62 protein-coding genes, 1 tRNA gene and 1 riboswitch (2 of these 64 running past the window's edge) are annotated in these 55177 nt (G+C 76.4%); of the genes, 35 read left to right on the top strand and 28 right to left on the bottom strand.

The genetic code is table 11. From position 1 onward, the window contains the following. A protein-coding gene (locus ACI8AK_RS04915) for a VOC family protein (RefSeq protein WP_456955256.1) crosses the window boundary here: on the top strand, nt 1-119 show its end. It extends 307 nt beyond the left edge of the window; only the last 119 of its 426 coding nucleotides appear in the window; its start codon lies beyond the left edge, outside the window; the stop codon is at nt 117-119. A 10-nt stretch (nt 120-129) separates the two neighbouring features. Here the strand turns inward: ACI8AK_RS04915 and ACI8AK_RS04910 are convergent, their stop codons facing one another. Next, entirely contained in the window at nt 130-264 is a 135-nt protein-coding gene (locus ACI8AK_RS04910) for a hypothetical protein (protein WP_387987357.1), read from the bottom strand. 219 nt (nt 265-483) lie between these two features. On the opposite strand from ACI8AK_RS04910, the gene ACI8AK_RS04905 reads away from it, so the two are divergent. Further along, on the top strand, nt 484-990 hold the full coding sequence (locus ACI8AK_RS04905) for a type II toxin-antitoxin system PemK/MazF family toxin (RefSeq protein ID WP_456901772.1): 507 nt from the start codon (nt 484-486) through the stop codon (nt 988-990). A 7-nt stretch (nt 991-997) separates the two neighbouring features. Here ACI8AK_RS04905 and ACI8AK_RS04900 read toward each other — a convergent pair whose 3' ends face one another. From ACI8AK_RS04900 to ACI8AK_RS04885, 4 genes are read right to left on the bottom strand one after another with little or no spacing between them, the layout of a single operon-like run. Further along, nucleotides 998-1285, bottom strand: a complete 288-nt coding sequence (locus ACI8AK_RS04900; RefSeq protein ID WP_456901773.1) for a hypothetical protein — start codon at nt 1283-1285, stop codon at nt 998-1000. A gap of 31 nt (nt 1286-1316) precedes the next feature. Continuing rightward, entirely contained in the window at nt 1317-2384 is a 1068-nt protein-coding gene (locus ACI8AK_RS04895) for an AbrB family transcriptional regulator (protein WP_387987363.1), read from the bottom strand. Continuing rightward, nucleotides 2381-2674, bottom strand: a complete 294-nt coding sequence (locus ACI8AK_RS04890; RefSeq protein WP_387987365.1) for a transcriptional regulator — start codon at nt 2672-2674, stop codon at nt 2381-2383. Before ACI8AK_RS04890 ends, ACI8AK_RS04895 begins: the two co-directional genes overlap by 4 nt. Beyond that, a complete protein-coding gene (locus tag ACI8AK_RS04885) occupies nt 2671-3117 on the bottom strand; it encodes a hypothetical protein (RefSeq protein ID WP_456901774.1) in 447 nt (148 codons plus the stop codon). Before ACI8AK_RS04885 ends, ACI8AK_RS04890 begins: the two co-directional genes overlap by 4 nt. Before the next feature lie 104 nt (nt 3118-3221). Beyond that, nucleotides 3222-3305: riboswitch (cobalamin riboswitch) on the top strand. Nucleotides 3306-3366: 61 nt separating this feature from the next. On the opposite strand from ACI8AK_RS04885, the gene ACI8AK_RS04880 reads away from it, so the two are divergent. Genes ACI8AK_RS04880 through ACI8AK_RS04815 form a run of 14 tightly spaced genes read left to right on the top strand, consistent with a single transcriptional unit; the run spans nt 3367 to nt 15584 of the window. Further along, nucleotides 3367-5379, top strand: coding sequence for a putative cobaltochelatase (locus tag ACI8AK_RS04880; RefSeq protein WP_456901775.1), 2013 nt, complete (start codon nt 3367-3369; stop codon nt 5377-5379). 2 nt (nt 5380-5381) lie between these two features. Then, on the top strand, nt 5382-5996 hold the full coding sequence (gene cobO, locus ACI8AK_RS04875; protein WP_387987371.1) for a cob(I)yrinic acid a,c-diamide adenosyltransferase: 615 nt from the start codon (nt 5382-5384) through the stop codon (nt 5994-5996). Further along, nucleotides 5993-7387, top strand: coding sequence for a cobyrinate a,c-diamide synthase (locus ACI8AK_RS04870; RefSeq protein ID WP_456955254.1), 1395 nt, complete (start codon nt 5993-5995; stop codon nt 7385-7387). The genes cobO and ACI8AK_RS04870 overlap by 4 nt, the downstream gene beginning before the upstream one ends. Then, nucleotides 7374-8060, top strand: a complete 687-nt coding sequence (locus tag ACI8AK_RS04865) for an energy-coupling factor ABC transporter permease (protein WP_456901777.1) — start codon at nt 7374-7376, stop codon at nt 8058-8060. Before ACI8AK_RS04870 ends, ACI8AK_RS04865 begins: the two co-directional genes overlap by 14 nt. Next, complete coding sequence (locus tag ACI8AK_RS04860; protein WP_387987377.1) at nt 8057-8368, top strand: energy-coupling factor ABC transporter substrate-binding protein; 312 nt, start codon at nt 8057-8059, stop codon at nt 8366-8368. Before ACI8AK_RS04865 ends, ACI8AK_RS04860 begins: the two co-directional genes overlap by 4 nt. Beyond that, nucleotides 8365-9099, top strand: coding sequence for a cobalt ECF transporter T component CbiQ (gene cbiQ / locus ACI8AK_RS04855; RefSeq protein WP_387987378.1), 735 nt, complete (start codon nt 8365-8367; stop codon nt 9097-9099). Before ACI8AK_RS04860 ends, cbiQ begins: the two co-directional genes overlap by 4 nt. Continuing rightward, the gene (locus ACI8AK_RS04850; RefSeq protein ID WP_387987379.1) at nt 9096-9947 is read left to right on the top strand and encodes an energy-coupling factor ABC transporter ATP-binding protein; all 852 of its coding nucleotides are present in this window, start codon (nt 9096-9098) and stop codon (nt 9945-9947) included. Before cbiQ ends, ACI8AK_RS04850 begins: the two co-directional genes overlap by 4 nt. Further along, nucleotides 9938-10357, top strand: a complete 420-nt coding sequence (locus tag ACI8AK_RS04845; protein ID WP_456901779.1) for a cobalamin biosynthesis protein — start codon at nt 9938-9940, stop codon at nt 10355-10357. The genes ACI8AK_RS04850 and ACI8AK_RS04845 overlap by 10 nt, the downstream gene beginning before the upstream one ends. Beyond that, nucleotides 10358-11503 carry an Rv2231c family pyridoxal phosphate-dependent protein CobC gene (gene cobC, locus ACI8AK_RS04840; protein WP_456955253.1) on the top strand — a complete coding sequence of 382 codons (1146 nt, stop codon included), beginning with the start codon at nt 10358-10360 and terminating at the stop codon, nt 11501-11503. Further along, entirely contained in the window at nt 11500-12747 is a 1248-nt protein-coding gene (gene cobA / locus ACI8AK_RS04835; RefSeq protein ID WP_387987384.1) for a uroporphyrinogen-III C-methyltransferase, read from the top strand. Before cobC ends, cobA begins: the two co-directional genes overlap by 4 nt. Before the next feature lie 3 nt (nt 12748-12750). Continuing rightward, on the top strand, nt 12751-13458 hold the full coding sequence (locus ACI8AK_RS04830; protein WP_456955251.1) for an SGNH/GDSL hydrolase family protein: 708 nt from the start codon (nt 12751-12753) through the stop codon (nt 13456-13458). Between the two features lie 49 nt (nt 13459-13507). Continuing rightward, complete coding sequence (locus ACI8AK_RS04825; protein ID WP_456955249.1) at nt 13508-14440, top strand: ABC transporter ATP-binding protein; 933 nt, start codon at nt 13508-13510, stop codon at nt 14438-14440. After that, nucleotides 14437-15291 (top strand): ABC transporter permease, encoded by an 855-nt coding sequence (locus ACI8AK_RS04820; RefSeq protein ID WP_456955247.1) that lies wholly within the window; start codon nt 14437-14439, stop codon nt 15289-15291. The genes ACI8AK_RS04825 and ACI8AK_RS04820 overlap by 4 nt, the downstream gene beginning before the upstream one ends. Continuing rightward, on the top strand, nt 15288-15584 hold the full coding sequence (locus ACI8AK_RS04815) for a helix-turn-helix transcriptional regulator (protein ID WP_387987389.1): 297 nt from the start codon (nt 15288-15290) through the stop codon (nt 15582-15584). The genes ACI8AK_RS04820 and ACI8AK_RS04815 overlap by 4 nt, the downstream gene beginning before the upstream one ends. Here ACI8AK_RS04815 and ACI8AK_RS04810 read toward each other — a convergent pair. From ACI8AK_RS04810 to soxR, 4 genes are all read right to left on the bottom strand, one after another. Next, entirely contained in the window at nt 15581-16261 is a 681-nt protein-coding gene (locus ACI8AK_RS04810; protein WP_387987391.1) for a class F sortase, read from the bottom strand. The two genes, ACI8AK_RS04815 and ACI8AK_RS04810, sit on opposite strands and share 4 nt — an antisense overlap. Next, nucleotides 16245-17096, bottom strand: a complete 852-nt coding sequence (locus ACI8AK_RS04805) for a hypothetical protein (protein WP_456955245.1) — start codon at nt 17094-17096, stop codon at nt 16245-16247. Before ACI8AK_RS04805 ends, ACI8AK_RS04810 begins: the two co-directional genes overlap by 17 nt. A gap of 141 nt (nt 17097-17237) precedes the next feature. Further along, nucleotides 17238-18089, bottom strand: coding sequence for a 4,5-DOPA-extradiol-dioxygenase (gene ygiD / locus ACI8AK_RS04800; protein ID WP_387987394.1), 852 nt, complete (start codon nt 18087-18089; stop codon nt 17238-17240). An 81-nt stretch (nt 18090-18170) separates the two neighbouring features. Beyond that, entirely contained in the window at nt 18171-18638 is a 468-nt protein-coding gene (gene soxR, locus ACI8AK_RS04795) for a redox-sensitive transcriptional activator SoxR (protein ID WP_456955243.1), read from the bottom strand. A gap of 46 nt (nt 18639-18684) precedes the next feature. Between soxR and ACI8AK_RS04790 the strand changes: the two genes are divergently transcribed. The 3 genes from ACI8AK_RS04790 to hflX all read left to right on the top strand — a co-directional run bounded on the left by ACI8AK_RS04790 (nt 18685) and on the right by hflX (nt 21646). Beyond that, nucleotides 18685-19383, top strand: a complete 699-nt coding sequence (locus tag ACI8AK_RS04790) for an SDR family NAD(P)-dependent oxidoreductase (RefSeq protein ID WP_456955242.1) — start codon at nt 18685-18687, stop codon at nt 19381-19383. Next, complete coding sequence (locus ACI8AK_RS04785) at nt 19380-20435, top strand: S-adenosylmethionine:tRNA ribosyltransferase-isomerase (protein WP_456955240.1); 1056 nt, start codon at nt 19380-19382, stop codon at nt 20433-20435. The genes ACI8AK_RS04790 and ACI8AK_RS04785 overlap by 4 nt, the downstream gene beginning before the upstream one ends. A gap of 65 nt (nt 20436-20500) precedes the next feature. Continuing rightward, nucleotides 20501-21646: a GTPase HflX gene (hflX, locus tag ACI8AK_RS04780; RefSeq protein WP_387987402.1), complete on the top strand. Its 1146-nt coding sequence runs from the start codon at nt 20501-20503 to the stop codon at nt 21644-21646. A 1-nt stretch (nt 21647) separates the two neighbouring features. Here the strand turns inward: hflX and ACI8AK_RS04775 are convergent, their stop codons facing one another. Further along, nucleotides 21648-22355, bottom strand: coding sequence for a (2Fe-2S)-binding protein (locus tag ACI8AK_RS04775; RefSeq protein ID WP_456901791.1), 708 nt, complete (start codon nt 22353-22355; stop codon nt 21648-21650). Nucleotides 22356-22477: 122 nt separating this feature from the next. On the opposite strand from ACI8AK_RS04775, the gene acs reads away from it, so the two are divergent. The 3 genes from acs to ACI8AK_RS04760 all read left to right on the top strand — a co-directional run bounded on the left by acs (nt 22478) and on the right by ACI8AK_RS04760 (nt 26044). Then, a complete protein-coding gene (gene acs, locus ACI8AK_RS04770; RefSeq protein ID WP_387987406.1) occupies nt 22478-24430 on the top strand; it encodes an acetate--CoA ligase in 1953 nt (650 codons plus the stop codon). 166 nt (nt 24431-24596) lie between these two features. Next, nucleotides 24597-25100 (top strand): phage holin family protein, encoded by a 504-nt coding sequence (locus ACI8AK_RS04765; protein WP_456951331.1) that lies wholly within the window; start codon nt 24597-24599, stop codon nt 25098-25100. 140 nt (nt 25101-25240) lie between these two features. Further along, nucleotides 25241-26044: an alpha/beta fold hydrolase gene (locus ACI8AK_RS04760; protein ID WP_456955238.1), complete on the top strand. Its 804-nt coding sequence runs from the start codon at nt 25241-25243 to the stop codon at nt 26042-26044. A 79-nt stretch (nt 26045-26123) separates the two neighbouring features. Here ACI8AK_RS04760 and ACI8AK_RS04755 read toward each other — a convergent pair whose 3' ends face one another. Genes ACI8AK_RS04755 through nth form a run of 5 tightly spaced genes read right to left on the bottom strand, consistent with a single transcriptional unit; the run spans nt 26124 to nt 29888 of the window. Then, the gene (locus ACI8AK_RS04755) at nt 26124-27305 is read right to left on the bottom strand and encodes a MarP family serine protease (protein ID WP_456903450.1); all 1182 of its coding nucleotides are present in this window, start codon (nt 27303-27305) and stop codon (nt 26124-26126) included. Between the two features lie 3 nt (nt 27306-27308). Then, on the bottom strand, nt 27309-27764 hold the full coding sequence (locus tag ACI8AK_RS04750) for a cupredoxin domain-containing protein (RefSeq protein WP_387987413.1): 456 nt from the start codon (nt 27762-27764) through the stop codon (nt 27309-27311). Then, nucleotides 27761-28531 (bottom strand): NUDIX hydrolase, encoded by a 771-nt coding sequence (locus tag ACI8AK_RS04745; RefSeq protein WP_387987415.1) that lies wholly within the window; start codon nt 28529-28531, stop codon nt 27761-27763. Before ACI8AK_RS04745 ends, ACI8AK_RS04750 begins: the two co-directional genes overlap by 4 nt. Continuing rightward, the gene (locus ACI8AK_RS04740) at nt 28528-29109 is read right to left on the bottom strand and encodes a TlpA family protein disulfide reductase (protein WP_387987417.1); all 582 of its coding nucleotides are present in this window, start codon (nt 29107-29109) and stop codon (nt 28528-28530) included. Before ACI8AK_RS04740 ends, ACI8AK_RS04745 begins: the two co-directional genes overlap by 4 nt. Continuing rightward, nucleotides 29106-29888, bottom strand: coding sequence for an endonuclease III (gene nth, locus ACI8AK_RS04735; protein WP_387987419.1), 783 nt, complete (start codon nt 29886-29888; stop codon nt 29106-29108). Before nth ends, ACI8AK_RS04740 begins: the two co-directional genes overlap by 4 nt. Before the next feature lie 94 nt (nt 29889-29982). Between nth and ACI8AK_RS04730 the strand changes: the two genes are divergently transcribed. Beyond that, nucleotides 29983-30222 carry a hypothetical protein gene (locus tag ACI8AK_RS04730; RefSeq protein ID WP_387987421.1) on the top strand — a complete coding sequence of 80 codons (240 nt, stop codon included), beginning with the start codon at nt 29983-29985 and terminating at the stop codon, nt 30220-30222. A gap of 159 nt (nt 30223-30381) precedes the next feature. Continuing rightward, complete coding sequence (locus ACI8AK_RS04725; RefSeq protein ID WP_456955237.1) at nt 30382-31059, top strand: Crp/Fnr family transcriptional regulator; 678 nt, start codon at nt 30382-30384, stop codon at nt 31057-31059. A gap of 180 nt (nt 31060-31239) precedes the next feature. On the opposite strand, the gene ACI8AK_RS04720 is transcribed toward ACI8AK_RS04725, so the two are convergent. The 3 genes from ACI8AK_RS04720 to ACI8AK_RS04710 are packed head-to-tail and all read right to left on the bottom strand — an operon-like array spanning nt 31240 to nt 32691. Beyond that, nucleotides 31240-32031: an NUDIX hydrolase gene (locus ACI8AK_RS04720; RefSeq protein WP_456955235.1), complete on the bottom strand. Its 792-nt coding sequence runs from the start codon at nt 32029-32031 to the stop codon at nt 31240-31242. Beyond that, complete coding sequence (locus ACI8AK_RS04715) at nt 32028-32507, bottom strand: RidA family protein (RefSeq protein ID WP_456903446.1); 480 nt, start codon at nt 32505-32507, stop codon at nt 32028-32030. Before ACI8AK_RS04715 ends, ACI8AK_RS04720 begins: the two co-directional genes overlap by 4 nt. A 10-nt stretch (nt 32508-32517) precedes the next feature. Then, on the bottom strand, nt 32518-32691 hold the full coding sequence (locus ACI8AK_RS04710; protein WP_387987427.1) for a hypothetical protein: 174 nt from the start codon (nt 32689-32691) through the stop codon (nt 32518-32520). Between the two features lie 95 nt (nt 32692-32786). Here ACI8AK_RS04710 and ACI8AK_RS04705 point away from each other — a divergent pair, with 95 nt between their 5' ends. Genes ACI8AK_RS04705 through ACI8AK_RS04695 form a run of 3 tightly spaced genes read left to right on the top strand, consistent with a single transcriptional unit; the run spans nt 32787 to nt 37265 of the window. Then, entirely contained in the window at nt 32787-33776 is a 990-nt protein-coding gene (locus ACI8AK_RS04705; RefSeq protein ID WP_387987429.1) for an ArsA-related P-loop ATPase, read from the top strand. Beyond that, complete coding sequence (locus ACI8AK_RS04700; RefSeq protein ID WP_387987431.1) at nt 33773-35005, top strand: ArsA family ATPase; 1233 nt, start codon at nt 33773-33775, stop codon at nt 35003-35005. The genes ACI8AK_RS04705 and ACI8AK_RS04700 overlap by 4 nt, the downstream gene beginning before the upstream one ends. Nucleotides 35006-35045: 40 nt before the next feature. Beyond that, on the top strand, nt 35046-37265 hold the full coding sequence (locus tag ACI8AK_RS04695) for a transglycosylase domain-containing protein (RefSeq protein ID WP_387987433.1): 2220 nt from the start codon (nt 35046-35048) through the stop codon (nt 37263-37265). 42 nt (nt 37266-37307) lie between these two features. Here ACI8AK_RS04695 and ACI8AK_RS04690 read toward each other — a convergent pair whose 3' ends face one another. Then, a complete protein-coding gene (locus ACI8AK_RS04690) occupies nt 37308-37760 on the bottom strand; it encodes a GatB/YqeY domain-containing protein (RefSeq protein WP_387987435.1) in 453 nt (150 codons plus the stop codon). A gap of 69 nt (nt 37761-37829) precedes the next feature. On the opposite strand from ACI8AK_RS04690, the gene ACI8AK_RS04685 reads away from it, so the two are divergent. The 5 genes from ACI8AK_RS04685 (at nt 37830) to ACI8AK_RS04665 (ending at nt 43263) form a co-directional block, all read left to right on the top strand. Continuing rightward, on the top strand, nt 37830-38741 hold the full coding sequence (locus ACI8AK_RS04685) for a metallophosphoesterase (RefSeq protein WP_387987437.1): 912 nt from the start codon (nt 37830-37832) through the stop codon (nt 38739-38741). A 92-nt stretch (nt 38742-38833) separates the two neighbouring features. After that, nucleotides 38834-38907: transfer RNA gene (locus ACI8AK_RS04680), tRNA-Pro, on the top strand. Nucleotides 38908-39000: 93 nt separating this feature from the next. Then, on the top strand, nt 39001-40344 hold the full coding sequence (locus ACI8AK_RS04675) for a hemolysin family protein (protein WP_387987439.1): 1344 nt from the start codon (nt 39001-39003) through the stop codon (nt 40342-40344). After that, on the top strand, nt 40341-41477 hold the full coding sequence (locus tag ACI8AK_RS04670; RefSeq protein WP_456955233.1) for a hemolysin family protein: 1137 nt from the start codon (nt 40341-40343) through the stop codon (nt 41475-41477). The genes ACI8AK_RS04675 and ACI8AK_RS04670 overlap by 4 nt, the downstream gene beginning before the upstream one ends. A 4-nt stretch (nt 41478-41481) precedes the next feature. Further along, a complete protein-coding gene (locus tag ACI8AK_RS04665) occupies nt 41482-43263 on the top strand; it encodes a S9 family peptidase (RefSeq protein WP_387987443.1) in 1782 nt (593 codons plus the stop codon). A gap of 48 nt (nt 43264-43311) precedes the next feature. Here the strand turns inward: ACI8AK_RS04665 and ACI8AK_RS04660 are convergent, their stop codons facing one another. Genes ACI8AK_RS04660 through ACI8AK_RS04650 form a run of 3 tightly spaced genes read right to left on the bottom strand, consistent with a single transcriptional unit; the run spans nt 43312 to nt 46903 of the window. After that, nucleotides 43312-44571, bottom strand: coding sequence for a glycosyltransferase 87 family protein (locus ACI8AK_RS04660; protein WP_456903444.1), 1260 nt, complete (start codon nt 44569-44571; stop codon nt 43312-43314). Nucleotides 44572-44576: 5 nt separating this feature from the next. Continuing rightward, nucleotides 44577-45638 carry an aspartate-semialdehyde dehydrogenase gene (locus ACI8AK_RS04655; protein ID WP_456955231.1) on the bottom strand — a complete coding sequence of 354 codons (1062 nt, stop codon included), beginning with the start codon at nt 45636-45638 and terminating at the stop codon, nt 44577-44579. Then, nucleotides 45635-46903 carry an aspartate kinase gene (locus ACI8AK_RS04650; RefSeq protein ID WP_387987449.1) on the bottom strand — a complete coding sequence of 423 codons (1269 nt, stop codon included), beginning with the start codon at nt 46901-46903 and terminating at the stop codon, nt 45635-45637. The genes ACI8AK_RS04655 and ACI8AK_RS04650 overlap by 4 nt, the downstream gene beginning before the upstream one ends. Before the next feature lie 94 nt (nt 46904-46997). Between ACI8AK_RS04650 and ACI8AK_RS04645 the strand changes: the two genes are divergently transcribed. From ACI8AK_RS04645 to leuA, 3 genes are all read left to right on the top strand, one after another. Further along, the gene (locus ACI8AK_RS04645) at nt 46998-48590 is read left to right on the top strand and encodes a phospholipase D family protein (protein WP_387987451.1); all 1593 of its coding nucleotides are present in this window, start codon (nt 46998-47000) and stop codon (nt 48588-48590) included. Nucleotides 48591-48875: 285 nt separating this feature from the next. Then, a complete protein-coding gene (locus ACI8AK_RS04640) occupies nt 48876-49535 on the top strand; it encodes a helix-turn-helix domain-containing protein (protein ID WP_456955229.1) in 660 nt (219 codons plus the stop codon). 177 nt (nt 49536-49712) lie between these two features. Beyond that, a complete protein-coding gene (leuA, locus tag ACI8AK_RS04635) occupies nt 49713-51449 on the top strand; it encodes a 2-isopropylmalate synthase (RefSeq protein WP_456955227.1) in 1737 nt (578 codons plus the stop codon). Nucleotides 51450-51473: 24 nt separating this feature from the next. Here leuA and mnhG read toward each other — a convergent pair whose 3' ends face one another. The 6 genes in view from mnhG to ACI8AK_RS04605 are tightly spaced (each overlapping or abutting the next) and all read right to left on the bottom strand, a layout consistent with a single transcriptional unit that may run on beyond the window. Further along, nucleotides 51474-51839, bottom strand: a complete 366-nt coding sequence (mnhG, locus tag ACI8AK_RS04630) for a monovalent cation/H(+) antiporter subunit G (protein WP_387987457.1) — start codon at nt 51837-51839, stop codon at nt 51474-51476. Further along, the gene (locus tag ACI8AK_RS04625) at nt 51836-52138 is read right to left on the bottom strand and encodes a monovalent cation/H+ antiporter complex subunit F (RefSeq protein ID WP_456955226.1); all 303 of its coding nucleotides are present in this window, start codon (nt 52136-52138) and stop codon (nt 51836-51838) included. Before ACI8AK_RS04625 ends, mnhG begins: the two co-directional genes overlap by 4 nt. Further along, a complete protein-coding gene (locus tag ACI8AK_RS04620; RefSeq protein ID WP_387987461.1) occupies nt 52135-52689 on the bottom strand; it encodes a Na+/H+ antiporter subunit E in 555 nt (184 codons plus the stop codon). The genes ACI8AK_RS04625 and ACI8AK_RS04620 overlap by 4 nt, the downstream gene beginning before the upstream one ends. Beyond that, nucleotides 52686-54344, bottom strand: coding sequence for a Na+/H+ antiporter subunit D (locus tag ACI8AK_RS04615; RefSeq protein WP_456955224.1), 1659 nt, complete (start codon nt 54342-54344; stop codon nt 52686-52688). The genes ACI8AK_RS04620 and ACI8AK_RS04615 overlap by 4 nt, the downstream gene beginning before the upstream one ends. After that, nucleotides 54341-54859 carry a Na(+)/H(+) antiporter subunit C gene (locus ACI8AK_RS04610; RefSeq protein WP_387987464.1) on the bottom strand — a complete coding sequence of 173 codons (519 nt, stop codon included), beginning with the start codon at nt 54857-54859 and terminating at the stop codon, nt 54341-54343. The genes ACI8AK_RS04615 and ACI8AK_RS04610 overlap by 4 nt, the downstream gene beginning before the upstream one ends. After that, nucleotides 54856-55177: the 3' end of a Na+/H+ antiporter subunit A gene (locus ACI8AK_RS04605; RefSeq protein ID WP_456955223.1), read on the bottom strand. Its footprint extends 2546 nt past the window's final position; only the last 322 of its 2868 coding nucleotides appear in the window; its start codon lies off the right edge, out of view — the gene reads right to left on this strand; the stop codon is at nt 54856-54858. Before ACI8AK_RS04605 ends, ACI8AK_RS04610 begins: the two co-directional genes overlap by 4 nt.

The following is a 55177-nucleotide window of genomic DNA, read 5'->3' as shown; positions in this document are numbered from 1 at the left end:
AGGCCGAGGTGGCACGGCTGCTCGGGATGGGCGCCACCGAGCTCTGGCGGGCGTCGCAGGGCCCGTTCTCCTGGGTGACGATGGCCGACCCGGAGGGCAACGAGTTCTGCGTCGCCTAGCCGGGACGGCTCAGACGGGCAGGTCCCTCGCCAGGCGCCGGGTGGTCACGGTGCGCCGCGCCACGCGGCGGACCCGGTTGCGCCGCGGTCTGCGCTCGGTGCCGAGGTACCGGGCGTCCTCGACGAGCTGGAACGCGGCGAGCACGCTGGCACGCGGTTCCCGCGTCAGTGGGACGACGGGGATCACGGGCTGGGCCGAGGTCATTGGGAGCCCCCCTCTCCCGGGACGCGGTGTCGGCGTCCCGTGACGCAATGGTGCCCGCGATCGACGCCCCGTAACCGGAACCGGGGCGGATTGGTACCGGTGTGACGAACGAGGCAGACGGGACGGCGTGTCCGCTGGTGCCTCCGTACGGTTCCTGCCATGGACCGCCCGCGCCGTCTCGTCGCCGCCGTCCGCTCCCTCGTGCGCGCCGTCGCCGCGCCCTCCGCCCGTCGCACCGGGCGCCGCACGACCCCCGCGCCGTCCGCCGCCGGCCGGCCGGCGCCGGTCGACGTCGGCTACCGGCCGCGGGCCGACGGCCGGCCCGACCCGGGCGAGGTCGTGTGGGCCTGGGTGCCCTTCGACGAGGGCGACGGGCGGGGCAAGGACCGCCCGGTGCTGGTCATCGGCCGCCGCGGTGAGGACCTGCTCGGCCTGATGCTGACCAGCAAGGACCACGACCGCGACGCCGCCGACGAGGCCCGGTACGGGCGCAGCTGGATGGACGTCGGCACCGGCGCCTGGGACGGCCGGGGCCGGCCGAGCGAGGTGCGGCTGGACCGGCTGCTGACGCTGGACCCGGCGCGGGTGCGGCGGGAGGGCGCGGCGCTGGACCGGGCGCTGTTCGACCGGGTGGTCGACGCCGCCCGGCGCACGCAGGGCTGGTGAGCGCGGGTCAGTCGCCGCGGCGCGGCCGGGGCTCCCGCTGCCGCAGGTGGTAGACGCCGGCCTGGCCGGGCAGGGCCTGCAGGTCGTAGCGCGAGACGACCTTCGGGCCGCCGTGCAGGTGCACGTGCGTGACCGTGGGCAGCGGCGCGCCGTGGCGGGCGGCGCGGACCTCCACCCGCCCGTCGAGGGGGCCGCCGACAAACAGCAGGACGGCGTCCTGCTCGTCGGCGGTGGCGTCCACGACGGCAGTCTCCACCTCGGACAGCTCGGTCTCCTCCTCCGGCGCACGGCTCACCCGGTCGAGGGTAGGCGCGCGGTGCCACCGGTCAGGCCGGCCGGCGGCGGAGCCTGCGGGCGATGAGCGGCGCCGCGAGCAGCATCACGAACAGCCGCAGCACCTGGACGGCGAGCACGAAGGTCGCATCCGCGCCGGTGCCGGTGGCCGTGGCGAGGACGGCGTAGAGGCCACCGGGCGTCGTCGCGAGGTAGGCGTCGAGCTCGCTGACGCCGGTGGCCGCCGAGAGGACGACGCCCAGCCCGGCGCACGCGACCACGAGGCCGACGATGACCGCCAGCGCCGGCAGCAGCGCCCGTCCCACGGTGCGCAGGCTCGCGACGGTGAACCGCAGCCCCACCTGCAGGCCGATGAGCACGAACGCCGCCGCCTCCACCGGGCCGGGCACGGTGGCGCCGCCGGAGAGCCCGCCGAGGTCGGCCGCGGCGGCCACCAGCAGCGGCCCGAGCAGCGCCGGCACCGGCAGGTGCACCAGCCGGGCCAGCAGCACGCCCACCGCGGCACAGGCGGCGGTGGACAGCAGGCCGGCGGGCCAGCCGGGGCCGGCCTCGTCCGCGGCGCCGACCCCGGCGCCGGGGTCGGCGCCGTAGACCGTCGTCGCCACCACCGGCATCGCGACGACGATGAGCAGCACCCGCAGGTACTGCAGGACGGCCACCATGCGGTCGTCGGCGCCGAGGTCGCGGGCCATGGCGGTGATGCCCGACGCGCCGCCGGCGATCATCGCGAAGGCCCCGGTCACGGGGCTGATCCCGGGCTGGCGGCGCAGCAGCAGCCCGGCGCCGACGGTGAGCAGCAGCGTGGCCACGGTGACCAGGAGGACCGGCGCCCAGTCCTCGCCGATCGCGGCCAGGGTGTCGGGGTCGACCAGCGCGCCGATCGAGATGCCGACGACCGCCTGCGCCGCGGCCGCCGCGGGCCGCGGCACGTCGAGCGGCGCACGCCCGGCCAGGCCGCGCACCAGGCCGGCGAGCAGCCCGCCGAACAGCGCGGCCGACGGGACGCCGACGCGGCCGAGCAGCCACCCGGCCGCCGCGGCGCCGGTGAGGACGAGGGCGGCGTCGGCGAGCCCGCGCGGGCCGGGGCGGCGCGCCCTCACAGCCCGGCGATGCGGCGCAGCTCGGCGACGTGCGCCTCGAACGCCCGGCGCCCGGTCCGGGTCAGCGACAGGCTGGTGCGCTGGCGGGACGCGACGGTCGCCTTGCTGACCTGCACGTACCCGGCCTCCTCCAGCTGCTTGACGTGCTTGGACAGCACCGAGTCGCTCACGCCGACCCGGTCGCGCACGGTGGCGAACTCCATCGTGTCGACGGCGGCCAGCAGCCCGCAGATCTGCAGCCGCGGCGGCGGGTGGATGACGGCGTCGAAGTGCGGCGCGACCGCGGTCACAGCCCGCTCCGCAGCCCGGCCACCCAGCGGCGGCCCCACACCCGGCTGAGCACCCCGGCCGCGACGCCGAGCACCGCGCCGGCCAGCACCATCACCCAGTGCCGGTCGTACCCCTCCGCCAGCACGAACGCCGGAACGAGGACGACCAGCACGAACGCGCCCCAGGCCGCCGCCACCCGCGGCGGCGTGTTCACCCACACCCCGGTGATCCGCCGGTAGGCCGCCACCAGCGCGCCCAGACCGGCGGCGAACAGGACGAGCGCCGGGAAGGTCACCCAGAGGGAGTCGAGGGCGTAGGACGCCAGGAAGGCGAACAGCAGCAGGCCGAGCGCGACGTCGTACCACCACGGCTGCAGCACGCGGTCGGCCAGCGCCTCCCGGTCGGCCCGCAGCGCGGCGAGCTGCGCGGCGGCGGTGTCGCGGTCGATCGCGCCGTTTTCCATGCCGGAAAGTGTGGACCGTCTCTTTCCGTTCCGTCAAGTCGCCGCCCGGCCTCCCGGCCCGTCCTGTCGCGTGGTTCCATGACCGGGCCACAGCGACGGCAGTGGAGGAAGCCCGGTGCGACTCCGGCGCGGTCCCGCCACTGTGACCCGGAGACCTCGCCCGCGAGGTGCCGGGGAGTCAGGAACTCCCGCCGCCGCCTCCTGCCACCTCCGGGCGTGGACACCCGGGGAGAGGACCCGTGCACCCGCATGACGTATCCCTTCGGCGCCGTCGTCGGCATGGACGACATGCGGCTGGCCCTGCTGCTCAACGCCGTCTCGCCCGCCATCGGCGGCGTGCTCGTGCGCGGGGAGAAGGGCACGGCCAAGTCCACGACGGTGCGCGCACTGGCCGCCGTCCTGCCGCCGGTCGCCGTCGTGCCCGGCTGCCGGTTCGCCTGCGACCCCGCCGCCCCGGACCCGGCCTGCCCCGACGGTCCGCACGACCTCGGCGTGCCCGGCTCCACGCGCCCGGCCCGGCTGGTGGAGCTGCCGGTGGGCGCGTCGGAGGACCGCGTCGTCGGGTCGCTGGACCTCGAGCGGGCGCTCACCGAGGGCGTGAAGGCCTTCGAGCCCGGCCTGCTGGCCGCCGCGCACCGGGGCGTGCTCTACGTCGACGAGGTCAACCTGCTGCACGACCACCTCGTCGACCTGCTGCTCGACGCCGCCGCCATGGGCACCGCCTACGTCGAGCGCGAGGGCGTCTCGGTGCGGCACGCGGCGCGCTTCCTGCTGGTCGGGACGATGAACCCCGAGGAGGGCGAGCTGCGCCCGCAGCTGCTCGACCGGTTCGGCCTCACCGTGGAGGTGGCCGCCCCGCGCGACCCCGCCGAGCGCGCCGAGGTGGTCCGCCGCCGGTTCGCCCACGACGCCGACCCCGCCGGGTTCGCCGCCGCGTGGGAGGCCGAGGAGGCGGAGCTGGCCGCCCGGATCGCCGGCGCCCGCGCCCGCCTGCCGCACGTCGTCCTCTCCGACGGCGCGCTGCGCCAGGTCACCGCCGTGTGCGCCGCCTTCGACGTCGACGGGCTGCGCGCCGACCTCGTCACCGCGCGCACCGCGATCGCGCACGCCGCCTGGTCCGGCCGCGACGCGGTCACCGAGGACGACGTCCGGGTCGCCGCCCGGCTGGCACTCCCCCACCGCCGGCGCCGCGACCCGTTCGACGCGCCCGGCCTCGACGACGACACCCTCGAGCAGGCGCTCGAGGACAGCCGCCCGGACGAGGACCCGCCTCCCCCGGACGGCCCCGGCGACGGCGGCGCCCCCCCGCCCCCTCCCGGCGACGGCCAGGGTCAGGACGGCGGCGCCTCCTCCGGTTCGGAGGAGAGCCGTTCGCGCGACGAGGGCTCCTCTGGGGGCGGCGAGGAGCGCGGTGGGGCGCCGGCGTCCGAGCGGGCCGCGGTCGCGCCGTCGGACCCGTTCCGCACCCGCCGGCTCGAGGTGCCCGGCGTCGGGACGGGCGCGGCCGGGCGGCGGTCCAAGGCGCGCGCCGAGCGCGGGCGGGTCGTGGGCTCCACCCGCCCGTCCGGGCCGGTGACCCGGCTGCACCTGGTCGACACCGTGCTCGCCGCCGCGCCGCACCAGGTCGCCCGCGGGCGCACCGGCCCCGGCCTGCGGGTCGCCCGTGGGGACCTGCGCCAGGCCACGCTCGAGGGCCGCGAGGGCAACCTCGTGCTCTTCGTCGTCGACGCCAGCGGCTCGATGGGCTCGCGGGCGCGGATGGGCGCGGTCAAGGGCGCGGTGCTGTCGCTGCTGCTCGACGCCTACCAGCGCCGCGACAAGGTCGGCCTGGTCACCTTCCGCGGCGCCGACGCCGTCCTCGCGCTGCCGCCCACCTGGTCGGTCGAGGCCGCCGCGGCGCGGCTGCGCGAGCTGCCCACCGGCGGGCGCACGCCGCTGGCCGCCGGGCTGCTGCGCGCGGAGGAGACGCTGCGGGTGGAGCGGGTGCGCGACCCCCAGCGGCGCCCCCTGCTGGTCGTCGTCACCGACGGCCGGGCCACCGGGGCGCGCGGCTCGGACGCGCTCGGCGCCGCGCACGCGACCGCCCGGCGGCTGGCCGAGGCGGGCACGGCGGCGGTCGTCGTCGACTGCGAGTCCGGCCCGGTGCGCCTGGGCCTCGCCGGTGTCCTCGGCACCCACCTCGGCGCGCGGACCCTCCGGCTGGAGGAGCTCGCCGCCGAGTCGCTCGCGGCCACCGTCCGCTCCGTGCGACAGGCGGCCTGACGGTGCCGAAGGGGCAGGTCGCCGTCGTCCCCCAGGACGGGCTGACGACCCGGCAGCGCCGCAACCGGCCGCTGCTGGTCGTGCACACCGGCGAGATGAAGGGCAAGTCCACCGCCGCGTTCGGCATGGCGATGCGGGCGTGGAACCAGGGCTGGTCCGTCGCGGTCTACCAGTTCGTCAAGAGCGCGAAGTGGCGGGTCGGCGAGGAGAACGCGCTGACCGCGCTGGGCCGGCTGCACGAGCAGACCGGCGAGGGCGGGCCGGTGGTGTGGCACAAGATGGGCTCGGGCTGGAGCTGGTCGCGCCGGCAGGGCACCGAGGTCGACCACGCCGCCGACGCCGCCGAGGGCTGGGCGCAGATCAAGCGCGACCTGGCCGCCGAGGCGCACCGCTTCTACGTCCTCGACGAGTTCACCTACCCGCTGAAGTGGGGCTGGGTGGACGTCGACGACGTCGTCGAGACCCTCACGCACCGGCCCGGCACCCAGCACGTCGTGATCACCGGGCGGGACGCGCCGCAGGCGCTGGTCGACGCCGCGGACCTGGTGGTCGAGATGACCAAGGTCAAGCACCCGATGGACGCCGGCCAGAAGGGCCAGCGGGGGATCGAGTGGTGAGCGGGGTGGGCCGGGTCCCGAGGATCGTGGTCGCCGCCCCGAGCAGCAACGCGGGCAAGACGTCGATCGCCACCGGGCTGGTCGCCGCGCTGACCGCCCGCGGGCTGGCCGTCTCCCCGCACAAGGTCGGCCCCGACTACATCGACCCCGGCTACACCGGCCTGGCCGCCGGCCGTCCGGGCCGCAACCTGGACCCGGTGCTGCAGGGCGAGGAGCGCGTCGTCCCGCTGTTCCTGCACGGCGCCCGCGGGGCCGACGTCGCCGTCGTCGAGGGCGTGATGGGGCTGTTCGACGGCGCCACCTCCCCCGACGTCGAGCCCGGCTTCGCCTCGACCGCGCACGTCGCGCGGCTGCTGCGGGCGCCGGTGGTGCTGGTCGTCGACGCGGGCGCGCAGGCGCAGAGCGTCGCCGCGCTGGTGCACGGGTTCGCCACCTTCGACCCGCGGGTGCGCCTGGGCGGCGTGGTGCTCAACCGCGTCGGCAGCGACCGGCACGAGGCGATCCTGCGCGAGGCGCTGGACGCGGCCGGGGTGCCGGTGCTCGGCGCGGTCCGGCGGCTGGACGCCCTCGGCACGCCGTCGCGGCACCTCGGTCTGGTGCCGGCCGCCGAGCGCTCCACCGAGGCGCTGGCCACGGTGCGCCGCCTCGGCGAGGTGGTCGGCGCCGCGGTGGACCTCGACGCCGTCCTGCGGCTGGCCCGGTCCGCACCCGGCCTCGACGGACCCCCGTGGGACCCGGCCGCCGAGGTCACCGCGGTCGCCGGGCGGCCGCGGGTCGCCGTCGCGGGCGGGCCGGCGTTCACCTTCGGCTACGCGGAGAACGCCGAGCTGCTCGCCGCGGCCGGCGCCGAGGTGGTCCCCGTCGACCCGCTGCGCGACGAGGCGCTGCCCGCGGGGACCGCGGGGCTGGTCGTCGGCGGCGGGTTCCCCGAGGTCTACGCCGACCAACTGTCGGCCAACACCCCGCTGCGGGACGCCGTCGCGGCCCTCGCCGCCGGCGGCGGCCCGGTGGCCGCCGAGTGCGCCGGGCTGCTCTACCTCTCCCGCGAGCTCGACGGCACGCCCATGTGCGGCGTCCTCGACGTCGCGACGGCGATGACGCCGCGGCTGACCCTCGGCTACCGCGCCGCGGTCGCCCTGTCCGACAGCGTGCTGGCCCGCGCCGGCACCCGGGTGCGCGGGCACGAGTTCCACCGCACGCACGCGCTCCCCGGCGCCGGCCCGACCCCGGCCTGGCGGTGGCCCGGCGGCGCACCCGAGGGGTTCGTCGCCGGCTCGGTGCACGCCTCCTACCTGCACCTGCACTGGGCCGGCTCCCCGGCCCTGGCCGAACGGTTCGTGGCCGCCTGCGCGGCGGCCGTCCCGGAGAGGGCACGCCATGCACATCGCTGAGGGCTTCCTGCCCGCGCCGCACGCGATCGGCTGGACGATCGCCGCCGCGCCGTTCGTCGTCCACGGCGCCCGGGCGGTGGTCACCGAGGTGCGCGAGCACCCGGAGTCCACGCTGCTGCTCGGCGCGGCCGGCGCGTTCACCTTCGTGCTCAGCGCGATCAAGCTGCCCTCGGTCACCGGCAGCTCGAGCCACCCGACCGGCACCGGCGCCGGGGCCGTGCTGTTCCGGCCACCGGTGATGGCGCTGCTCGGCACCGTCGTCCTGCTGTTCCAGGCGCTGCTGCTGGCGCACGGCGGGCTCACCACGCTCGGCGCCAACGCGTTCTCCTTCGCCGTCGTCGGGCCGTGGGTCGGCTACGGCGCCTACCGGCTGGCGCGGGCGCTGGGCGCCGGGCTGCTGCCCGGCGTGTTCGTCGCCCTCGCCCTGGCCGACCTCGCCACCTACGTCACGACGTCGCTGCAGCTCGCGCTCGCCTTCCCCGACGCCGACGGCGGCCTCCTCGCCGCGGCGGCCAAGTTCCTCGGCGTCTTCGCGGTCACCCAGGTGCCGCTGGCGGTCGGCGAGGGCCTGCTCGGCGTGCTGCTGTTCCGGGTGCTCACCGTCAACGCCCGGCCCGAGCTCGAGCGCCTGGGCCTGCTGCGCCCCGCCGCCACCCCGGAGGAGGTCCGGTGACCCGCCGCCACCTGGTCACCGCCCTGCTGGTCCTCGCGGTGGTGGCGCTGTTCGCCCTCCCGCTGGCCCTCGACGGCGGCGCCTCCGACTACGCCGGCACCGACAGCCGGGCCACCGAGGCGATCGAGGAGTCCGGCTACACCCCGTGGTTCGAGTCGGTGTCCAACCCCTCCGCGGAGGTCGAGTCGGGGCTGTTCGCCCTGCAGGCCGCGCTCGGCGGCGGCGTGCTCGGCTACGTGCTGGGCCGGCTGCGCGGCCGGCGGCAGGCGCGGGAGCAGCAGGCCGCCCCGCCTCCCGAGGCGCCGTGACGGGGCTGGCGGTCGACGACGCCGCCTGGGCCAGCGCCTGGCGCACCCGCTCCCCGGTGGACAAGCTGCTGCTCACCGGCGGACTGGTCGTCTGCGCGCTGGTGCTGCCGGTGTGGCCGGGCGGCGTGCTGGTCGCGGCCACCGCCGTCGTCCTCGCGCTCGGCCCGGCGCGGGTGCCGGCGCGCACCTTCGGCCGCGCCGCGCGCTGGCCGCTGGCCTTCGTCGCGGTCGGGGCGCTGACCGCCGTCGTCTCCGTGGGCGACGGCGGGCCCGGCTGGGCGCCGGACGCCGCGGAGCGCGCCGGCGCGCTGGTCGGGCACTCGGTCGCCGGGGGTGCGGCGGTGCTGCTGCTGGCCACCACCACGCCGATGACCGACCTGCTGGCCGCGCTGCGCCGGCTGCGCGTCCCGGCGGCCGTGGTCGAGGTGGCCGGGGTGACCTACCGGCTGCTGTTCGTGCTGCTGGAGAGCCTGCGCACCATCCGCGAGGCGCAGACCGCCCGCATGGGCCACTCGACCTGGCGCCGCTCCTACCGCTCCTCGGGGGCGCTGGCCGCCGCGGTGCTCACCCGGTCCTTCGACCGCGCCCGCCGGCTGCAGGAGGGCCTGGCCGGCCGCGGGATGGAGACCGGGCTGCGGGTGCTGCCGGAGTCCCGGCCCTCGTCCCGCCGCTTCCTCGCCGCCACCGCCGCGGGGCTCGCCGCGCTGGTCGCCGTGGGCGTCCTGGCATGAGCCACCGCACGCTGACCGCCGAGGGCCTCGTCGTCGGCTACGAGCGCGGCCGCCGGGTGCTGGAGGGCGCCTCGCTCACCGTCCCGGCCGGGCGCCGGCTGGCGGTGCTGGGCGCCAACGGCTCCGGCAAGACGACGCTGCTGCGCTGCCTGTCCGGCGCGCTGCGCCCGGACTCCGGCGGGGTGGCCGTCGACGGCGCGCTGCTGCACCACACCCGCCGCGGCCTGCGCGCGCACCGGCAGGAGGTCCAGCTGGTCCTGCAGGACCCCGACGACCAGCTGTTCAGCGCCTCGGTGGCCCAGGACGTCTCCTTCGGCCCGCTCAACCTCGGCCTGCCCGAGGACGAGGTGCGCACCCGGGTGGCCGAGGCGCTGGCGCTGCTCGCCGTCGACGGCCTGGCCGGGCGGCCCACCCACCAGCTGTCCTACGGCGAGCGCAAGCGGGTGGCGATCGCCGGCGCGGTGGCCATGCGCCCCTGCGTGCTGCTGCTCGACGAGCCCACCGCCGGCCTCGACCCCTCCGCCGTCGCCGAGGCCCTGGCGGCGCTGGACCGGCTGCAGGCGTCGGGCTCCACGGTGGTGATGAGCACGCACGACGTCGACCTGGCGCTGGCCTGGGCCGACGAGGTGGCCGTCGTCGTCGACCGGCGGGTGGTGCAGGGCCCGCCCGAGCAGCTCCTCGCCGACGACCACCTGCTCGCCCGCGCCCGCCTCGGCCGGCCCTGGGCGCTCACCGTCGGCGCCCGGCTGCGCGAGCTCGGCCTGCTGGCCGACGGCCCGCTCCCCCGCGACGCGGCCGCGCTGCTCGCCGCCCTCCCCGACCGGCCGGGCGTGACCCCGTGGACGTGACCGTCGGCGTCGGCGCGGTCGCCGGGGTGGCCGCGCACGAGGTGCTCACCGCCGTCGACGCCGTCCTGCCGCCGGGCGCCCGGGTGGCGCGGCTGGCCACCCTCGACGCGCGCGCCGCCGAGCCCGGCCTGGTCGCCGCCGCGGCCGCCCGCGGCTGGCCGCTGACCGGCCACCCCGCCGCGGACCTCGCCCGGGTCGCCGTCCCCTCGCCCTCGGCGCGGGTGGCCGCGGCGGTGGGCACGGCGTCGGTGGCCGAGGCCGCGGCCCTGCTCGGCGGCGCCCGGCTGGTGGTGGGCAAGACCGTGCGCGGGCGGGTGACCGCCGCGGTAGCGGTGTCTTCGCCGGGTGGGGGGCCGGAGGCCCTCCGGACGGCGGAGACGGACCGGCTCCACGCGACCGGGGGACGGTAAGTGGCCGCGGTTGGAGCCCGGAGGGCGACAGACGGCATCGACCTCGACCACCACGGCGACCTCGAGCTGGCCCCCGGTCTCACCGACCTCGCCGTGAACGTCCGCGCCGGCACCCCGCCGCCGTGGCTGCGGGCGGTGCTGCGGCGGGCCCTCGACGACGTCGCCGCCTACCCCGACGCCCGCCCGGCCCGCGCCGCGGTGGCCGCCGCGCACGGCCGCGACCCCGCCGAGGTGCTGCTCACCGCCGGCGCCGCCGAGGCCTTCGTGCTGCTCGCCCGCGCGGTCCGGCCGCGGCGGGCGGTGGTGGTGCACCCGTCGTTCACCGAGCCGGAGGCGGCACTGCGCGCGGCCGGGCACCCGGTGGAGCGGCTGCTGCTGGAGCCGCCGTCCTACCGCCTGCGGCCCGTGCCCGACGACGCCGACCTCGTGGTCCTGGGCAACCCGACCAACCCGACGTCGGTGCTGCACCCGGCCGACGACGTCGCCGCGCTGGCCCGCCCCGGCCGGGTGCTGCTGGTCGACGAGGCCTTCGCCGACACCGTGCCCGGCGAGCCCGGGTCGCTGGCCGGCCGCCCCGACCTGCCCGGCCTGCTCGTCGTGCGCAGCCTGACCAAGACGTGGGGGCTGGCCGGGCTGCGGGTCGGCTACGCGCTCGGCCCCGCCGACCTGGTCGCGGCCATGGCCGCCGCCCAGCCGCACTGGCCGCTGTCCACGCCGGCGCTGGCCGCGGCGGTCGCCTGCACCACCCCCGCCGCCCGCGCCGAGGCCGACGCGGCCGCCCGCGAGCTGGCGGACCACCGGGCCGCGCTGCTGGCCGCGCTCCCGGCCGGCGTGACCGTCCTCGGGGAGCCGCGGTCGTCGTTCGTGCTGCTGCGGGTGCCCGGCGGCGGGCGGGTGCGCGCGGCGCTGCGGGAGCGCGGCTGGGCGGTGCGCCGCGGCGACACGTTCCCCGGCCTGTCCCCCGACCACCTCCGCGTCGCCGTGCGCGACCCGGCGACCTCGCGTGCGTTCGCCGCGGACCTCGCTGCGATCCTTGGAGCCGAGGTCCCCGACGCCGACGACGTCGTCGGGACCGGCCGCCGTCCCGGAGGAGCCCCGCTGAGCACCCACCCGACCCCGTCCGCCGGCCGCGGACAGGTCCCGTGAACGCGACGCCCGTCGACCCCGGGTCCGGGGTCGTCTACCCCGTCGGCCTGCGCCTGCTCGACCGCCGCGTCGTCGTGGTCGGCGGCGGTCAGGTCGCGCACCGCCGGGTGGCCGGGCTGCTCGAGGCCCGCGCGCGGGTGACCGTCGTCAGCCCGGCCGTCACCCCGGCGCTGGAGGCGCTGGTCGCGCCCGGCTCGCTGACCTGGGTGCGCCGCGGCTGGCGGCCCGGCGACCTCGACGGCGCCTGGTACGCGGTGGCCGCCACCGACGACCCCGCCGTCAACGCCGCGGTCGCCGAGGAGGCCGAGCGGCTGCGGGTGTTCTGCGCCCGCGCCGACGACCGGTCGGCCTCCAGCGTGTGGACGCCCGCCGTCGGCCGGCAGGGCGACCTGGTGATCGGCGTGCACGGTGGCGGCGACCCGCAGCGGGCGGTCGGCGTGCGCGACGCCGTCGTCGCCGGGCTGAGCGACGGCAGCATCCGCGACCGCGCCGCCCGCGAGCCGGAGGGCGGCCGGGCCGGCAGCGTGGTGCTGGTCGGCGGCGGGCCGGGCGACCCGGGACTGATCACCGTCCGCGGCCAGCAGGCGGTCGCGCAGGCCGACGTCGTGCTGGCCGACCACCTGGCGCCGCAGTCGCTGCTGGCCTCGCTCCCGCCGGAGGTCGAGGTCATCGACGCCTCGAAGCTGCCGCGCGGCCGGTCGATGGCGCAGGAGCAGATCAACGCGCTGCTGGTCGAGCACGCGCTGGCCGGCCGGCGGGTGGTGCGGCTCAAGGGCGGCGACCCGTTCGTCTTCGGCCGCGGCATGGAGGAGCTCGAGGCGTGCGTCGCCGCGGGCGTGCCGGTCGAGGTGGTGCCCGGCGTGACCAGCGCGATCGCGGTGCCGGCGCTCGCCGGCATCCCGGTCACCCACCGCGGGCTGACCCACGAGTTCGTCGTCGTCTCCGGGCACGTGCCGCCGGGCCACCCGCAGTCGCTGGTGGACTGGGCGGCGCTCGGGCGGCTGCGCGGCACGGTCGTCGTGCTCATGGGCGTGGACACCGCCGGCGCGATCGCCGCGGCGCTCATCGAGCACGGCCGGGCGCCGGACACGCCGGTGGCCGTCGTCGCCGACGGGTCCACGGCCACCCAGCGCGCGGTGCGCACCACGCTGGCCGGGCTGGCCGGGACGCTGGCCGACGAGGGCATCCGCCCGCCGGCCGTCTGGGTCGTGGGCGAGGTCGTCGCCCTGGGGACGCGGCTGTAGCCCGTGCGCGCGCTCGCGGTCGCCCTGGCGCCGGTGCTGCTGGTCCAGGGCGCGGGTGTCCGCCGCCGCACGCCGGTGCTGCCGGAGGCGCCCGGGCCGCGCGCCGGCGTCGTGGCGGGTGACGGGCCGCCGCTGACCGTGGCGGTCGTCGGGGAGTCGCCGGCCGCGGGCATCGGCGTCGCCACGCAGCAGGACGGGCTCGCCGCCCGGTTCGCCGCCGCGCTCGCCCGGCGCAGCGGCCGCGAGGTGCGCTGGCGGCTGTCGGCGCGCACCGGGACGACGGTCGCGCAGGCGCTCGGGCTGCTGGTCCCCGGGCCGGCCGGCCCGCCCGCCGACGTCGTCCTGGTCGCGTTCGGCGTCAACGACACGCTGCGGCTGCGCTCCCGGGCCGCCTGGCGCCGCGACGTGACCGCGCTGCTCGGCGCCCTGGCGCCGCTCACCGCGCCCGGCGGCGTCGTCGTGCTGGCCGGGCTGCCGGACCTGGGCCGCTTCCCCACCCTCCCGCAGCCGCTGCGCGGGGTGCTCGGCCGCCAGGCCCGGGCGCTCGACGCCGAGCTGGGGCGCCTGGCCCGCCCGGGCGTCCGGCACGCCCCCGCGCCACCGCTCGACGGTCCCGGGCTGTTCGCCGACGACGGCTTCCACCCGGGCGCCGCGGCCTGCGCGATGTGGGCCGAGGTCCTGGCCGCCGCAGCACTTCCGCTGCGGATGTAGCAGTCCTACTATCACGGGACACCGCCGGCTCCCCTCCTCGGAGGCCCTGATGCCCGTGTCCCCTCCGGTGTCCGCCCCCGTCGTCGAGGTGCGCGACCTGCGCATGACCTACGGCACGAACGAGGTGCTGTCCGGCGTCGACCTCACCGTCTCCGCCGGCGAGGTGGTCTGCCTGCTCGGCCCCAACGGCGCCGGGAAGACGACGACGATCGAGGTCCTCGAGGGCTTCCGGGTCCGCTCGGCCGGGGAGGTCCGGGTGCTCGGCGAGGACCCGGCGCGCGCCGGCGACGCGTGGCGGGCGCGGGTGGGCGTGGTCCTGCAGTCCTGGCGCGACCACGCCCGGTGGACGCCCCGCCGCCTGCTGACCCAGCTCGGCGGCTACTACGCGCCGTACTCGACGCCCGACCGCCCCCGCCCGTACGACGTCGGCCGGCTGCTGGACACCGTCGGGCTGACCGAGCACGCCGACCGCAAGATCGTCACCCTCTCCGGCGGGCAGCGGCGGCGGCTGGACGTCGCGGTCGGCATCATCGGCCGCCCCGAGCTGCTCTTCCTCGACGAGCCGACCGCCGGGTTCGACCCGCAGGCCCGCCGCGACTTCCACGAGCTGGTGCACCGGCTGTCCGACCTCGAGGGCACCAGCATCCTGCTGACCACGCACGACCTCGCCGAGGCGGAGAAGCTGGCCGACCGCATCCTCATCCTGGCCGGCGGCCGGATCGTCGCCGACGGCAGCGCGGAGGAGCTCGGCCGCCGGGTCGCCGGCACCGCGGAGGTGCGCTGGGCCTGCGGCTCCGAGCGCTTCGTGCACCCGACCACCGACGTCGTCCCCTTCGTCCGCCGGCTCGTCGAGCAGCACGGCGACGAGCTGACCGACCTGGAGGTCCGGCGGGCGAGCCTCGAGGACACCTACCTGGCGATGGTGCAGCGCTCCGAGGCCGGCCTCCGGCCCCGGCCCGCCCTGGAGGAGGTCACGCGGTGAACCCGACCCGGAACGCGATCGCCCTGGGCCTGCGCCGGGGCTGGCGGGAGTTCGTGCAGAGCGTGCGCAGCCCGCAGGACCAGGGGTTCTACCTGTTCACCGCCCTGGGCACGCTGCTCCTGCTGTGGTTCAACCGGGACGACGCGATCGGGGACACCGGGCTGACCTACCCGACGTACGCGCTGCCGAGCATCCTCGGCGGGCTGCTGGCCTTCGGCCTGGTGATCGGCCCCGCGTTCGACCTGGCCATGCAGCGGGAGGACGGCACGCTCCTGCGGCACAAGGCGCTGCCCCACGGCATGCAGGGCTACGTCACCGGGCAGCTCACCTACCAGTCGCTGAACCTGCTGCCGTCGCTGCTCACGATCCTCGTGCCCAGCTTCCTGCTCTTCGACGGGCTGATGCACGGCGGGGCCGCCGGCTGGCTCACGGTGGCGTGGGTCGTCGTCCTCGGCCTGCTGGCGACGCTGCCGCTCGGGATGCTGCTGGGCTCGGTCGTCCCCAGCACCCAGAAGGTGGGCTCCTGGGGGATGCTGCCGATCCTCGTCCTCACCGCGATCTCGGGGATCTTCTTCCCGCTGCAGTCGCTGTGGGGCTGGGTGCAGGGGGTCGCGCAGGTGTTCCCCGTGTACTGGATCGGCCTCGGCCTGCGGTCGGCCTTCCTGCCCGACGCCGCGGTGACCCTCGAGGTGGGCGACTCGTGGCGCACCGGGACGACGGTGCTGGTGCTCACCGCCTGGGCGGTGTCCGGGGCGCTGGTCACCCCGCGGGTGCTGCGCCGGATGGCCCGCCGGCAGTCGGGGTCGCAGGTCGAGGCGGCCCGCGAGGCCTCGCTGCAGTGGGTGCGGTGACCACCGACCGGGGTCAGGACGCGGTCTACAACCGGATCGCCCTGTTGCGGGCCGAGCAGGGCGTGACCCGGCGGGAGCTCGCCGACGCCCTCGGCGTCCACTACCAGACGGTGGGCTACCTGGAGCGCGGCGAGTACAACCCCAGCCTGCACCTGGCGCTGCGCATCGCGGAGTTCTTCGGGCTCCCGGTGGAGGTCGTCTTCTCCACCCGGCCGTTCCCGCGGATCAGCGACGCCGCCCGCCCGGCGCCGGGTGATCCGGGCGGGCGGGCGAGCGGCACCGCGGCCGGTTAGACGACCCGGGCGAAGACGACGGTGTTGTCCTCGCTGGCGCCGGCGGACTCGTCGAACTCGCCGCCGCAGGTGACCAGCGCGAGGTCGGCGCCCGCGGGGTGCCCGTTGAGCGTGTCCGCGAGGGCGGAGGTGGCCTTGTCCAGCCCGGTCACCGGGTCGCCGAGCACCTCGAGCCGCAGCCAGGCGCCGCCGGCGTCCACCAGGACCACCTCGTCGCCGGGGGACAGCTCCGGCAGCCGGTCGAACACCGCGCCGCCCCCGGCCCCGGCGTGGCCGAGGACGACGGCCATCCGCCCGGACCCGGGCGCGGGCCCGTCGGACCACCACGACGTCGTCCGCATCGACTCGGGCACGCCGTAGCCGTCGACGGCCCGGCCGGTGAACGGGTTCCCGTACCGCACCGTCCCGCGGGACTCGACCGCGGTGTCGACGTCGATGGCCGGGACGGCGATCCGCGCCGGCACGACCGGGCCCGCGGCCGGGGTGCCGGCGGCCGGCAGGGCGGGCACCTCGCCGGTCGCCGGCACCGCCACCAGCGAGGTGGCGGGGGGCGCCACGGCGGCGTCGGCCGCCGGGCGCCCCGTCCACACGAACACGCCGGCCCCGGCGAGGACGACGACGAGGAGGACCAGCAGCGGCAGGCGCTGGCCCGAGAGCTCCCTAGCGACCGACCGCACGGGACCGGGCCCGGGAGGCGGCGGCACCGGCGCCGCCGCCGACCAGGAGGGCACCGCCCAGGGCGGCCAGCGGGACGACGGCGCCCGGACCCTCGGTCTCGACGCCCTCGTCCCCGCCGGTCGGCGCGTAGCCGAGGTACTGCACCGGCTGGTCGGCCACGGGCGCGGCGACCGGCGCGGCGTGCGGCGCCTCGGGCGTGGGCGTGGGCTCCGGCGCCGGCGCGGGGGGCTCGGGGGTCTCCGGGAGGGCGGGCAGGCAGGCCTGGAACGCCGCGATCAACTCCTCGACGTCGGCTGCCACCTGCTCGGCGGCGCTCCCGAGCGTCGCGGGGTCCAGCGCCGGCGACCGGCCGGACGCGAGGCCGGTCAGTGCCCCCTGCAGCCCCGTGACCAGCTCCTCGACGGCCGCCGCGGGGTCCTGGGACAGCACGCCGTCGAGCAGGCCCTGCACGCCGTCGGCCACCCCCTGGACGCAGTGCTCCGGCACGCCGAGCGGGGTGAGCGCGGACTGCAGGCCCTGCACGAGCGCCTCCGGCAGCGGCGGGACCGGGCCCTGCTCCGCAGGGGCCGGCTCGGCGGGCACCTCCTGGTCGGCGCCCGGCAGCGGGAGCGCACCGGTGCCGGGCAGCGCCGGGGGCTCGGCGGCGTCTCCGCCCTGCCCGGTCACGGCCTGCTCGATCGTCGTGACGGCGCCCTCCAGCGGATCGGCGGGAGTGCCGCCCGGCGCGGCCGTGGCCACCCCGGGCACCGCGACCGCCGCGGCGACCAGGCCGGCGACGAGCAGCGCCCGGCGGCCACGGGGCCTGCGGGACGGGGAACGGCGAGCGGACGACAACGGGACCCCCCGGGGATGTCAGGACATGAGCGGCGTCACTGTCCGGGGGGAACGACCGTGACGTCGATCGGTGACGGACCCCTCCGCTCGGTCGGCCCGTCGTCACGCTCCGGGGTGACCCGGTGGCCGGTCCGGCGGCGGCTAGATGTTGGCGCCGTCCGGCGGGGGCCCCTCGGGCAGCGGCGCGGCGAAGCCGCCGCCCTCGGCACCGGGCGCCGGCATGCCGACCGTGTAGGAGGTCATCGACAGCGACCCGTAGGCGTAGCCGTCGACCAGCACGTCCGCCGTCGTCCCCGTGGCCCCGGCCATGCCGGCGACGTAGAGCAGCGGCAGGAAGTGGTCGGGCGTGGGGACGGCGAGGTCGAAGTCCCGGTGCCCGTCCAGGCGGCCCACCGCGCCGGGGTCGGTGAGCATGGCCTCGCGCGCGGCCTGGTCGAAGCGCTGCGCCCAGTCGAAGCCGGCGTCGGGCAGCGCTCGGCTGACCCCGCCGAGGTTGTGCACCACGTTGCCGCTGCCGATCACCAGGACGCCGTCCTCGCGCAGCGGCGCCAGGGCCGCGCCCATCTGCAGGTGGTAGTCCGGGCCCTTGAGCGCGTTGATCGACAGCTGCACCACCGGGACGTCCGCGTCGGGGAAGGCGTGCACCAGCACCGACCAGGCGCCGTGGTCGATCCCCCAGCTGTCGAGGTCGGCGCCCACCCACGTGGGGGACACGACGTCGGACACCTGCTCGTGCAGCTCGGGCAGCCCCGGGGCGTCGTAGGAGACGTCGAACAGCCGGTCCGGGAAGCCGAAGAAGTCGTGGATGGTGCGCGGGCGCGGCATCGCCGTCACCGCGGTGGCGTGCACGTACCAGTGCGCGGAGACGACGAGGATCGCCCGCGGCCGGGGCACCGCGCGGCCGAAGGCCCGCCAGGCGTCGGTGTAGCGGTTGCGCTCCAGGGCGTTCATCGGGTTGCCGTGGCCGATGAAGGCGGCGGGCATGAGGGTCATGCGGCTGTCCTCCCCGGCGGCGTCCCGCGACTCGGTCCCGTCCGGATCATGCCCGCCCCCGGCGGGCCCCGCGAGGTGCGCTCAGCCCGCGCGGCCGGCCGGCGGCACGCGGCGCAGCAGCGGGGACAGCCGCCGGGCGCCGGGACCCTCCGCCGCCGCGGCGTCGCCCGGGTTGGACAGCGCGCACGAGGTCAGCGACAGGCAGCCGCAGCTGATGCAGGAGCTCAGCCCGTCGCGCAGCTGCTCGAGCGCGGCGATCCGCGCGTCGAGCCGGTCCCGCCAGTCGCGGGACAGCCGCGCCCAGTCGCGGGCCGAGGGCGTGCGCCCGTCGGGCAGCGTGGCCAGCGCCTCGCGGATCTCCGGCAGCGACAGCCCGACGTTCTGCGCCGCCCGGACGAACGCCAGCCGGCGCAGCACCGAGCGGGGGTAGCGCCGCGCGCCGCCGGGGGTGCGGCTCGCAGCGATGAGCCCCTCGGCCTCGTAGTACCGCAGGGCCGACGGCGCGAGGCCGGACCGGGCGGCCACCTCCCCGATCGCGAGCAGCTCCACGGCGCCCCCTTGACCTCAAGTCGACTTCAGGTCCCACGGTAGCCGCATGACACCCACCGCACTGGTCACCGGGGCCTCCCGGGGCCTCGGGCTCGCCCTCGCCAGCGAGCTGTCCCGCCGCGGGTGGCGGCTCGTCGTCGACGCCCGGGACGCCGGCCGGCTGGCCGCCGCCGTCGCCGGGCTCCCCCGCCCCGGCCTGGTCACCGCCGTGCCGGGCGACGTCGCCGACCCCGCCCACCGCGCCGCGCTGGCCGCCGCCGCCGGCGACCGCCTCGACCTGCTGGTCAACAACGCCTCCGCGCTCGGTCCCGTCCCGCTGCCGCGGCTGGCCGACCTCCCGCCGGCCGTGCTGGAGGACCTGCTGCGGACCAACGCCGTCGCCCCGGTCGCACTCGTGCAGGCGGTGCTGCCCGCGCTGGAGCGCGCCGGCGGGGCGGTCGTGTCGGTCAGCAGCGACGCCGCCGTCGAGCCCTACGCCGGCTGGGGCGGCTACGGGGCGGGCAAGGCCGCGCTCGACCTGCTCACCGCGGTGCTCGCCGTCGAGCACCCGGCGCTGCGCGTGGTCGCCGTCGACCCGGGCGACATGGCCACCGACATGCACGCCGCCGCCGACCCCGGCGCCGACCCGGCCGGCCTGGCCGACCCGGCCGACGTCGCCGCGGCGCTGCTGACGCTGCTCGAGGGGGACCTGCCCGGCCCGCGGGTGCGCCTGGCCGACCTGGTGCCGTCGGCGGTGTCCCGGTGACCGCCCTCGCCGTGCCCATGGGGGCGGAGGCCGGCGAGCCGCCGGAGCGCCGCGGGCTGGCCCGGGACGGCGTGCGGCTGATGGCCGTCCGCCCGGACAGCCTCACCTCCGCCCGGTTCCGCGACCTGCCCGGCCTGCTCGAGCCCGGCGACCTGGTCGTGGTCAACACCTCCGCGACGCTGCCGGCCCGCCTCACCGCCCGCCGCGCCGACGACACCCGCACGCCGGTGCACGTCTCGACCACGCTCGACGACGGGACCTGGGTGGTCGAGGTCCGCCGCCCCGCCGACGACGGCCCCGAGACCGGGCTCGAGCCCGGCGCCGTGCTCCTGCTGCCCGGCGGCGTCCGGCTGGTCCTGCGCGGCGGGTTCCCCGATCCCGCGCGCCCCGGCCGGCTGTGGCGGGCGGTCGCCGCGCCGGCCGTCGCCCTCCCCGCCTACCTCGCCCGGCACGGCGAGCCGGTCCGCTACCGCCACCTGCGCGGTCCGGTCGCGCTCGACGACGTCCGGAACGTCTACGCCACCGAGCCGGGCAGCGCGGAGAACGCCAGCGCCGGCCGGCCGTTCACCGACCGCCTGCTGGTGCGCCTGATGGCCCGCGGCGTCCCGGTGGTGCCGCTGGTGCTGCACGCGGGCGTCTCCAGCCCCGAGCTGCACGAGCCGCCGGCGCCGGAGCGCTACCGGGTCCCCGAGGTCACCGCGCGGCTGGTCACCGCGACACGGGCGGCCGGGCGGCGGGTGGTCGCCGTCGGCACCACCGTCACGCGGGCGCTGGAGACGGTGACCGGCGAGGACGGCGTCACCCGGCCCGGCGAGGGCTGGACCGACCTCGTGCTGGGCCCGGACCGGCCGGCCCGCGCGGTCACCGGGCTGGTCACCGGGCTGCACGAGCCCGAGGCCAGCCACCTGCTGCTGCTGGAGGCGGTGGCCGGCCGGGACCTGGTCACGCGCGCCTACGGGGCGGCCGCGGCCGGCGGCTGGCTGTGGCACGAGTTCGGCGACTCGATGCTCTTCCTGCCCGGTGGCGGTCCGGGAGCCGACCGGCGAGGCTGACCGGGCCGGGACACCCGGGCCAGGACGGCCCGGCCTCCCCGGCCCGCACGGCCGGGGAGGCCGGGATGCCAGGCACGTGGCTGCTCGGGACGCAGCAGGAGGGGACGGCGGCCGGGGACGGCGCGGAGCCACCCCGGGCGGTGCTGCTGGGACTGCACGCCGACGCGGACGCGGTCGACCCGCTGGACGAGCTGGAGCGGCTGGCCGACACCGACGGCGTGGCCGTGGTGGGCCGGATGGTGCAGGCCCGGCCGCACCCCGACCCGGCGACGTTCCTCGGGTCGGGGAAGGTCGCCGAGCTGGCCGACCTGGTCCGCGACCGCGGCGCCGGGCTGGTCATCGCCGACGGCGACCTGTCCCCGGCCCAGGTGCGCAACCTCGAGGACCGGGTCGGCGCGCGCGTGGTGGACCGGACGGCGCTCATCCTCGACGTCTTCGCCCAGCACGCGCGCAGCAGCGAGGGCCGCGCCCAGGTGGAGCTGGCCCAGCTCGCCTACCAGCTCCCGCGGCTGCAGGGGCAGGGGACGGAGCTCTCGCGGATCGGTGGCGGGCGGAGCGCCGGCGGCGCGGGGACCGGGGTGCGCGGCCCCGGCGAGCAGCGGCTGGAGTCCCAGCGGCGCCACGTGCGCCGGCGCATGACCATGCTGCGGCGCCAGGTGCAGCAGACCGCCGCCCGGCGGCAGCGCACCCGCAGTCGCCGCCGGGGCAACCGGGTGCCCTCGGTGGCGCTCACCGGCTACACCAACGCCGGGAAGTCGGCGCTGCTCAACCGGCTGACCGGCGCCGACGTCCTGGTGCAGGACGCGCTGTTCGCGACCCTCGACCCGACCGTCCGCCGGGCGGTCACCCCCGAGGGCCGGCCCTACACGCTCACCGACACCGTCGGCTTCGTCCGCCACCTCCCCCACCAGCTGGTCGACGCCTTCCGCGCCACGCTCGAGGAGGTCACCGAGGCCGACCTGGTGCTGCACGTCGTCGACGCGTCCGCGCCCGACGCCATGGGCCAGGTGACGGCGGTGCGCGGGGTCCTCTACGAGATCGGCGCGCGCGACCACCCGGAGCTGCTGGCGCTCAACAAGGCCGACGTCGCCCCGCCGGAGTGGATGGCGGCCCTGTGCACCGCCTACCCCGACGCGGTGCCGGTCTCGGCCCTGACCGGAGAGGGCGTCGGGGACCTGCGCGCCGCGATCGCCCGCGCGCTGGACCGCTGACTCACCACAGGCCGGCGGCGGCCTCCAGCAGCACCCGCCGGTCCGCCGGCGGCCGGCCGGGGCAGGCGGTGCACAGGGCCTCGCCGGGCAGCCGGTACAGCAGGCAGCAGGAGGCGCGGCGGACGAACCGGACGCCGCCGACGTCGGTGTAGCGGGGTGCGGGCATCGGGTCGCCGACGGCCGCGGCGAGCGGCGCGGCCAGCGCGGTGACCGTCTCCACGTCGCCGAGCGCCCGGCCGACGGCGAGCAGCCGGCCGGCCAGCGAGTCGGTGGCCACCGCCCACAGCGGCCGCTCGCGCAGCCCGCCGGCCGCGGCCACCGCGGCGACCGCCGACGCCAGCGCCTCCCGCAGCTCCCCCGCCTGGTCCGGGCCCGCGGGCGCCCGCGACACCCCGGCCAGCACCGCGCCGCCGGCCATCCCGTACAGGGTGGTGTCGGCCAGCCGCGCCGACAGCGGCCGGCCGGTGGCCAGCCCGGCGGCGACCGGGGTCAGCAGCACCGCCGACGCCGAGTACCACCACACGGTCGCGAGCACCCGCCGGTCGGTGCTGCGGTACCGGCGGCCCAGCGCGGCGACCCGCTCCGCGGTCCAGTCCGGGTCGGCCAGCAGCGTGGCCGGGAACGGGCGTGCCGACGGCGGGGCGAGCAGGCCGAGGCCGGCGGCGCCGGGCACCCGGGCCGCCACGACCGCCTGGGGTCCGCCGTCCACGGCCCCAGTCTGCTGCAACGACGTTGCGGTCCCCGGCCCCGCCGGCGGCCCGGCCCCCTACGGTGTGTGCTGGGACACGCCGCCGGCACGGCGTGCGCACCGACGAGACGGAGGGAGCACACGTGAGCGAGTCGACCGGGTCGGAGGGCCGCCGGTTCCCGGCGCCGGAGCAGCTGGCCGCGTCCGCCAACGTGGGCCCGGACGTGTACGAGCAGGCCGAGTCCGACCGGCTGGCGTTCTGGGAGACCCAGGCGCGCCGGCTGAGCTGGACGCAGGAGTGGGACGAGGTCCTCGACTGGACCGACCCGCCGTTCGCCAAGTGGTTCGTCGGCGGGAAGCTCAACGTCGCCTACAACTGCCTGGACCGGCACGTCGAGGCCGGCCACGGCGACCAGGTCGCCTACCACTGGGAGGGCGAGCCGGGCGACACCCGCACGATCACCTACGCCCAGCTCACCGAGGACGTCTGCCGCGCGGCCAACGCGCTGCTCGAGCTCGGTGTGCAGGCCGGCGACCGGGTCGCCATCTACATGCCGATGATCCCCGAGACGATCGTCGCGATGCTGGCCTGCGCCCGCATCGGCGCCGTCCACATGGTCGTCTTCGGCGGCTTCTCCGCCGACGCGCTGGCCAGCCGGATCACCGACGCCGGCGCCGTCCTGGTGGTCACCGCCGACGGCGGCTACCGGCGCGGGGCGCCCAGCGCGCTCAAGCCCGCCGTCGACGACGCCGTCAGCCGCACCGAGGGCGTCCGCAACGTGCTGGTGGTCCGGCGGACCGAGCAGGACGTCGAGTGGACCGAGGGCCGCGACCTGTGGTGGCACGACGTCGTCGACCGGCAGTCGCCCGAGCACACGCCCGAGGCCTTCGACGCCGAGCACCCGCTCTACATCATGTACACGTCCGGGACGACGGCGAAGCCGAAGGGCATCCTGCACACCTCCGGCGGCTACCTCACCCAGGTCGCCTACACGCACTGGGCGACCTTCGACCTCAAGCCCGACACCGACGTCTACTGGACCGCCGCCGACGTCGGCTGGGTCACCGGCCACAGCTACATCGTCTACGGGCCGCTCGCCAACCGGGCGACGTCGGTCATGTACGAGGGCACCCCGGAGACCCCGCACCGCGGCCGCTGGTTCGAGCTGATCGAGAAGTACCGCGTCTCGATCCTCTACACCGCCCCGACGGTGATCCGGACCTTCATGAAGTGGGGCGAGGACATCCCCGCCGGCTTCGACCTCACCTCGCTCCGGGTGCTCGGCTCGGTCGGGGAGCCGATCAACCCCGAGGCGTGGCTCTGGTACCACCAGAACATCGGCGGCGGCCGCTGCCCGATCGTCGACACCTGGTGGCAGACCGAGACGGGCGCGCACATGATCACGCCGCTGCCCGGCGTCACCGACCTCAAGCCCGGCTCGGCGCAGACGCCGTTCCCCGGCATCTCGGCCAAGGTCGTCGACGACGAGGGCAACGAGCTCGGCGACGACAGCACCGGCCTGCTGGTCCTCACCCAGCCATGGCCGTCGATGCTGCGCACCATCTGGGGCGACGACGACCGCTACGTCGACACCTACTGGTCGCGGTTCGGCAAGGAGGTCTACTTCGCGGGCGACGGGGCCAAGAAGGACGCCGACGGCGACATCTGGCTGCTCGGCCGGGTCGACGACGTCATGAACGTCTCGGGCCACCGGATCTCCACCACCGAGGTCGAGTCCTCGCTGGTCGCCCACCCCGCCGTCGCCGAGGCCGCGGTCGTCGGCGCGTCGGACCCGACCACCGGGCAGGGCATCGTCGCGTTCGTCATCCTCCGCGGGTCGGCCCAGGACTCCGGCGAGGACCTGGTGCAGCAGCTGCGCACGCACGTGTCCAAGGACATCGGGCCGATCGCCAAGCCGCGGCAGATCATGGTCGTCCAGGAGCTGCCCAAGACCCGCTCGGGCAAGATCATGCGGCGGCTGCTGCGCGACGTGGCCGAGAACCGCGAGCTCGGTGACGTCACCACGCTGACCGACTCCTCGGTGATGAACCTGATCAAGGACAAGCTGCCCGCCACCAGCGGCTCCGAGGACTGAGGCACCGGAGGCCCTCCGCACGTCCTGGCGCGCAGGACGTGCGGAGGGCCTCCCGCGTCCCGGGCGCCCGATCGGGTTCCGGGTGCGTGATCCGGGCGGTGACGGGGCAAGATCCTCCCCAGGCCGTCCGCGGCCGCCGATCCAGTCCGACCAGGGAGGAGCCCCCGTGGCCCACAGCGCGTCGACCACCCAGCCCGCCGGGCGGCATGCCGTCAGCGCCGACCCCTCCGTGGGCGTGCTGGTGCAGAGCGCCATGGCCGACGTCTCCACGCTGATCCGCGGGGAGATCGAGCTGGCCAAGGCCGAGATCGGCCGCTCGGCGAAGAAGGCCGGCATCAGCGGCGGGTTGTTCGCCGCCGCCGGGGTGCTCGTGGCCTTCGCCGGCATCTTCCTGTTCATCATGCTCGCCGAGCTGTTCACCTGGCTGGGCCTGCCCCGCTGGGTCTCCTACCTCATCGTCACCGCGGGCCTGCTGCTGATCGCCGGCCTCGCCGCACTGGTCGGCGTGCGCATGATCAAGCGGATCGACAAGCCGGAGCGGACCCTGGAGTCGCTGCGCGAGCTGCCCGAGGTCATGCACCGCGAGCAGCCGGGCCAGCGGCGCCGTGCGCTGCCGACGGTGAGCAACGGGCGCGTCGAGCGACGCTCCCCCGACACCTACCTGGTCTGAGCGCCGCGAGGTCCGGAGGCGCTCCCGCCGACGAGCGTCCCGACGCCACCAGCGTCCTGCTGCCCGGCTCCTGGATCCACCGCGACGTCTCGGCCAACGGCGTCCGGCTGCACCTGGCCGAGGCCGGCGAGGGCCCGCTGGTGCTCCTGCTGCACGGGTTCCCGCAGTTCTGGTGGACCTGGCGCGCGCAGCTGCCGGTCCTCGCCGCGGCCGGCTTCCGGGCGGTCGCGCCGGACCTGCGCGGCTACGGCGCCAGCGACAAGCCGCCGCGCGGCTACGACCTGCCGACGGCGGCCGACGACGTCGCGGCCCTGGTCCGCGCCCTCGGCGAGCGGGACGCCGTCGTCGTCGGGCACGACTGGGGCGGGCTGGTCGCCTGGACGATGGCCGCGCTGCACCCGCGCAGCGTGCGCCGCCTCGTCGTCGTCTCGATGGCCCACCCGCGGCTGCTGCGCACCGGGCTGCGCGACCCCGCCCAGCGGCGGGCGCTGCGGCACGTGCTGGGCTTCCAGGTGCCGCGGCTGCCCGAGCGGCGGCTCACCCGCACCGACGACGACCCGGTCGCCGAGTTCCTGCGCAACTGGGCCGGGCGGGACTGGACGCACACCGCCGACTTCGCCGAGGCCGTCGAGCGGTACCGGTCGGCGGCGCGGATCCCGCAGGCGGCCTACGGGGCCATGGAGTACTTCCGCTGGGCCGGGCGCTCCCAGCTGCGGCCGGACGGGCTGCGCTACGCCCGCCGCATGGCCGCGCCGGTCACCGCGCCGACGCTGCAGCTGCACGGCGACGCCGACCCGCTGCTGCTGCCGCGGACCGCCCGCGGCTCGGGCCGCTACGTGGCCGGCGCCTACGAGTGGTGCGAGCTCCCCGGCATCGGCCACTTCCCGCCCGAGGAGGCCGCCACCGAGGTCACGGCAGCGATCGCGGGCTGGGCGGCCGGCTGACAGCCTCTCCCGGTCAGCGGCGGCCCCGCTGCAGGGGCCCACCGCGGGCCGGCGAGCGGTGGAGGGGCAGCGGGGTCCTTCACTCACACGGGCCGGTGTCGACCTCGGCGGTGGCGGTGGCGCCGGCGGTGGCGGCGGGCGCGACCTGCTGGGCGGTGAGCGCGTAGCCGGTGGAGGGGTCGTCGATCGCCGAGGCGAACACGACGCCGAGGACCTGCCCGGCCGGGTCGAACAGCGGCCCGCCGGAGTTGCCGGCGCGGACCTCGCCGTAGAGCGCGTAGACGTCGCGCTGCACGGTGCGGGTGTCGCGGAAGTCCGGGCCGCTGATGGGGCCCTCGTCGCGCACGCGCGCCGGGCCGATGAACAGCCCCCCGCCGCCCGGGTAGCCCATGATGATCGCGTCGTCGCCGGTGCCGGCGACCTGCGGGGCGAAGGCCAGCGGCACCTGCGGGAGGTCCGGGACGGCGAGCACCGCGACGTCGACCTCCTCGTCGACGTACACCGGCGTCGCCTCGTACTCCTCGCCCTCGGCCTCGACGACCGGGGCGTCCACGCCGGCGAGCACGTGCGCGTTGGTCATCACCCGGCCGGGCGCGTAGACGAACCCGGAGCCGTCGATCTGCCGCGAGCACGACGGCGCGATGCCGCTGATCTTCACGACCGACCCCTGCACCTGCCCGACGACCGGGCTCGCGGCCAGCGTCGCGTCCGGCGCCTCGACCTCGCGGGCCTGGGTCGGCGTGAGCGGGTCCAGGACGTCGGGCAGCCCGCGCCGGTCGATCGCCTCGCGCAGCGAGTCGTAGACCGCCCGGACGCCGTCGGGCACGGCCCGGTCCACCGCCTGCACCAGCGCCGACTTGCGCACCTGCCCGGCCAGCCCGGGGAACGGCGCGGTGGCCAGCGGGGTGGCGACCATCCACGCCACGAGCAGCACCGCGATCGCCGACACCACGGCGCCGGCGACCGAGTCGAGCACCTCGGCCGGCTCCCAGGTGACCCGGCGGCGCACCGCCCGCCCGATCGCCCCGGCCAGCACCTGCCCGAGCAGCGCCCCCGCCAGGACGACGACGAGCGCGGCGAACACCCGGGTGACCGGTGAGCCGTCGAGCCGGTCGGCGACGGGCCCGGACAGCTGGGCGCCGAGCACGGCGCCGCCGAGGAAGCCCAGGAAGGAGGTGGCCGACACCAGCAGGCCCTGCCGGAAGCCGGAGAAGGCGAAGACCAGGGCCAGCGCGATGAGGACGAGGTCGACCAGCGACATGGGTCAGCCGCGCACCGTCATGACGCCGGTCTGGCCCAGCTGGACGTGGAAGCTGCACTCGAACGGGTGGTCGCCGGGGGCGGTGACCTCGAACTCGATGGTCTCCGTCTCGCCCGCGGCCAGCAGCGGGATCTCCTCGGGGATCTCCTCGACGCCGGCGCCGGGCGTGAAGCGGAAGTTGTGGGTGGCCTGCGTGGCGGTGCTCTGCACGGTCAGCCGGACCCGCCCCGGCGCCACGGTGAAGGTGTCGGGGACGAACACGTAGTCGTCCGGCGTCTGGATCGTGACCTCCTGGACGCCGTCCTCGGCCGTGGTGACCGTGCCGAGCGACGCGTCGGGGCTCGACGGCGCCGCGGCACCGCCGCCGTCGTCGCCGGAGCCGCAGCCGGCCAGCACCCCGGCCGCCAGCACCGCGCCGGTCAGCGCCGCCGGGAGGCGGCGCGTCCAGATCCTGCTCATCGCCGCGGAACCGTACTTGTCGCGGCGTCCCCGGTCGTGCCGTCGGCCACCGTCGGCGCGGCGGCGTCCTCGGCGCCGCCCTCCCCCAGGGCCCCGGGCGCGGCCGCCGGCCGCGCACCGGCCGCCGACAGCGGGCGCACGTCGCGGACGTCCCAGGGCCGCGCGAGGCCCGCGGCCTCGAGGACGGCGTCCAGCAGCGCCGCGGTGAAGCCCCACACGACCATCCCGGCCACGCCGAACGCCGGGCCGACGTACCCCGCCGGGTGGCGCACGCGGAACCGGTTGGCCGGGTCGGTGAGGTCGGCCAGCGGCACCCGGGCCACCCGGGCCACCTCCCGCGGGTCGCCGACGGCGACGTCGCGCGGGTCGTCCCACCACGCCACGACCGGGACGACGAGGTTGTCCGACGGCCCGAGGAACAGCTGGGGCAGCGTGGCGAGCACCCGGACGCCGTCCGGGTCGACGCCGGCCTCCTCCTGCGCCTCCCGCAGCGCGGTGCCCACCGGGTAGTCCTCCCCCGGGTCGGCGCCGCCGCCGGGGAACGCCGGCTGCCCGGCGTGCGTGCGCAGCAGCGCGGACTTCTCGATGAGCAGGACGTCGGCGCCGCGCGGGCCCTCGCCGAACAGGACGAGCACCGCGGACCGGCGCGCGGTGTCGGTGGCCGTCTGCGTGCGGTGGCGCAGCGGGAGGTCGGCCGCCGCGGCCACCAGCCGCAGCAGGTAGTCCGGCAGGCCGGTGGTGTCGGCGCCGGGCAGGAGGCCGGTCACAGCTGCACCCCGAGGTGCTCGGCGACCAGGGCGCGCAGCTCGTCGAGGGACTCGACCGCGCCGGTCCGCACGGAGGCCACCGACCCGTCGGCGGCGAGGAACACCGTGTGCGGGAGGCCGCGCAGCCCGAGCGCCGCGGCGACGTCGCCGTGCCCGTCGAAGGCGCCGGGGATGGTCACGCCGGCGTCCTCGGCGAACGACGCCGCCTGCGGGACGCCGTCCTGGCTGATCACGCCCACGACCCGGACGCGGTCCCCGGCGGCGTCGGCGAGCTGCTGCACCAGCGGCAGCTCCTCGCGGCACGGGCCGCACCAGCTCGCCCACAGGTTCAGCACGGTCGGCACGCCCGGGGCGCGGCCAAGGTCGAGGGTGCCGCCGCTGAAGCACTCGATCGGCGCGACGCCGGACAGGTCGCCGTCGGCGGCCGGCGTGCCGGGCTGCTCCGGGCAGGCCGCCAGGTCCGTCCGCGTCTCCGCGACGGTGGCCCGCTCGGGCGCCCCGGGCTCGTCGGCCGAGGCGGTGCACGACGACAGCAGCACCCCGAGCGCCAGCAGCGCGGCCGCGCGCCGGGCGCTCACTCGGTGTCCGACGCCGCGGGCGTCTTGACCAGCTTCATCGCCGCCTCGGGGTCGGTGGGGCCGATGCCGTAGGACGGGCACCAGCGGGCCAGCCCGCACGCCCCGCAGGCGGCCTTCTTGGCGTGGCAGACGCGCCGGCCGTGGAAGATCACGCGGTGGCTGAACATGGTCCAGTCGCGCTTGGGGACCAGCTCGGCGACCTCGGCCTCGACCTTGACCGGGTCCTCCTCGGCGGTCCAGCCGAAGCGGCGGACCAGCCGGCCGAAGTGGGTGTCCACGGTCAGCCCCGGGACGCCGAAGGCGTTGCCGAGGACGACGTTCGCCGTCTTGCGGCCGACGCCGGGCAGCGTGACCAGGTCGGCCATGCGGCCGGGCACCTCGCCGTCGAAGCGCTCGACCAGCGCCTGCGCCAGGCCGAGCACCGAGTTGGCCTTGGCGCGGAAGAACCCGGTGGGCTTGAGGATCTCCTCGAGGTCGGCCCGGTCGGCCCCGGCGAGCGCCACGGGGTCGGGGTACCTCGCGAACAGCACCGGCGTGACCTTGTTCACCGTCTTGTCGGTGGTCTGCGCCGACAGCACGGTGGCCACGAGGAGCTCGAAGGCGTTGGTGAAGTCGAGCTCGCAGTGCGCGTCGGGGTGGATGACGGCCAGCTCACGGGCCATCCGGCGGGCGCGGCGGGTGCGGGCCAGCGGCGTCTCGTCCGGGTCGAAGGGCACGGCGGCCGGACGTCGGGCGGGAGCACGGCGCGCAGCGGGGCGGGCGTAGGCCGGCGTGGACACGCGGTCGAGGGTATGCGTCACCGGCGACACCCTCCGGGCCGTGCCACCATGGCTGTACAGGCCCGCTCAGCAGCGACCGGACCCGGGAGGTGACGTGGTCGCGCTCATCGTCATCCTCTTCCCCCCGATGGTCATCGCGTTCCTGCTGGTCATGGAACGCGTCGAGGAGCCCCTCCGCCGTCCGACGTCCCCGCGCGAGGTGGCCGAGTTCCTCGAGTCGGCGACCCCGGGCGAGGTGGACACGCTGGCCGCCTCCGGCATCCGCCGGGCGATGGCGCGCTGGCGCCGCCGCCGTCGGTCGCGGGTCCGCCAGAGCACCGAACCGCTGGTCTAGACCCTCACACCGCGTCGCTCCCGGGGCCGTTCCTCACCCCGGTGGGTCACCCCGCGTGTCTCCGAACGGGTGACCGTGCGCACAGCCGCCTAGACTCCGTACGGATGCGGGGCCGACGCCCCGCAGGTCGAGCGCGGAACGGTGGGGTGGAGAGAAATCGTGGTGGACGAGGTGCTGGCCCAGTCGGGGCTCTTCCAGGGACTCTCGGAGGACGCCGTCGACCCCGTCGCCAGCCGTCTGGAGACGATCGCCCTGCCCCGCGGTCGGGTCGTGTTCAACGAGGGCGAGCCGGGCGACAGCCTGTACATCGTGCTGAGCGGCAAGATCAAGCTGTCCCGGCGCTCCCCCGACGGCCGCGAGAACGTGCTGGCCGTCATGGGCCCCTCCGACCAGTTCGGCGAGCTGTCGGTGTTCGACCCCGGCCCGCGCACGGCCACGGCCACCGCGGTCACCGACGTCAAGCTGGCCAAGATGCCGCAGTCGGTGCTGCGCCCGTGGATCGAGGCGCACCCGGAGGTCGGCGAGCGGCTGCTGCACGTGCTCGCCCGCCGGCTGCGCCGCACCAACGACTCGGTGGCCGACCTGATCTTCACCGACGTCCCCGGCCGCGTGGCCAAGGCGCTGCTGCAGATGGCCGACCGGTTCGGCAGCCGCGAGGCCGACGGCCTGCGCGTCAAGCACGACCTGACCCAGGAGGAGCTGGCCCAGCTGGTCGGCGCCTCGCGCGAGACGGTCAACAAGGCGCTGGCCGACTTCGTGCACCGCGGCTGGATCCAGCTGCAGGGCAAGTCGGTCGTCGTCCTCGACGAGGACCGCCTCCGCCGCCGCGCGCGCTGACGATCGAACGCGAGAGGACCGGGACCGTCACGGTCCCGGGCCTCTCGCGTTCGCAGCACCCGAGGGGAGCCGCCCCGCGAGGCGCGCCGACGAGTGGGGGCCGGAGGCCTCCGCGAGGAGGTGCGGGCAGGGCTCAGCGCAACTGGGGGACCGCACCTGGCCGCGGTGTGACCCGGAGGGTCACGAGGGGAGCGGCACGACCAGGCCGATGCGGGTGCCGTCGGGGAGCTCGGCGAAGCGTCCCTCGGGCGTGGTCCGCAGCTCGGGCATGATTGGGTGCAGCGGCTCTGGCGGGGACCCGGCCAGCGCGGCCGCCACGTCGGCGAAGGCCGACAGCTGGCGCAGCGTGTGGATCGTGGGCGGCAGCATCGGCCGGGTGCCGGCCCGCATCTCGGTGAGCGCTGCCTCCGGCGTCAGCCAGCTGGCCTCGTCGGCCTCCCCGGAGACGTCGCGGGCCTCCTGCCCCACCGGCAGCGCCGCGACGAAGAAGCGGGTGTCGTAGCGGCGGGTCTCCTGCGGCGGGGTGATCCAGTGCGCGAACGGCCGCAGCAGGTCCGCCCGCAGCGCCAGCCCGCGCCCGGCCAGCAACTCGGCCAGCGACAGCTCGCGGGTGAGCAGCGCCTGCCGCTGGGCCTCCCAGTCGTCCCCGGACACGTCTGGCACGACGTCGCTGCCGTCGGGTGAGCCGGCCAGCAGGACGCCGGCCTCCTCGAAGGTCTCGCGGACGGCGGCGCACACCAGCTCCCGGGCCACCCGCTCGTCGCAGCCCAGCGCCTGCGCCCACTCGGCGGGCGGCGGCCCGGCCCAGGCGACGTCGGTGTCCCCGTCGCGCGGGTCCACCCCGCCGCCGGGGTAGGCGGTCATCCCCCCGGCGAAGGGCATCCCGCGCGTGCGGCGCAGCAGGTGGACCTCGAGCCCCTCCGCGCCGTCGCGGAGCAGCAGGACCGTCGCCGCCGGGCGGATCGCCGTCATCCGCGCAGTTCGACGGTCAGCTCGATCTCCACCGGCGCGCCCAGCGGCAGCTCGGCGACGCCGATCGCGCTGCGGGCGTGCCGGCCGGCCTCGCCGAAGACCTTGCCGAGCAGCTCGCTGGCGCCGTTGACCACGCGCGGCTGGCCGCTGAAGCCCTCCGCGCTGGCCACGTAGCCGACGACGCGCACGATCCGGGCCACCTGGTCCAGCCCGACCAGGTCGTCGACGGCGGCCAGCGCGTTGAGGGCGCACAGCTTGGCGTCGGCGGCGGCGTCCTCGGGGTCGACGGACCCGCCCACCTTGCCGGTGCGCCGCAGCCCGCCGTCGACGAACGGCAGCTGGCCGGAGGTGAACACCAGGTCCCCGGTGCGCACGGCCGGCACGTAGGAGGCGACCGGCGCGGCCACCGGGGGCAGCCGGATGCCGAGTTCGGCCAGCCGCGCGTGCCAGCTCCCGGCCTGCATCCCCTGCGTCATCGCGGGCGCCTCAGGCCAGCGGGCGCTTGAGGTAGGCGACCGGCTGCTCGGGGCCGGTCGGCCCGGGCAGCACCGTCACCAGCTCCCACCCGTCGGTCCCCCACGAGTCGAGGATCGCCTTGGTGTTGTGGATCAGCAGCGGGATGGTGGCGTACTCCCACCTGCGGCGGGCCGGATCACTCATGGGGGACGACGCTAGCGCAGCGCCGGGGGGCCGGCGGCGGGTGCGCTCCGCCCGCGACGGGCCGTGGCCCCCGGAGTGCTCCTAGGCTGGTCAGGGTGAGCCCCGACTTCCCCGTGCGCTGCCACGTCGTCACCGGGAAGGGCGGGACCGGCAAGACCACCGTCGCCGCCGCCCTGGCCCTGGCCCTGGCCTCGGAGGGCCGCACCGTCCTGCTCGTGGAGTGCGAGGGCCGCCAGGGCATCGCCCAGCTCTTCGACACCCCGCCGCTGCCCTACGAGGAGCGCCGGGTCGCGGTCACCCGCCACGGCGGGGAGGTGCGGGCGCTCGCGATCGACGTCGAGGAGGCCCTGCTCGAGTACCTCGAGATGTTCTACAACCTCCGCCGCGCCGGCCGCGCGCTGCGCAAGATGGGCGCCGTCGACTTCGCGACGACGATCGCCCCGGGCCTGCGCGACGTCCTGATCACCGGGAAGATCAAGGAGGCGGTGACCCGGCGCAGGGACGGCCGGCGGGTCTACGACGCGGTCGTCGTCGACGCCCCGCCGACCGGGCGGATCACCAAGTTCCTCAACGTCACCAGCGAGATGGCGGGCCTGGCGCGCTCCGGCCCGATCAAGACGCAGAGCGACGGCGTCATGGCGGTGCTGCGCTCCCCGCAGACGGCGGTGCACCTGGTGACCCTGCTCGAGGACATGCCGGTGCAGGAGACCGCCGACGCCATCGCCGAGCTGACCGAGGCCAAGCTGCCCGTCGGCTCCGTGATCGTGAACATGGCCACCGAGCCGGTGCTGCCCGAGCCGGCGCTGGTGCGGGCCGCCGAGGGCGCGGTCACCGGCGCCGACCTCGTGCCCGGGCTGACCGCCGCGGGCCTGCCCGCCGACCCCGCGCTGGCCGACGCGCTGGCCGCGGAGGCGGTCGAGCACGCGCAGCGGTGGGCGGCGCAGGACGCGCTGCGCGCCCGGGTCGAGTCCTTCGACCGGCCGACGGTGGAGCTGCCGCTGCTGCCCGGGCCGATGGACCTCGGCTGCCTGTTCGAGCTGGCCGACCGGCTCGAGGAGCACCTCGGCACGGAGGTGGCGGCGTGAGCGCGGCCCGCGCCGCCGCGTCGCCGGCGACCGACCGGCACGCGCCGCCGATGGACCTCGCCTCGCTGATCGAGGACCGCGACACCCGGATCGTCGTCTGCTGCGGCTCGGGCGGGGTCGGCAAGACGACCACGTCGGCCGCGCTCGCCCTGGCCGCCGCGGAGGCCGGCCGCCGCGTCGTCGTCCTGACCATCGACCCGGCCCGCAGGCTGGCGCAGTCGCTGGGTCTCGTGGAGCTGGACAACGAGCCGCGGCGGGTCGACGTCCCGGGGGCCGCGGGCGAGCTCCACGCGATGATGCTGGACATGAAGCGGACGTTCGACGACATCGTGTCCGCGCACTCGACGCCCGAGCGGGCCGAGCAGATCCTGGCCAACCCCTTCTACCAGACCCTGTCCTCGTCGTTCTCCGGGACGCAGGAGTACATGGCGATGGAGAAGCTGGGCCAGCTGCGGGCGGCCGACACCTGGGACCTGATCGTCGTCGACACCCCGCCGTCCCGGTCGGCGCTGGACTTCCTCGACGCGCCCAACAAGATGAGCCGGTTCCTCGACGGCACGATGATCCGGCTGCTCACCGCGCCGGCCCGCGCCGGGGGCCGGGCCGGGCTGCGCGTCGCCAGCGCCGGGCTGGTGTTCTTCACCCGGATCATCAGCAAGGTCCTCGGCGGCCAGCTGCTGCGCGACATCTCCGCGTTCGTCACCGCGCTGGACACGATGTTCGGCGGCTTCCGCGAGCGGGCCACCGCCACCTACGAGCTGCTGCGCCGCCCGGGCACCTGGTTCGTCGTCGTCGCGACGCCGGAGCCGGACGCGCTGCGGGAGGCCTCCTACTTCGTCGACCGGCTCTCGGCCGAGGGGATGCCGCTGGCCGGGCTGGTGCTCAACCGCACCCACCCGCCGGCGAGCACGCGGCTGTCGGCCACCCGCGCCGAGGCGGCCGCCGAGGCCGCCGCGGAGAACGGGGACGGCGACCCGGCCGCGGCGCTGGCCGCCGGCGCCCTGCGGGTGCACGCCGAGCGGATGACCGTGGCCGCCCGCGAGCAGCGGCTGGCCGACCGGTTCACCAGCGCCCACCCGGAGGTGGCGATGCGGGCGGTCCCGGCGGCCGCCGGCGACGTCCACGACCTCGACGGGCTGCGCACCATGGCCGAGGCGCTGACCGGTCCCGACGACGACACGCCGACGGGCGTGCCGCGCACCCGCGTGCTGCCCGCGCGCCGCGCCTGATCACCCGTCCGGGCCACCCCGGCCCCGTACATTGGCAGCGATGTCTGCTGCCTCCCGCGCCCGAGTCCTGGGCAAGCTCGTCGCGATGATCGTCGTGGCCGGCGCGCTCGTCGCCGGCCTGCTCTTCCCGCTGGTCGGCGGGAGCGGGCTGGTGGCACGCAACTCCGCGTCGCTGCTCGACGCGCTGCCGGTGGAGCTCACCGACGCCACGCCCGCGGGCAACTCCCGCGTGCTCGCCGCCGACGGCTCGCTGATCACCAACTTCTACGCCCACAACCGCACGGTGGTGGCGTCCGACCAGATCGCCGACGTGATGAAGCAGGCGCTGGTCGACATCGAGGACTCGCGCTTCTACGACCACAACGGCCTGGACGTGCAGGGCACGCTGCGCGCCGCGGTGACCAACGTGGCCGCGGGCTCGGTGCAGGAGGGCGGCTCGACGATCACCCAGCAGCTGGTCAAGCAGACCCTGCTGGAGACCGCCGACAGCGCCGAGGAGCGGCAGGAGGCCATCGAGCAGGACGGCGTCGAGGGCCTGTCCCGCAAGCTGCGCGAGGCCCGGCTGGCCCTGGCGCTGGAGGAGACCTACTCCAAGGACGAGATCCTCACCCGCTACCTGAACATCGTGTACTTCGGGCAGGGCGCCTACGGCATCCAGGCCGCCGCCCAGAAGTACTTCAGCGTCAACGCCGCCGACCTGACCCTCCCTCAGGCGGCGATGCTCGCCGGGCTGGTGCAGAGCCCGACCAACGACGACCCGATCACCCAGCCGGAGAACGGCCAGACCCGCCGCAACCAGGTGCTGCAGCGGATGTTCGACCTCGGCCACCTCGACGGGACGACCGAGGAGCAGCTCGCCGCGCTCATGGCCGAGCCGGTGCAGGTGGCGCCGGGCATCAGCCCGCCCAACGGCTGCATCGACGCCGCGATCGGCGGGTTCTTCTGCGCCTTCATGCAGCAGTACCTGACCCAGGTCCTCGGCATCAGCCAGGAGCAGCTGGACAACGGCGGCCTGACCATCCAGACGACGCTGAACCCGCAGCTGCAGACCCTCGGCGACCAGGCGGTCCTCAACACCCTGCCGATGGGCGACCAGCTCGCCGGCATGTTCACCGCCGTGCAGCCGGGCACCGGCGCGGTCCTGGCGATGAGCGTCAACCGGCAGTACGGCTGCGCGGAGCCGCAGTGCGAGTCCGTCGTCCTGCACACGGCGGCCAGCAAGGGCTCCGGCTCGACCTACAAGGTGTTCACCGCCGCCGCGGCGCTGGAGGCCGGCATCCCGGCCAGCACCGTGATCAGCACGCCGGGCAACCAGTACACCTCGCGGGTCTTCCGCGGCCCCTCCTGCGGCGGCGACCGGTCCCAGTCGACCGGCATGTACTGCGTGGAGAACGCCGGCAACTACCCCGACACCCTCGACATGGTCGGCGCGCTGGTCCGCTCGTCGAACACCTACTTCCTCGCGCTGGAGGACCGGCTGGGCAGCGTCGAGGGCCCGGTGCGCATGGCCGAGCGGATGGGCATGAGCTTCGACCAGCCCACCCAGAACTCCGCCGACGAGATCATCGACGGCAACTTCGGCTCGTTCACGCTCGGCGCCGAGGCCACCAGCCCGCTGGACCTGGTCACCGCCTACTCCACGCTGGCCGCGCAGGGCACGCAGTGCGACCCGATCCCGGTGGTCCAGGTCTTCGACCGCGCCGGCCAGCCGCTCACCGGCGACGACGGCCAGCCCGTGGTCCGCGGCGACCAGTGCACGCCGAACGCGATCCCGGCGAACATCGCCAACACGCTGGCCAACATCCTGGTCGGCGACACCGCCAGCCCCGAGGGCACCGGCACCCGGGCCGCGATCCCGGGTCACGCGATCGCCGGCAAGACCGGTACCGCGCAGGGCCGGGACTCGGTGGCCTTCGTCGGCGTCATGCCCGAGTACGCGGCCAGCGTGATGGTGTTCAACCCCAAGGAGCAGCAGGACGTCGGCGGCTACGGCGGCAACATGCCGGCCACCATCTGGCACGACGCCTTCGCGCCCTTCCTCGCCGACAAGCCCACCTCGGCGTTCCCGCCGGCCGACCCCGCGCTGATGCAGGGGCAGCCCGCGCCGGCGCCGAGCGCCCCCGCGCCCGACCAGGGGACGGCGACGCCCGACCAGGGCGACGCCGGCCGGGGCGACGCGGACGCCGGCCAGGGCGACGCGGACGGCCGGCCCGGCAACGGCAACTGGGGCGGCGGCAACGGCGGCCGCGGCGGCAACTGAGGCCCCACCCGCGGCCGGCCCGCCCCCGGGGGCGGCCGCGGGTCAGCCGAGCTGGCGGCGGACCTCCGCGGCCACCCGGGCGCCCTCGGCCCGGCCGGCGACGGCCGCGTTGGCGGCGCCCATGACCCGGCCCATGTCCTTCATGCCGCTCGCGCCGGTGCGGGTGATCGCGTCGGCGACGATCGCGGCGAGGTCGGCGTCGTCGAGCTGGGCGGGCAGGTAGGCGGCCACCACCTCGCCCTCCGCGCGCTCGCGGCCGGCCTGCTCGGCACGGCCGGCCCCGTCGAACGCCTCGGCCGCCTCGCGGCGCCGCTTGGCCTCGCGCCGCAGCACCGCGAGCACCTCGTCGTCGGACAGCTCCCGGGCCTCCTTGCCCGCGACCTCCTCCGCGCTGACCGCCGCGAGCACCATCCGCAGCGTCGCGGTGCGCAGCTCGTCGCGGCTCTTCATGGCGGTGGTGAGGTCGGCGCGCAGCCGGTCCTTCAGGTCAGACACGCCCTCAGCCTGGCACGACGCCCTCCGTCCCGGCCGCCGGGGCCGATCACGGCCCGTAGGCTCGGGCCCGTGCGCTGGTACACCGCCCTGCCCACGGCCACCCTCGCCGCGGGCGCCTCCACGGTCGCCTACGCGTCGCTGTACGAGCGCAACCGCTGGACGCTGCGCCGCTTCGACGTCCCGGTGCTGGCCCCCGGCTCGGCGCCGCTGACCGTGCTGCACCTGTCGGACCTGCACATGACCGCCGGGCAGCGCTCCAAGCGCGACTGGGTGGCGGCGCTGGACGGCCTCGAGCCCGACCTCGTCGTCGACACCGGGGACAACCTGGCCGGGACCGACGCCGTCCCGACGGTGCTGCAGGCGCTGGACCCGCTGCTGGACCGGCCCGGGGCCTTCGTCACCTCGTCCAACGACTACTTCGGGCCGCGGCCGAAGAACCCGCTCAGCTACCTCACCCGTCCCGACAAGCGGGTGCACGGCACCGAGCTGCCCTGGCGCGACCTGCGCGACGGGCTGACCGGCCGCGGCTGGCTGGACCTCACCAACGCCCGCGGGGAGCTGACCGTCGCCGGCCGGCGGATCGTGTTCGCCGGCTGCGACGACCCGCACATCCGGCGGGACGACTACGACGCCGTCGCCGGCCCGGCCGACCCGGCGGCGGACCTGCGCATCGGGGTCGTCCACTCCCCCGAGCCGCGGGTGCTCGACCGCTTCGCCGCCGACGGCTACGACCTGCTGCTGTGCGGCCACACCCACGGCGGGCAGCTGCGGGTGCCGTTCTACGGCGCGCTGGTCACCAACTGCGGCATCGACCGGGACCGGGTCCGCTGGCTGCACCGCTGGGCCGAGCCCGCGCCGGGGCGGCCGAACGGCACCTGGCTGCACGTCTCGGCGGGCCTGGGCACCAGCCCCTACGCGCCCGCCCGGTTCGCCTGCCCGCCCGAGGCGACCCTGCTCACGCTGACGGCGCGGCCGGCCTGAGGAGGGACCCCTCCGCCCCCCGCCACCGGCAGGCTCGCGGCGGGACCCTGCAGGGGGGCCACGGGAACGGGACGGTACAGTGGTCGAGGCACCGGGGTGTGGCGCAGCTTGGTAGCGCGCGTCGTTCGGGACGACGAGGCCGCAGGTTCAAATCCTGTCACCCCGACTCCAGTCGAGGGGGCCGCCGGGAGGCGGCCCCCTCGACCGTTCCGGGGCCGTTCCGGTTGAGTCCGGTCCGCAGCGGGCACCGTCGGACCCGATGACCGAGTGGCTGCTCCTCCTCGCCGCCGTGGTGCTCACGGCACTCACCGGCTTCTTCGTCGCGGCCGAGTTCTCCCTCACGACGGTCGACCGCGGCCGCGTCGAGGAGGCCGCCCGCGCCGGCGACTCCCGGGCCGGCGGCGTGGCGACCGCGCTGCGGACCCTGTCGACCCAGCTGTCGGCCGCCCAGCTCGGCATCACGCTGACGACGCTCGTCGTCGGCTACCTGGCCCAGCCCGCGATCGGCCAGCTGCTGCACGGCCCGCTCGAGGCGCTCGGCCTGTCCCAGGCGGCGGCCACGGGCGTCTCCTACGGCCTGGCGCTGGCCCTGGCGACGACGCTGCAGATGCTGCTCGGCGAGCTCGGGCCGAAGAACCTGGCCATCGCCGACCCGCTGGGCATCGCGAAGGTCGTGGCGCCGGGGATGCGGGCGTTCACCGCGGTCGCGGGCGTCGTCGTCAACTCGCTGCAGCGGCTGGCCAACGCGATCGTGCGCCGGCTGGGCTTCGAGCCCCGCGAGGAGCTGGACTCCGCCCGCGGCGCCGAGGAGCTGGCCGCGGTGGCCCGCCGGTCGGCGGCCGAGGGCGACCTCTCCCCCGTGGCCGCCCGCCTGCTCGAGCGCTCGCTGGGCCTGCGCGCCAAGTACGCCACCGACGTCATGACGCCGCGGACCCGGCTGTGGACGCTGCGCGCCAGCGCCACCGCCGCCGACGTCATCACCGCGGCCACCGAGTCGGGCAACTCGCGCTTCCCGGTCTACGGCTCCGACCTCGACGAGGTCACCGGGGTGGTGCACGTCAAGCGCGCGGTCGCCGTCCCGGAGGCCGAGCGGGGCCGCCGCACCGCCGGCGAGCTGGCCGACCCGGTGCTCGCCGTCCCCTCGTCCCTGCGGCTGGAGCGGCTGCTGGACCTGCTGCGCGAGCAGGGCCTGCAGATCGCGCTGGTGGTCGACGAGTGGGGTGCCACGCACGGCGTGGTGACGCTGGAGGACATCGTGGAGGAGCTGGTCGGGGAGATCACCGACGAGACCGACCGGCCGCTGCGCACCATGCGCCGGGTCGACGACGTGCGGTGGGTGCTGTCCGGGCTGCTGCGCCCCGACGAGGTGCTCGACCGCACCGGCATCGCGGTGCCCGAGGGGCGGTACGAGACGCTGGCCGGGTTCCTCGCCGAGCGGCTGCAGCGGCTGCCCGAGGTCGGCGACTGCGTCGAGTTCGACGGCGCGCGGCTGACCGTGCAGAGCCTCGACGGCCGCCGGGTCGCGCGGATCCTGGCCGAGCGGACGGTGGTGCTGCCCCCGGGCGCCACGGCCTCGCGGGTGCGGCAGGAGGCGGCGGCGTGAGCGACGTCGTCAGCCTGCTGATCCTGGTCGGCCTGCTGCTGGGCAACGCGTTCTTCGTGGCCGCCGAGTTCGCGCTGGTGTCCGCGCGGGTCGACCAGATCGAGCCGCGCGTCGCGGAGGGCTCCGCGCGGGCGGCCAGGACGCTCGCCGCGATGCGCAACGTGTCGCAGAACATGGCGGGCGCCCAGCTGGGCATCACGCTGTGCTCGCTGGGCCTGGGCGCCGTCGGCGAGCCCGCCGTCGCCCACCTCATCGAGGCGCCGCTGCACGCGCTCCACGTGCCGGACGCGCTGCTGCACCCGATCGCGCTGGTCATCGCGCTGGCGCTGGTGACCGTGCTGCACATGGTGCTCGGCGAGATGGTGCCCAAGAACATCACGATCGCCGGGCCGGACCGCGCGGCGATCGCGCTCGGCCCGCCGCTGGCCACCTTCACCCGGCTGCTCAAGCCGGTCATCTGGTTCTTCAACACCACGGCCAACGGCTTCGTGCGGCTGTTCGGCGTCACGCCCACCGACGAGGTGGCGGCCAGCTTCGACGAGGCCGAGATCCGCTCGATGATCACCCAGTCGCGGCGCGAGGGGCTGCTGGGCACCGAGGTCAGCGCACTGGCGGCCGGCGCGCTCACCTTCGAGCAGCACACCGTCGAGGACGTGCTGCTGCCGATGGACACCGTCGTCACGGTGCCGCGCTCCACCACGCCGCGGCAGCTGGAGGCCGTCGTCGCCGAGCACGGCTTCAGCCGCTACCCGGTGCAGGGCGGGGACGGCTCACTGGTCGGCTTCGTGCACGTCAAGGACGTGCTGGGCATCGACGCCGCCGGGCGCGACCGGCCGATCCCCGACGAGCACGTCAACCGGCTGGTGCCGATTGCGCCCGGCACCGGGCTGCCCGAGGTGCTGTCGGAGATGCGCGCGCAGGGCGCCCACCTCGGCGGCGTGGTGGACGCCGGCGGCGGGGAGCGGCGCACCGTGGGCCTGGTGGCGCTGGAGGACGTGCTGGAGCTGCTGATCGGCGACGTCCGCGACGCCGCCGCCGAGGCCGCGGCCGAGCAGGCGCGGGTGATGGCCGGGCGGGCCGGCCGCGGCTCCCGGGGCGGGCAGCCGGCCGGTGCGGGCGCCGGGGGAAGATGAGCGGGTGAGCGCCCCCGTCCTGTCCCCGGAGGTCACCGCCCGCTGGCAGGCCCGCTTCCGCGCGCCCCGTGTCAGCCTGCCCGACTGGGCGCTGCACGCGCCGCAGCGCTGCCTGTACGCCTCGGACGTCAGCGGCGTCGTCGAGCAGTACGCGTGGGACCGCACCACCGACGCGCACCGCCAGGCCACCGACCGGCCCAACGGCACGCTGATCGGCACGCTGTCCCCCGACGGCGAGACGATCTGGTGGTTCGCCGACACCGACGGCGACGAGTTCGGCGTCTGGATGGTGCAGCCGTTCGCGGGCGGCGAGGACCGGGTCGCCGTCCCGGAGGTCGGGCCGGCCTACCCGGCCGGACTGGAGATCGGCTCCTCGCTCGTGGCCATCGGCCGGTCCACCGACGACGGCAGCGAGCTGTGGCTGGCGCCTGCCGGCGGGACGCCGCGGGTGGTCTACCGGCACGAGGACCCCGCCTCGGTCGACGCCCTCACCCTCGACGACGAGCTGCTGGTCATCTCGCACTCCGAGCACGGCGACCCGCGCTACCCCGCGCTGCGGGTGCTGCGGACCGCCGACGACTCGGTGGTGGCCGAGAAGTGGGACGGCGAGGGCCGCGGCCTGCACGCGCTGGAGTTCGCCCCGCTGCCCGGCGACCGGCGGCTGCTGGTCGGCCACGAGCGGCGCGGCCGGGAGGAGCTGCTGGTCTGGGACGTCGCGGCCGACACCGAGACCGAGATCGTGCTCGACCTGCCCGGCGACGTGACCGCCGGCTGGTACGCGGACGGGTCGGCGCTGCTGGTCGGCCACGACCACGCCGCCCGCAGCGAGCTGTACCGCTACGACCTGGCCACGGGTGAGCTGGAGCGGCTGGACACCCCGTCCGGCGTCGTCCGCGGGGCCACCGCGCGCCCGGACGGGACCGTGGAGCTGGCCTGGTCGTCGTCGGAGCGCCCGCCGGTGATCCGCCGCGCCGACGGGCCGGTGGTGCTCGCCGCGCCCGGCGAGGAGCCACCGGCCGCGCACCCCGTCGAGGACCGCTGGGTGCCCGGCCCGGGCGGGGACGTGCACGCGCTCGTCGTCCGGCCGGCCGGGCAGGCGCCGTACGCGACGGCGTTCCTGGTGCACGGCGGCCCCGAGTCCGCCGACGACGACTCCTACCGCGCCCGCCGCGCCGCCTACGTCGACGCCGGCTACGCGGTCGTGCACGTCAACTACCGCGGCTCCACCGGCTACGGCAGCGCCTGGCGGGACGCGCTGACCGGCCGGCCCGGGCTCACCGAGCTCGAGGACGTCGCCGCCGTGTACGACGCGCTGGCCGCCGAGGGCTTCCTCGACCCGGCGCGGGCGGTGCTGACCGGCGGCTCGTGGGGCGGCTTCCTCACCCTGCTGGGCCTGGGCACGCAGCCCGAGCGCTGGGCCGCGGGCATCGCCGAGGTCCCGGTGGCCGACTACCTGGCCGCCTACGAGGACGAGATGGAGGGCCTGCGGGCCTACGACCGGGCGCTGTTCGGCGGCTCCCCCGACGAGGTGCACGAGCGCTACGTGCGGTCCTCGCCGATCACCTACGTCGAGCAGGTGCGGGCGCCGGTGCTCGTCGTCGCCGGGGCCAACGACCCGCGCTGCCCGATCCGGCAGATCGAGAACTACCTCGCCGAGCTGGAGCGGCTGGGCCACCCGCACGAGGTGTACCGCTTCGACGCCGGCCACGGCTCGCTGGTCGTCGAGGAGACGATCCGGCAGGTCGAGACGGCGCTGTCGTTCGCGCTCCGGCACGTCACACCGTGACGTGTGGTCCTGGGCGCGGAGACCTCCCGCCCGGGACCAGGGATCGGCTCAACGGCGGTCGGGGACGGCCCCTGGCCGCGGTGTCGGCCGGTGGGCCGACGGTGTCGTCGCCCTGACGGGCAGGAGCGCGACGACGGCGAGCGTCGTCAGCAGGTAGAGGTCCTCGACCACGAGCCCCGGGACGCCGAGGTCGTGGTGGTGGCCGGGGTCGGCCTCGGCGAACCAGATCGACGACGACGCCAGCACCAGCCCGGTGACGACGGCGAGCGCCGCGGCGGCCCGGCGCCCGGACAGCCGCCCCGGCGCCGCCGGGCTGCCGGCGGCGACGTCCACGAGGACGACCAGCGCGGGCACCAGCCAGACGAAGTGGTGCGACCAGGCGATCGGGCTGACCAGGCAGGCGGCCAGGCCGGTGAGCGCCACGCCGGCCAGGTCGTCACCGGCCCGGGCGGCCCGCACCGCGCGGGTGAGCACCAGCGCGAGGACGGCGACCGCGAGGACCAGCCACAGCAGCCGCGGCGGCTGCGCGGGGTCGGTGAGCCGCGCCAGCCCGCCGAGCAGCGACTGGTTGGAGGTCTTGTCCAGCCGGCCCACCCGCTCGGTCTGCCACAGCGTCCCGGTGAAGAACCGCCACGACGTCGCCGGCGCGACGGCGAACGCCAGCCCGGTCGCGAGCGCCGCGGTGCCGGCGGCGACCGCCGCCGCCCGCCGGCGCCGCGTCAGCAGCAGGTAGACGACGAACAGCCCGGGCGTGACCTTGAACGCGGCGGCCAGGCCGATGCCGGCGCCGGCCCACCGCCACCCGCGACGCAGCGCGGCGACGTCGGCCAGCACCAGCGCGAGCAGCAGCAGGTTGACCTGGCCGAAGCCGATCGTCTCCCGCACCGGCTCGAGCACGAACACCACCGGCAGCGCGGCCGCGACGGCGAACGCCGGCGGCCACCCGTGCCGGCGGGCCGGCGGGACGACCAGCCACGCGGTGACCCCGGCCAGCACCAGCAGGTTGAGCCCGGCGTGCACGGCCGCGACGGCCTCGATCGGCAGCAGCGTCATCGGCAGCACCGCCAGCGCCGCGAACGGCGGGTAGGTGAAGCCGTAGTCGGTGCGGCCGAAGGTGTAGTCGTAGAGCGGCCGGCCAGAGCGCCACCACTCGACGGCGCCGTCGTACACCCGCAGGTCGAACCAGTTGTGCCAGGGGTCGTTGGGCCCCAGCGCCGAGACCAGCCCGGCGAGCACCGCCAGCCCGAGGACGACGGCGACCTGCGCGGCGACCCGCCACCCGGCCCCCGGACGGCCGACGGGTGCCACTCCGCTCAGCGCCGGAGCAGCAGCTCGGCGATCTGGACGGTGTTCAGGGCCGCGCCCTTGCGCAGGTTGTCGTTGCTCACGAACAGCACCAGTCCGCGGTCGTCGTCGACGCCCTGGTCCTGCCGGACGCGCCCGACGTAGCTGGGGTCCTGGCCGGCGGCCTGCAGCGGCGTCGGGACGTCGGTGAGCTGCACGCCCGGCGCCCCGGTGAGCAGCTCGGTGGCGCGGGCGACCGGCAGCGGCCGGGCGAACTCGACGTTCAGCGACAGCGAGTGGCCGGTGAAGACCGGCACCCGCACGCAGGTGCCCGAGACGCGCAGGTCGGGGATGCCGAGGATCTTGCGGCTCTCGTTGCGGAGCTTCTGCTCCTCGTCGGTCTCCAGCGAGCCGTCGTCGACGACGCTGCCGGCCAGCGGCAGCACGTTGAACGCGATCGGGCGCACGTACTTCTGCGGCTCGGGGAAGGCCACCGCCGCGCCGTCGTGGGTGAGCTCGGCGGCCTTGTCGACGACCGCCTTCACCTGCCCGTCGAGCTCCTCGACGCCGGCCAGGCCGCTGCCGGAGACCGCCTGGTAGGTGCTGGCGACCAGGCGGACCAGCTGCGCCTCGTCGTGCAGCGGCTTGAGCACCGGCATCGCGGCCATCGTGGTGCAGTTCGGGTTGGCGACGATCCCCCTGGGGATCTCGGCCAGCGCGTGCGGGTTGACCTCGGCGACGACGAGCGGGACGTCGGGGTCGCGGCGCCAGGCGGAGCTGTTGTCGACGACGGTCACGCCCGCCTCGGCGAACCGCGGCGCCTGCGCCCGCGAGGTGCTCGCGCCCGCGGAGAACAGCGCGACGTCGAGCCCGGACGGGTCGGCGGTGGCGGCGTCCTCGACGGTGATCTCGCCGTCGCCCCAGGGCAGGGTGCTGCCGGCGCTGCGGGCGCTGGCGAAGAACCGCAGCTCGGCGAGCGGGAACTGCCGCTCGGCGAGGATCCGGCGCATGACGGCGCCGACCTGGCCGGTGGCGCCGACGATCCCGACCCGCAGGCCGTCGTCGGAGAAGGTGGTCCCCTGCTGTGTCATCGTCCGGTCCCTCCGTAGACCACGGCCTCCTCCTCGTCGGTGCCGAGGTCGAAGGCGTCGTGCACCGCGCGGACGGCGAGGTCGACGTCGGTGTCGCGGCAGACCACGGAGATGCGGATCTCCGAGGTGCTGATGAGCTCGAGGTTGACGCCGGCGTCGGCCAGGGCGCCGAAGAAGCGGGCCGAGACGCCGGGGTGGCTGCGCATGCCGGCGCCGACCAGGCTCACCTTGCCGATGTGCTGGTCGAAGCGGACGTCGCTGTAGCCGACGGTGTGCTTGACCTTCTCGAGCGCGGCGATCGCGGCCGGGCCGTCGCTCTTGGGCAGCGTGAAGGAGATGTCGGCGAGCTTGCTGGCCTCGGCCGACACGTTCTGCACGATCATGTCGATGTTGATCTCGGCGTCGGCCAGCACGCGGAAGATCTGCGCGGCCTCGCCCGGCCGGTCCGGGACGCCGTAGACGGTGATCTTGCCCTCGCTGCGGTCGTGCGCGACGCCGGTGATGATCGCCTGTTCCACGCTGAGGTCCTCCATCGAGCCGGTCACCACGGTGCCGGGGAGCTGTGAGTAGGAGCTGCGGACGTGCACCGGGATGCCGTAGCGGCGGGCGTACTCGACGCAGCGGAGCATCAGCACCTTCGCGCCGGAGGCCGCGAGCTCGAGCATCTCCTCGTAGGTGACCGTCTCCAGCCGCCGGGCGTTGGGGACGATCCGCGGGTCGGCGGTGAAGACGCCGTCGACGTCGGTGTAGATCTCGCAGACGTCGGCCCGCAGCGCCGCGGCGACGGCGACCGCGGTGGTGTCCGACCCGCCGCGGCCGAGCGTGGTGACGTCCTTGGTGTCCTGGCTGACGCCCTGGAACCCGGCGACGATGACGACCGAGCCCTCGTCCAGCGCCGAGCGCAGCCGGCCGGGCGTGACGTCGATGATCCGCGCCTTGCCGTGGCTGGAGGTCGTGATCACCCCGGCCTGCGAGCCGGTGAACGACCGGGCCTCGTAGCCGTGCGTGCTGATCGCGATGGCCAGCAGCGCCATGGAGATGCGCTCGCCCGCGGTGAGCAGCATGTCCAGCTCGCGGCCGGGCGGGTCGTCGGTGATCTGCGCGGCCTGGTCGAGCAGCTCGTCGGTGGTGTCGCCCATCGCCGAGACCACGACGACGACGTCGTTCCCGGCCTTCTTCTCCGCGACGATGCGCTCCGCGACGCGCTTGATGTGGGCGGCGGAGGCCACGGAGGAGCCACCGTACTTCTGCACGACGAGGGCCACGGGTCCACAGGCTACCGATGCCGGCCTCCTCCCCCGTGAATCAGCCCGGCGCGGTCCTGTTGCGTCCGGCCGCCGCGGGCGATGTGATCACCGGGTGACCGCTCCCGAGGACTGGCTGCTCAGTGCCGAGGAGCGGGGCAACGCGGCCACGGCGCTGCCGGCCTGGACCGAGGGCAACCTCGCCGTGCCGCTGGTGCACGGCGCCACCTACTTCGACCGGCTGGTCGAGTGCGTCGAGGAGCTCGACGAGGGCGACCACCTCTTCTTCACCGACTGGCGCGGCGACCCCGACGAGGAGCTGCGCCCCGGCGGGCCGACCGTCGCCCAGCTGTTCACCGAGGCGGTGCGCCGCGGGGTGACCGTGCGCGGCCTGGTCTGGCGCTCGCACGTGGACTGGCTGTCGTTCAGCGCCCGTGAGAACCGGGCCCTGGACCGGGAGGTCGAGGACGGCGGCGGTCTGGTGGTGCTCGACCAGCGGGTGCGCCGGATGGGCAGCCACCACCAGAAGCTGGTCGTCTGCCGGCACGACCAGGACCCGACCAGGGACACCGCCTTCGTCGGCGGGATCGACCTGTGCCACAGCCGTCGCGACGACGCGGACCACCGCGGTGACCCGCAGACGCTGCCGATGGCCGCGGCGTACGGCCCCACCCCGCCGTGGCACGACGTGCAGCTGATGGTCCGGGGTCCGGCGGTCGCGGCCGTGGACACGGTGTTCCGGGAGCGGTGGGACGACCCCACCGACCCCGACTCGGGCAACCCGATCGCGCACCTCGTCGACCGGCTGCGGCGCAGCCGGATGTTCGCCGACCCGCTGCCGCCCCAACTGCCGCCCCCGCCGCCCGCGGGGCCGCACCTGGTGCAGAACCTGCGGACCTACCCGGCGATCCGGCCGCGCTACGACTTCGCCCCCGACGGCGAGCGGTCGGTCGCCCGCGGCTACTCGAAGGCGATCCGGCGGGCGCGGCGGCTGATCTACCTCGAGGACCAGTACATGTGGTCGGGCGAGGTGGCGGAGCTGTTCGCCCACGCGCTGCGCGAGCACCCCGACCTGCACCTGGTCGTCGTCGTGCCGCGGGTGCCCGACCAGGACGGCGCGATCGCCCAGCGGCCGCAGTACGTGGGGCGGTGGCAGGCGATCGAGATGTGCCGCCGGGCCGGCCGGGACCGGGTGCACGTGTACGACGTCGAGAACCACGAGGGGACGCCGGTCTACGTGCACGCGAAGGTGTGCGTGGTCGACGACGTGTGGGCCAGCGTGGGCAGCGACAACTTCAACCGCCGCTCCTGGACCCACGACAGCGAGCTGTCCTCCGCCGTCCTCGACACCACCCTCGACCCCCGCGAGCCGCGCGACCCGGCCGGCACCGGCGACGGCGCCCGGACCTTCGCCCGCGACCTGCGGCTGGTGCTCGCCCGCGAGCACACCGACCGGGCCGAGGACGGCAGCGAGGACGCCGACCTGCTCGACCCGGCCGCCTTCGTCGCGACCCTCGACGCCGCGGCCGACGCACTCGACGCCTGGTACGACGGGGGCTGCCGGGGACCCCGTCCTCGCGGCCGGCTGCGGCACCACCGCCCCGAGCGGCTGACGCTGCCCACCCGCCTGTGGGCGACGCCGCTGTACCGCCTGGTCGACGACCCCGACGGCCGTCCTCTCCGCCTCCGCCGCCGCCGGGAGTTCTGAGCTCCCGGACGCCACACCGGGCCCGGCCGGCCGGTCCCGGCGCACCGCGCCCACGGGTCCGACCGGCCGTTCCGCGCGCTCCCGGCTCCGCCCGTGCCGGCCCGGGCAGTGCACCTCCCGGGGGGAGTAGTGCTCTGCCCCCGATACGGACCAGAGCACAAGCACACGGAACCCATCGAGCAGGACCCACCTTCGTGCTCTGCCCCCAGTCGGGGGCAGAGCACGAGCTTCCACAGGAGCACATGCCGCACGCCGCCATCCGGTCCGCCGCTGCAGGCTGACCCCGTGACCGACTTCGACCTCTCCGGCACCCTGAGGCGGATCCGCAGGACTGCTGACCAGTCCCAGCGCGAACTCGCCCGGACCAGCGGTGTGTCGAAGACGGCGCTCGCCGCGGCGGAGGCGGGGACGCGCGGGCTCGACGCCCGCGCGCTGGCCCGGCTGGCGGCCGTCGCCGGGCTGCGGCTGGCGCTGCTGGACGCCGAGGGGCGGGAGGTGGCGCCGATGGACGGCGCGGCCGTGCGGGACGAGGGCGACCGGCACTTCCCCGCGCACCTGGACACCCGGCACGGCGACGACAGCTGGTGGCACGGGCCGCACCGGTACGACCGCACGCCGGTCACCTACACGTTCACCCGCGACCGGCGGAGCAGGGACGACCGCCGCCGGGTGCGCGGGACCCCGGAGGACCACCAGCTCCCCCGGCCCGGGGACGCCCTGGCCGACCGGGCGGCGGCCCGGCGGGCGGCCGCGGAGAGGGCCCGCGCGGAGGAACGAGAGCGCCTGCGGGCGGCCGGGCTGCTCCCGCCTGCGTCGGGGTTCCGCTGCGTGTGCCCGCCGGCCTGCGACGACCTGCTGCTCGACGAGCCCCCGCCGGCGCCGGGCCGGCCCGCACCGCCCGCCCCGCACGCGCCGGACTGCGCGTGTGGCTGCGACCTCGGCTGACACGCTGCTACCGTGGGCTCCGTGCGCGGCAGCCTCCTGCTTACCCGCCGCGGCGAGGCCTCCTCCTAGGTCGGCTCCCTCGCCGCGGAGACCCTGCCGTGGTCGATGACGTCCCGGTGCCCGCTGACCGCCCCCCAGGAGCGACAGTCCAGCCCGCGCCAGAGGAGTCATCCCACCGTGACCAGCCCGCAGCACCCGCACGCCCGCAACCCCCAGCGCCCCTCGGGGATGCCGATCTCCCGCTACACCCCGTTCCAGCCGGTCGACCTGCCCGACCGCACCTGGCCGGAGAAGGTCACCACGGTGGCCCCGCGCTGGTGCGCCGTCGACCTGCGCGACGGCAACCAGGCCCTGATCGACCCCATGAGCCCCGACCGCAAGCGCCGGATGTTCGAGCTGCTGGTGCGGATGGGCTACAAGGAGATCGAGGTCGGCTTCCCGGCGGCCAGCCAGACCGACTACGACTTCGTCCGCCAGCTCGTCGAGGACGACCTGGTACCCGACGACGTCACGATCCAGGTCCTCACCCAGGCCCGTGACGAGCTGATCGAGCGCACCTTCGAGTCGCTGCGCGGCGCGAAGCAGGCGATCGTGCACCTGTACAACTCGACGAGCACGCTGCAGCGCCGCGTCGTCTTCGGCAGCGACCGCGCCGGCATCGTCGACATCGCCGTCCACGGCGCCCAGCTGGTCCGCAAGCTGGCCGAGCAGGCCGGCGACACCGAGATCCGGTTCCAGTACAGCCCCGAGTCCTTCACCGGGACCGAGCTGGACTTCGCCCTGGAGATCTGCAACGCGGTCACCGACGTCTGGGAGCCGACCCCCGACCGGCCGACCATCCTCAACCTGCCGGCGACCGTCGAGATGGCCGAGCCGACCGTCTACGCCGACCAGGTCGAGTGGATGCACCGCAACCTGGGCCGCCGCGACGCCGTCGTCCTGAGCCTGCACCCGCACAACGACCGCGGCACCGCCGTCGCCGCCGCCGAGCTGGGCTACCGCGCCGGCGCCGACCGCATCGAGGGCTGCCTGTTCGGCAACGGCGAGCGCACCGGCAACGTCGACCTGGTCACCCTGGGCCTGAACCTGTTCAGCCAGGGCATCGACCCGCAGATCGACTTCTCCGACATCGACGAGATCCGCCGCACCGTCGAGTACTGCAACCAGCTCGGCGTGCACGAGCGGCACCCCTACGGCGGCGACCTGGTCTACACCGCCTTCTCCGGCTCCCACCAGGACGCCATCAACAAGGGCTTCAAGGCCCTGGAGGCCGACGCGGCCGCCGCCGGCAAGCCGGTCGGGCAGATGCCGTGGGCGGTGCCGTACCTGCCGATCGACCCCAAGGACGTCGGCCGCAGCTACGAGGCGGTCATCCGGGTCAACAGCCAGTCCGGCAAGGGCGGCGTGGCCTACGTCATGAAGACCGAGAACCACCTGGACCTGCCCCGGCGGCTGCAGATCGAGTTCAGCGGGGTCGTCCAGCGGCACACCGACGACGAGGGCGGGGAGGTCACCGCCCAGCAGATGTGGGCCGCATTCAGCAACGAGTACCTGCCCGACCCCGACGCCCCGTGGGGCCGGTTCGCCCTCACCGGCCACCGGCACACCGCCCACGGCGACCAGCTCGACGAGATGGTCGTCGAGCTGACCGCCGACGGCGTCCCGGTCACCGTGCAGGGCCGCGGCAACGGCCCGATCGCCGCGTTCGTCGACGCGCTGGCGACCCTCGACGTCGACGTCCGGGTCCTGGACTACGCCGAGCACGCGCTGTCCGCCGGTGGCGACGCCCGCGCCGCCGCCTACGTCGAGTGCGCGGTCGGCGAGCGCGTGCTGTGGGGCGTGGGCATCGACCCGAACATCGTCAGCGCCTCGCTGCGCGCCGTCGTCTCGGCGGTCAACCGGGCCCTGCGCTGAGGACGAGCCCGGGGCTCCGCGGCGTCAGTCGCCGCGGAGCCCCGGGTCCGCGCCCCCGCCGGCGTGCTCGGCCACCTCGTCGACCACCAGCAGGTCCCGGCGCACGTGCCGGCGGCGGTAGGCGATCCGGCTGACCATGTGCGCCGACAGCGGCGCGGTCAGCACCTGCAGCAGCGCCACCAGCAGCAGCACCCACATCGCCGGCGTCCCGGCCAGCCGGATCGCCGCGCCGACCAGCACCAGCAGCAGCCCGGTGACCTGCGGCTTCGTGGCCGCGTGCAGGCGGGTCAGCACGTCGGGGAAGTGCAGCAGCCCGAGCCCCGCGGTGAACGCGAGGAACGACCCGAGCAGCAGGCAGACGGTCGCGACGACGTCGAGGACCGCGCTCACGGCCGCTCCTCCCCCGCGGGGTCGTCGCCGGAGGGCCGGTCGAGCACCATGCCGCCGACGTAGCGGACCACCGCGATCGCGCCGATGTAGCCCAGCAGCGACACGACGACGAGCACCGACACCGCGGACGCGTCGCGGGACAGCGCCACGTGCACGCCGAGCCCGCCGGCCGTGATCACCAGCATCGCGTCGCCGGCCACGACCCGGTCCAGCAGCGACGGCCCGCGGGCCAGCCGCACCAGCGCGAGCAGCGCCCCCGCCCCGACGAGGCCGAACGCCACGACGGCCACCCAGCTCACCGCGCCACCTCCGTGGGCTCCCGGTCCAGCGCGGCACGCTCGCGGGACCGGCCGAAGGCCCGCACCACCCGGTCCTCCACGGCCAGCACCCCGGCGCGCTGGCGCTCGAGGTCGTCGCGGTCGCGGACCTCGAGCAGGTGGACGGCCAGCACCCGGTGCTCGCGGTCCAGGTCGAGCACCACCGACCCGGGGACCAGGCTGAGCGCCTCGCTGATGACCGCGAGCAGCAGGTCGGAGTCGGTGCGCAGCTGCACCCGGATGACGGCGCTGCGCAGCGGCGGGCCCGGCCGCAGCGCGCGCCAGGCCACCTGCGCGCTGGAGACGGCGAGGTCGACGGCGAACACGGCGAGGAACCGCAGCAGCGCGAGCGGCCGGATGCGGATGTTCTCCACCACCGCCGGGAGCGGCACCACGCGGGTGACGAGGACGGCGACCAGCACGCCGCCCAGCACGTTCGCCCACGACCAGGTGCCCCACAGCAGCACCCAGACCAGCACCAGCCAGACCAGCGCGGGCAGCTGGCGCAGCAGGTGGCGGGCGCGGTCGGTCACCGCTCCCCCTCCACGGCCGTGCGGTAGGGGCCGCGGTCGAGCAGGTCGGTGGCGGCGCGGCCGGCCAGGCCGTAGAGCGGGCCGGCCAGCGCGGTGAGGGCGACGGTCAGCGCCACCAGCGCCGCCGTCGCGCCGACCAGCACGCGCGGCAGCCGCTCCGCGGGCTCGCCCGGGTGCTCGTCGGGCTCCTCGGGCCCCTCGGACGCCGTCGCCACGGCCACCTGCCGCTGCCACGCCGCCGACAGCCGGGCGGCGCCGTTCCCCGACGGGCGGGCCCCGCCCCGCGGCCCCGCGTCGACCGCCGCCGCGGCGGCGGTGTCGGCGCCGGGCTCCTGCGCGCGCGGCCGCCAGAACGCGCGGGTCCACACCCGGGCCACCGCCAGGAGGGTGAGCAGGCTGGTCACCAGCCCGGCGCCGACCAGCACCAGCGCCAGCGGGCGGCCGTCGGCGACCCCGGCCTGCAGCAGCCCCAGCTTGCCGAGGAACCCGGACAGCGGCGGGATGCCGGCGAGGTTCAGCGCGGGCAGCAGGTACAGCACCGCGAGCAGCGGGGAGGCGGCGGCCAGCCCGCCGAGCCGGCGGATCGACGTCGACCCGCCGGTGCGCTCGACCAGACCCGCGACGAGGAACAGCGTGGTCTGGACGACGATGTGGTGGACGACGTAGAACACCGCGGCGGTCAGCCCCGCGACGCTGCCCAGCGCGATGCCGAACACCAGGTAGCCGATGTGGCTGACCAGCGTGAAGGACAGGATCCGCCGCAGGTCGGTCTGCGCGACCGCGCCGAGGATGCCGACCACGAGCGTCGCCAGCGCCGCCGCCATCAGCAGGGTGTCCAGCGCGCCGTCGGGGAACAGCAGCGTCTGCGTGCGGACGATCGCGTAGACGCCGACCTTGGTGAGCAGCCCGGCGAACACCGCGGTCACCGGCGCCGGCGCCGTCGGGTAGCTGTCGGGCAGCCAGGCCGACAGCGGGAAGACGGCGGCCTTGATGCCGAAGGCGATGAGCAGCAGCGCGTGCAGCAGCGTGCGGGTGCCCTCGGGGACCTCGGCCAGCCGCACCGACAGGTCGGCCATGTCCACGGTGCCGGTGGCCGCGTACACCAGGCCGATCGCGGCGAGGAACAGCAGCGACCCGACCAGGCTGACCACGACGTAGGTGATCCCGCCGCGCACCCGCGGCGCGGACCCGCCGAGGGTGATGAGCACGTAGCTGGCGGTCAGCAGCACCTCGAAGCCGACGTAGAGGTTGAACAGGTCGCCGGAGAGGAACGCGAACCCGACGCCGGCCATGAGCACCAGGAACGTCGGGTGGAAGATCGACACCGGCGCCTGCTCGCTGCCGTCGGCGGCGCCCTGGCCGACGGCGAACAGCAGCACCCCCAGGCCCACGGTGTGTGCCACCACCAGCATCAGCGCCGACAGCCGGTCGACCACCAGCGAGATCGCCTGCGGCACCGGCCAGTCGCCGACCGCCACCGCGACCGCGCCCGACCGGTCGGCGAGGACCAGCAGGGTCACCGACACGCCCAGGACCGCGGCGAGCACCGCGACGCTGAGTACCCGCTGGGTCCGCGTGTGGCGGCTGAGCAGCAGCGAGACGGCAGCACCCAGCAGCGGCAGGACCACCGGCAGCGGGGCGAGGACGCGGATCACCGCGACCGCCGTCGCGCCGGGGGCAGGTCGACGTCGTCCGCGGGGGTGCCTGGCGGCGGCTGACCGCGGCGCCGGGGCGGCTCGGCGTGGAACGGGCGCCGGTCCTCGGCGGCCAGCCGGTCCGGGTCGATCTCGTCGGGGTCCTCGCGGCCGGAGCGCCGGCCCTCCCGGGTGGCCAGCCGGCGGTCCTCCTCGTCGGCCTCCACCGCCTCCTGGCGGGCCAGCCGCCACGAGCGGTGGATCACCGCCAGGAGGAACGCCGAGACGCCGAAGGTGATGACGATCGAGGTGAGCACGAACGCCTGCGGCAGCGGATCGGCGGTGGCGTCGTCACCGCGGCCGAGCAGCGGCGCGCTCCCGGCCGGGCCGGCGGCGGAGATGAGCAGCAGGTTGGTGGCGTTGCCCAGCAGCAGGAAGCCGAGCAGCACCCGGGTGAGGCTGCGGTCGAGCAGCAGGAAGACGCCGGCGGCGTACAGGCCGCCGATGACCACGGGCAGGACGACGGTCGGCGTCACCGGGCCACCACCTCCCCCGGCGTGGTCTCGACCGGGTCGTCCTCGTCCTCCTGGCGGTCGAGCTCGGCGCCGAGGCTGCGCAGCACGTCGAGCACCAGGCCGACGACCACCAGGTAGACGCCGACGTCGAAGAACAGCGGCGAGACCAGCTTGACGTCGCCGAGGACGGGCAGCGTCCACTCCCAGTAGGTGGACTCGAGCTCCTGCCCGCCCAGCACGAGCGCGGCGACGCCGGTGCCGCCGGCCAGCAGCAGGCCCGCACCGAGCAGCCGGCCGGGGTCGAGCGGGGCGGCCTCGCCGAGCTCGTAGCGGCCGCCG

The sequence above is a fragment of the Geodermatophilus sp. SYSU D00867 genome (assembly GCF_054050315.1).
The sequence above is the reverse complement of the archived record's forward strand: the minus strand, read 5'-3'. Positions and strand labels throughout refer to the sequence as shown.

What these genes read in the sequence shown, in the direction of transcription:
- ACI8AK_RS04905 (WP_456901772.1), top strand. Translation starts at nt 484, where the DNA reads ATGGACCGCCCGCGCCGTCTCGTCGCCGCCGTCCGCTCCCTCGTGCGC.
- ACI8AK_RS04885 (WP_456901774.1), bottom strand. Translation starts at nt 3,117, where the DNA reads ATGGAAAACGGCGCGATCGACCGCGACACCGCCGCCGCGCAGCTCGCC.
- ACI8AK_RS04880 (WP_456901775.1), top strand. Translation starts at nt 3,367, where the DNA reads ATGACGTATCCCTTCGGCGCCGTCGTCGGCATGGACGACATGCGGCTG.
- ACI8AK_RS04865 (WP_456901777.1), top strand. Translation starts at nt 7,374, where the DNA reads ATGCACATCGCTGAGGGCTTCCTGCCCGCGCCGCACGCGATCGGCTGG.
- ACI8AK_RS04850 (WP_387987379.1), top strand. Translation starts at nt 9,096, where the DNA reads ATGAGCCACCGCACGCTGACCGCCGAGGGCCTCGTCGTCGGCTACGAG.
- ACI8AK_RS04825 (WP_456955249.1), top strand. Translation starts at nt 13,508, where the DNA reads ATGCCCGTGTCCCCTCCGGTGTCCGCCCCCGTCGTCGAGGTGCGCGAC.
- ygiD (WP_387987394.1), bottom strand. Translation starts at nt 18,089, where the DNA reads ATGACCCTCATGCCCGCCGCCTTCATCGGCCACGGCAACCCGATGAAC.
- ACI8AK_RS04790 (WP_456955242.1), top strand. Translation starts at nt 18,685, where the DNA reads ATGACACCCACCGCACTGGTCACCGGGGCCTCCCGGGGCCTCGGGCTC.
- hflX (WP_387987402.1), top strand. Translation starts at nt 20,501, where the DNA reads ATGCCAGGCACGTGGCTGCTCGGGACGCAGCAGGAGGGGACGGCGGCC.
- ACI8AK_RS04755 (WP_456903450.1), bottom strand. Translation starts at nt 27,305, where the DNA reads ATGTCGCTGGTCGACCTCGTCCTCATCGCGCTGGCCCTGGTCTTCGCC.
- ACI8AK_RS04750 (WP_387987413.1), bottom strand. Translation starts at nt 27,764, where the DNA reads ATGAGCAGGATCTGGACGCGCCGCCTCCCGGCGGCGCTGACCGGCGCG.
- ACI8AK_RS04720 (WP_456955235.1), bottom strand. Translation starts at nt 32,031, where the DNA reads ATGACGGCGATCCGCCCGGCGGCGACGGTCCTGCTGCTCCGCGACGGC.
- ACI8AK_RS04715 (WP_456903446.1), bottom strand. Translation starts at nt 32,507, where the DNA reads ATGACGCAGGGGATGCAGGCCGGGAGCTGGCACGCGCGGCTGGCCGAA.
- ACI8AK_RS04710 (WP_387987427.1), bottom strand. Translation starts at nt 32,691, where the DNA reads ATGAGTGATCCGGCCCGCCGCAGGTGGGAGTACGCCACCATCCCGCTG.
- ACI8AK_RS04695 (WP_387987433.1), top strand. Translation starts at nt 35,046, where the DNA reads ATGTCTGCTGCCTCCCGCGCCCGAGTCCTGGGCAAGCTCGTCGCGATG.
- ACI8AK_RS04675 (WP_387987439.1), top strand. Translation starts at nt 39,001, where the DNA reads ATGACCGAGTGGCTGCTCCTCCTCGCCGCCGTGGTGCTCACGGCACTC.
- ACI8AK_RS04655 (WP_456955231.1), bottom strand. Translation starts at nt 45,638, where the DNA reads ATGACACAGCAGGGGACCACCTTCTCCGACGACGGCCTGCGGGTCGGG.